The organism is Desulfopila sp. IMCC35008 (assembly GCF_010646885.2).
Taxonomy (GTDB): Bacteria; Desulfobacterota; Desulfobulbia; order Desulfobulbales; family Desulfocapsaceae; genus Desulfopila.
In genome coordinates this window covers 1,708,869-1,760,000 of sequence record NZ_CP050700.1, presented here as the reverse complement: position 1 = coordinate 1,760,000, position 51,132 = coordinate 1,708,869, and the positions used below count along the sequence as shown (strand labels likewise).

Here is a 51,132-nt window from a genome sequence, read left to right as displayed (position 1 = left end):
AACTGTTCGGATGAGCTGTGGATAGGAGTGAAAGGCTAATCAAACTCGGTGATAGCTGGTTTTCTCCGAAATATATTTAGGTATAGCCTCACATGATGACTAACGGAGGTAGAGCACTGACAAGACTAGGGGGCCCACCGGCTTACCAACTCTTTTCAAACTCCGAATGCCGTTAAGTTCTAGTGTGGGAGTCAGACTGTGGGAGATAAGTTCCATGGTCGAGAGGGAAACAACCCAGACCGTCAGCTAAGGTCCCAAAATCTATGCTAAGTGGGAAAGGATGTGGAATTGTTTATACAACCAGGAGGTTGGCTTAGAAGCAGCAACCCTTTAAAGAAAGCGTAATAGCTCACTGGTCTAATGAATCCGCGCCGAAAATTTAACGGGGCTAAGCATAGTACCGAAGCTACGGATCTAGAAAGCTGATTTAAGTTTATTAATGAAGTTGGGATGAGAGGTAATTTTGCGAGCAACTACCCTCCCCGGCTAAGCAGCAATTGATAGGTTTAAATCAGCTTTCTAGATGGTAGGAGAACATTGTGGCCGCCTGAGAAGGTACACCGTAAGGAGTGCTGGAGGTTCCACAAGAGCTTATGTTGACACGAGTAGCGAAAAACAAGGTGAGAAACCTTGTCGCCGAAAGCCTAAGGTTTCCTGTAGTCAAGTTAATCTGCTCAGGGTTAGTCGGCTCCTAAGGCGAGGCCGAGAGGCGTAGTCGATGGGAAACAGGTTAATATTCCTGTACCACTATCATAATGTTATGGTAAGGGGGGACGGAGAAGGTAAGGCCATCCGGGCGTTGGTTGTCCCGGTTTAAGCGTGTAGGTTTGGTACTTTGGCAAATCCGGGTACCTTTAAGACTGAGGCGTGATGACGATGTCTTTTAGACAACAAAGTGGCTGGTTCCATGCTTCCAGGAAAATCCTCGTATCTAGTTATGATTGTGACCGTACCGTAAACCGACACAGGTAGGCAGGTAGAGAATACCAAGGCGCTTGAGAGAACTCTGGTTAAGGAACTCGGCAAAATAGCACCGTAACTTCGGGAGAAGGTGTGCCAGCAGGGTGTAATTATTTACTAATGAAGCCTAGTCTGGTTGCAGTGAAATGGGGGGAGCGACTGTTTACTAAAAACACAGGACTCTGCGAAGTCGAAAGACGAAGTATAGGGTCTGACGCCTGCCCGGTGCCGGAAGGTTAAGGGGACGTGTTAGCTTAGGCGAAGCACTGAACCGAAGCCCCGGTAAACGGCGGCCGTAACTATAACGGTCCTAAGGTAGCGAAATTCCTTGTCGGGTAAGTTCCGACCTGCACGAATGGCGTAACGATTTCCCCACTGTCTCAACCAGGGACTCAGCGAAACTGTAGTACCGGTGAAGATGCCGGTTACCCGCAACAAGACAGAAAGACCCCGTGAACCTTTACTACAGCTTGGCATTGGTTTTTGAGGTAACATGTGTAGGATAGGTGGGAGACTTTGAAGTCGGCACGCCAGTGTCGATGGAGTCACCCTTGAAATACCACCCTTGTTATCTTAGGAATCTAACTGCGGTCCGTAATCCGGATCCAGGACATTGTCTGGTGGGTAGTTTGACTGGGGCGGTCGCCTCCTAAAGAGTAACGGAGGCGCGCGATGGTTCCCTCCGGCTGATTGGAAACCAGCCTAAGAGTGTAAAGGCATAAGGGAGCTTGACTGCGAGAGAGACATCTCGAGCAGGTACGAAAGTAGGTCTTAGTGATCCGGCGATTCCGCATGGAAGGGTCGTCGCTCAACGGATAAAAGGTACTCCGGGGATAACAGGCTTATCTCCCCCAAGAGTCCATATCGACGGGGAGGTTTGGCACCTCGATGTCGGCTCATCACATCCTGGGGCTGAAGCAGGTCCCAAGGGTTTGGCTGTTCGCCAATTAAAGTGGTACGCGAGCTGGGTTTAAAACGTCGTGAGACAGTTTGGTCCTTATCTGTTGCGGGCGCAGGAAATTTGAAGAGATCTTCCCCTAGTACGAGAGGACCGGGGTGGACGAACCTATGGTGTTCCAGTTGTTCCGCCAGGGGCATTGCTGGGTAGCTAAGTTCGGCAGGGATAACCGCTGAAAGCATCTAAGCGGGAAGCCCACTCTAAGATGAGATTTCCCATGACATTAGTCATCTGAAGGCTCGTTGTAGACTACAACGTTGATAGGTCGGGTGTGGAAGTGTGGCAACACATGGAGCTAACCGATACTAATAAGCCGTGCGGCTTATCCACATTTTTTTGATTAAAACTAACTACTACTACCCTACTATTCGATTATCTTTGTTTTACCAAGGGAAGGATGTCATAAACCACTCCCCTTCCCCATATACCGAAAAGTAGCACGATTTCTCTTTTCGGCGGTCATAGCGAAGAGGTTCCACCCGTTCCCATTCCGAACACGGAAGTTAAGCTCTTCTGCGCCGATGGTACTGCATGGGAAACTATGTGGGAGAGTAGGTCGCCGCCGATTTATATATACAAAACCCCGATCAGTTTAGACTGATCGGGGTTTTTGCTTTGGTGAACGAGCATATACCTGTTTGGACCTTTCTGGATATACTCAAGAACTTGTTCTTATGTACCCTTACATATTTTCACCCCAAACCGTTCTGTCCAGCCCCACCGTCCCCTTTTCGTCTTACCAGAAGGGGTGACTGTAAGTTCGGTATCGCGGCCTATGCATCATCAAAAAATACTCAAGCCGTGCCTTATCCTGGGCCAAATACTGCTTATGGGAATGAAAACCTGCTATTGAAGTGCAATTGACTTATGCGCTCATCTGCACAATTCATTAAACAATGTGCTTAAAGCATTCTGTCTGGCGTGATCATACTCTTTGCCAGTCAGCTAATTTCTTTTATTTTTTAGTCAGCTCTGCAACAGCTTTTCTCAACCCATCTGCATGTGGATTTGACACAGTCTTCCTGACAAGGATATCAGTTGGACTCACTTCTGCCCCGTAGTACTCTTTATTTCTTTTATCTCTTGTCTTGACTATCGCCCCGTCAAGAGAAACACCCGCAAACGCGCCCTTGGATCGTGCATAAGAGAGTACATCTGCAGTTTGTGCTGCTGTACCACCGCCCACTGGTCCAACTGCCAAAGTTACATCTGCACCAAGCTTAAACGAACTTGCAAGAAGTTTCTCCATCCCTCTGTCAGACATAATCATAAGAATTACTTCAGATGATTCAGCTCCTATCTGCAAACCTACCGAAATAGAACCGAGGGTATAAAAAGCAGGATTCCCCCATTCACCAGTATTGCTGTCCTGAGCAATAAGAACCCCTGAACCACCTGATCCACCAACGAGAAATGCGCCTTTCAGGCTTTGAGGAACAATCAAAAGTGCCTTAGCATTTTTGACATTGTCTCGGAACCATGTAAGATCCGGATCAGCTCCGAATGTTTTCACAACCAGAGCAGCACTATCAACAATTTTTTCAGTAGTTACCTTGTCTGATGCGAATGCTGAACAAACCGATAATTGAAACATCACCAAGAATACAACCACAACAGATCGTCGAAGCTTCATAGTAATCCTCCTAAATATGATGGTGTGAAAGGATTCTGGCAACAGGAATTCCTATTGCCAGAGACAAGAGTATACTGCAATGCTGAACGGGAGTTGCCACGAAGCCCCTACCCGTCCAGTTATTACTAAATTGATTCCCTGTTTTTCACTTCCTGTTCGACGTCCACGACGAGCTCACGCATGGTTTCCAACAGAACGTAAATGACAGGCACCAGTATGGTGCTAATGAAAGTAGCTGCGACCATACCACCTAAAACAACGACACCTATCGACTTCATGGTCATTGCACCTGCACCCGTCGCAACTGCAAGTGGTGCAACACCAAACACAAAAGAGAGGATAGTCATCATAATTGCCCTGAAACGCAGCTTCGCAGCAGTTAAGGCAGCATCGGCAATGGCAGCTCCCTGTTCCCTCTGCTCTTTAGCTACCTCAATAATGAGTATAGCATTTTTTGACGAGAGACCGATAAGCAAAACCAAACCGATCTGGGCAAAAAGATTATTATCGAGCCCTGCAAAACTCTGTGCAAGTAATGCACCTAGCATAACAAGAGGTACTGACACCATAATCATAATGGGTAGTATCCAGCTTTCATACTGTGCAGCAAGCACGAGATAGACAACAATGAGGGCAAAGGCAAAGACATATACCTGACTGTTTCCGGCCAGTCTCTCCTGGTAGGACATACCGGACCACTCATAACCATAGGTGTTGTCCTTTGGTAAAACACGATCTGCCACTTCCTCCATTGCCTGCATTGCCTGGCCGGAGCTGAAACCCGGTGCAGCTGAACCATTGATTGTAATCGAGCGATACATATTATAATGGCCAAGATCTGAGGGACCAGTGGTGGTTTCAAGTGTAACAAGGGTTGATACCGGCACCATGCCCCCCACCCTGTTTCGGACAAAAAGCTCATTTATATCATTCACTTCACTTCTAAAGGACTTATCGGCCTGAACGTAGACCCTGAAGACCTTCCCGAATTTAGTAAAATCATTTATATACATTGATCCAAGATAGGTCTGCAGCGTGCTAAATAGTTCGGCAAGGTCAACACCGAGTGCCGCGGCCTTTTTCCTGTCTATATCGAGTCTGATAAAGGGGTAATTGGGGGCATACACAGTGTATGCCATCCCTATCCTCGGATCCTTGTTCGCCTCCGCAATAAGGTTATAGGCATGCGAAACAAAGGTGTTAACATCCCCTGCAAGATAATCCTGTAATCGAAAGTCAAATCCACCCACGGCACCAATCCCCGGGATACCCGGGACATTGAAGGCAACCACATTGGCATCTGTAATAGTGGCCCCACGTCTATTAATCTCTTTTAATATCTTCGCGATATCAAGATCTGCATCACCTCTTTCAGCCCATGATTCCAGTGACACAAAACCGGCTCCAGCACTTGTATCAAGAGTACTTGTCAGCATATTAAAGCCGTCAATCAATACGGCATCTTTTACACCTTCAATATCCATCAGGATGTTCTCGACATTACCTCGAACTTCACTGGTTCTACTCAAGGCTGTACCCGGTTTAAGATTAAACATCACGAGTAGCGCCCCTTTGTCTTCTTCAGGTACAAATCCAGTTGGTGTTGTTTTCAGCGTCCACCATGTAGCTGCCAGTAAAGCAATAAAAACACAGACAACAACCCACCGCATCTTGATAAGAAACCGTACAAGCCGACTATACACAGCGGTAAGCCATTCAAAAAAATTGTCGAACTTCTGAAACAGGATAAACTTACTTTTCCCTTCAGCGAATCGGCGTATCACAATAGCTGACAGTGCCGGAGACAAAGTCATTGCATTGAGAGAAGAGATCAACACGGCAAAACATATGGTCAGTGAAAACTGGCGGTAAATACTCCCCGTCAACCCCGGCATCAGAGAAACCGGGACAAAAACTGCAACCAGAACCAGGGTTGTGGCGATAATAGGACCTATGAGTTGCAACATGGCCTTTTTTACCACCTGTGGAATGGTAAGGTTCTTTTCCTCATTCATTATCCTCTCAACATTTTCAACGACAAGAATCACGTCATCGACCACGATACCAATTGCCAGGATAAGTCCAAAAAGGGTCAGAAAGTTTATAGAAAAACCGGCGGCATACATAACCCCAAAGGTCCCCACCAATGAAACAGGGATGGCTACCGAGGCAATTACTGTCGGCCTCCAGGATCCAAGAAAAACAAAAACGATCAGAATCACGAGAGCAACTGCGATGATGAGGTTTTTTACAACATTCTGAATCGCCACATCGACAAAAAGGGTCGTATCGTAAGGGATTGAATATGTTACGCCTTCAGGAAAGCGCTGTTTGAGCTCTTCCATCTTGGCCACTGCCCTCTTTTTAATCTCAAGGGCATTAGCTCCAGGCAGTTGATAGATGGCTACAGAAGCGGCAGGTTTTTTGTTTACCCTGGAATTCCAGTCATATTTCTCTGCCCCAAGTTCTATAGTGGCTACATCTCCGAGATAGACGAGGGTTCCATCATCAAGATACTTCACAACTATATTCTCGAACTGCCTTACATCATCAAGTTGCCCTTCGGCGGTAAGAATGAACTGAATCTGCTGGTCGTCATATGTTGGTGGAGCCCCCAGTCTGCCAAGAGCGGCCTGTCTGTTCTGCGATTGAATAGCGGCAATTACCTCATTCGGACTCATACCCATTGACTTGATTCGGTCCGGATCCAGCCAGATACGCATCGAATACTTCTTTTCACCAAGGTTCTCAGCTTTTCCGACACCTGGAATCCTTCGTAATTCGTCGAGGATATTAATAGTCACATAGTTACTGAGAAAACCTTCGTCGTACCTTTCATCACCCGTAAGAGCGATAAGAGTGACAATAGAGGGTGATTGCTTATCAACGATAACCCCTTGCTGACGTACCTCCGCAGGAAGTTGAGGGGTTGCCATGGAAACCTTGTTCTGCACATCAACGGCTGCAATATCCAGGTCATAACCAGGCTCAAAATAGACATTGATCGATGAGGTTCCGGCACTGGTGCTCGAAGACTGCATGTAGATCATGCCCTGGACACCGTTGATCCTGTCTTCAAGCGGTCGGGTAACTGCTTTCTCTACAGTGAACGCATTGGCGCCGACATACGAGGCTGATACAACCACCGTCGGCGGAGCTACATCCGGGTACTCCTGGATGGGAAGAATAGACAGGGAGACTATCCCACCCAGCACGATGAGCAGGGATATTACCATAGCAAAGATCGGGCGCTTTATGAAAAAGATGGAAAACATTATTTACTCCGTTTTTTCAAGCATGCCCGATTCGGCAAGTTGGGCACGAATACCCTTGGTAGCTGTCACATCTACCGCCTGCACATTTCTGCCATTTGATACCTTTGCCAGGCCGCTGACGATCACCTTCTCACCACCTTCCAGACCTTTTGTAATCATCGCATAGTGCCGATTTTCATATCCCTTTTCAATATCAACCCGTTTGGCCAGGTTATCTTCACCGACAACATAAACAAAGCTTGATCGCTGGTCTTCCTGAATGGCACTGGGTTGCACCATGATAAAACTAGGGCGATCAGTAACCATTACCTCAACGTAAACAAAGGTCCCTTCAAGCATGGTGTGCTCATGATTGGCAACTTCGGCTCTCATGGTAATTGTTCCGGTCTGCTGATCAACCTTGTTATCTGTAAAACCAACCTGCCCCCTCAGGGATTCCCGCTTGAGTAAACCGTCGGCTTTTTCACGCACAGTCACCCGGGCATCCATTTTGTCCTGGGATTTGTATTGCCGCATCAGCTGAAACTGACGCTCGGTTGGATTAAAATATGCAAACATAGGATTGTCGTTCACAATAGTCGTTAACAGGGTTGGTTCTCCATACCCCACTATATTGCCGACATCTATAAGGCTTCGACCTATCGTTCCGGAAATTGGTGCGACAATATCGGTATAACTAAGGTTCAGTTCCGCTTCCCGGATGGTGGCATTATTCGCTTTAATGGCCGCTTCCAACTCGGCGACTTTTGCCTCGTATTGTTCCAGTGTTGCCCGGGGAGCAAGCTCTTCAGCAACAAGCGGCTCATATCGTTCAACATCTTTTCTGGCAAGAGACAGGGTAGCCTCATTCTGCTGTAATTGCGCCTTCGCCTGGGCAAGAGTAGCCTCATATTGGTCTTTTTCTAGAGTAAAAAGAGTCTCGCCTTCTTCAACAAAATCACCCTCCTGAAAAAGAATCTGTTCGAGACGTCCTGAGACCCTGGCTCGAATTTCCACTCGTTTCGTAGCTACCGTTTTACCTGTAAATTCAAGCCATATGGGAATCTGATCCTTACTGGCAATTACCACCTCAACCGGAAGAGGCGGCGGAGCCTGCTGCGTAGTTTCCGCTTTATCACGTTCCTCGCTGCAGCCTGGAAGCATCAGACCGATACAAAAAATCAACAATACGCCGAAACGAATACACCCCATCAAAAGCCCCCTTTGTTTCAAAATAATTAAAGGCAGATACCAAACTTTTTGGTAGTCAGAAAATTATATCAGTCATTGTTAATCCTTTTAACTGTAAAAACAAGTCAGGATATGGTTTTCTAAAAAAAATAGTAGTTAAATGCTTCTGTTTAATGCATTTTACTCTCAACAGTCATCTTTACCTATCAAATTAACCCCTTCAAGGGAGAAGAATCATGACCTATCGAAGCAGTCTCATTTCTCTATTTCTATTGCTAGCGTCATTTTCACCTCTGTCGCCCGCCCGCAGCGAGACACTTCTACTGGATCTGGAAAATGCCATTACTATAGCGATCAAAAACAATCCGCAGCTTGAAATCGTCAGACAACAGTATGCCGGGAGTGAAGCTGTAGTCCAGCAATACAAGTCCTTATATTGGCCACATCTCTCAGCGGGAGGTGATTATGGCAGGACACATGTAAATGACCTGAAGCCAGTTGACGAGGACAATGTCGGATCTCTCCTACTAGGAGTGACCCAGTTGATCTATGACTTTGGCAGAACGACAGGACTTATAGATGTAGGACGATTTTCCAGGGATGCCATATCAGAAAACCTCAAACAAAATTACCATGACATTATTCTGGATGTAAAAAGGAGCTATTATTCCGTTCTCGAAACAAAAGAATTGATCGGAGTCGCACAGCAAGCTGTTGAAAATTATCAGAAGCAGCTCTATCGTGCCCAAAAATACCTCAAGGCCGGTGTACGGACACGCATAGATGTCACGAATGCCGAGGTCAACCTCTCAAACCAGAGGCTGCGTCTGTTACAGGCAAAGGCGGATTTTACGAGTGCACGAGTGAGATTAGAGCAGGTGCTCGGCACCCGTCCCAACGATGGAGATTATGAGGTTGGTTCCAATGCACCGGCTCTGGAATCCCTGGTAGGCAAGAAACCGGAAATGCCCGGCCCTCTCCCTGACCTTTTGGATACGGCAGATCAAAACAGACCTGGCCTTCAGCAATACACCTATCTTATCCAGGCAGCGGATGCCCAGATTACAAGGGCTCAAGGAGACTACTGGCCGGTTTTCTCAGCATCGGGCGGGTATCAGAGTTATGAGACAGACCTGGCAACACTCAATGACCAATGGCAAGTCGGCGTTGGCCTGACCTGGGAGTTCTTCTCCGGATTTGAGACAGAAGCAAAGGTCGCTGAAGCCAAAGCCGCCATGAGAGAGGTGAGCGCTTCTCTTCGCCAGTTCAACCTCTCCGTCATCCAGGAGGTAACCGATAGTTTTAATAGAGCTGATGAGAACAGGGCAAGCGTAGACATCGCCGGACAATCACTTGGACTCGCAGCAGAAAACCTCACTTTAGCCGAGAAAAGGTACCAAAGCGGCCTGGGTGATCTGCTCGAATTCAACGACGCTCAACTTCTTTACACCCAAAATCAAACCAGCCTTGTAGTTGCCTATTTTGGCTATTTAACAACCCTGGCCCAGATTGAACGGGCAGTTGGTGTTATTCCTGAGCTGGCCGATTTTGATTATTTTAAGACACCTTGATTATGTCATCGTGATACAGGCAGAACAACAGACATCTGTTCCAGTAGCCAATAGCATTTATAATTAAAAACCATTAAGGAGCGCTCATGACCTCACTCGGTTTTCGCGTTCTGCTTATCTGTTTTTTCCTCATTCTCACCGCTGAAAGCTCCCTGGCTGCTGTCTCTATCAAAGGCGATGCCAGGGTACGCTACCTGGTTAAGGATAACTACCTTTTTGGTAACACCAATGCCACCACTTTAGACACTTTTGACTCCCGAACACGCCTAGTTATCGAGGCAAAATCTTCTGGTGGTGCCTTTGCAAAGGTTCGCATCAGGTCCAATGTGAATTGGGGTGACGGTAACAGGGAAGAAACCAAGATTACCCCTACAGCCGACTTTGCATATATCGGTGTACCGTTTGGTTCAGTTGACGTTGAAGCAGGTAACATGAAAAGCAATATTACCCGTTTTCTGGAGTGGGACCAGTCAGCAGACCAGGTCACTATAGACTGGAACATGCTCGATGTGGACTGGACCGGCATTTATCGTATACTTGATGAAAGTGATTATTCCCAAGTCGAAATGGATCGTCTCGATAATAATGACCATGTCCTCTATGGTCTTGTTGCCAAGAAAAAGTTCGCTGAGCACTGGCGTGGCCAGGCAAACCTCTTTTACGCTGATGATAAACGTGATGAATATAACACAGGCAGTTATATGTCTTCGGCCAGCGGTATGTTCTGGTCAATGTTTTTCGAGGGTTCCTACAAAAACCTGCAACTCGAATCTGAGTTGGCCTTCAAATCCGCTAATACCAGACAGTCCAGGGATGAAAACGGCTTTGTCATCAACGGCCTTAACATCAATCAGGGAGACGGCTGGGGCTGGTATTTTCAGTGCGCCATGGCCGCCGGTGCGTTCACTCCGACCCTGAATATCGGAATTGCGGCCAACGGTTATGAAGCAGACAATGATTTCGGCTGGATCATGGTTGGAAACAGCAACAACGAACCTATTTCCGTACTTAGCCAATTAGGGGAGAATGGTGACTGGTTTTGGATTGCCCCTTCTCTATTGTATCGGGTTTCAGAAAAAACGGACCTGAAGGGTAATCTTGTCTGGGTATCCGTCGATGCCTCCGAGAGTGATTCCGACACCATGCTCCAATTTAAGAATCTGTATGAAGTATCTGCTGAACTCTTCTATCAAATCACTGACTCCACCAGCTTTACCTGGAAGGCCGGCCTCCTTATACCGGAAATTGAGGGGGCCTATGATGGCAGTTCTGCAAAAGACGATACAGCCTTCGGCACGTACGCCAGACTGCAAGTCCAGTTTTAGCCCAAGCACTTAATGGAAATCGCCTGAGCGTGACATGCACTTATCTCATAGCAGCAAGTTCACAACATGACCTCAGACGTTTACCAGGTGACAGCTTGCACTCTTATGCAGAAAATCTGGTTATAGAAAAAGGACCCACACCAATAACAGGGTAGTAAACATGGTGAGTAACTGAAGTGGAACCCCAATTTTCAGGAAATCCAAAGGCGTGTACCTTCCAGGTTCCAGAACCAGCATATTCACTGGTGATGATACCGGCATGGCATATGCTGCAGAACAGGCGATAGCCACTGTCATGGCGAGGGCATGTGGTGAAACACCTAGATTAAGAGCAGCATCGATCACTATAGGAGCCAGGATTATGGCCGTTGCAGTATTGGATATAAAGTAGCCAAGTGTAACGGTAATACCAAACACAATCAAGACCATGACTACTTCAGACTGGCCACTCAAAACAGACATCAGCTTTTCTGAAATGAGTGCTGTTCCCCCAGTTTTGTCAAGTGCCGTTGCAAGAGGCAGGATAGAGGCCACGAGCACTACTGTCGGCCATTCAATAGTATTATAAAGTGTCTTGAGTTCAACACAACGGGTAAATATCAGGGCCAGTACAGTCAACACGACGACGGTGGCAACGTGCAAACCCGTAAGCGCCATAGCTCCCACCATCATAGCCATTATTGGAATGACATAGCGGATCTTTCCTTCAACCTTAGCCACATCCTTATACTCTTCAGGCAGTGTCAGTAATACAAACTCTTTAATCTGGTTACGTAGCTTCAGGATATCTTTCCACGCACCGTTAATCAACAGTACATCACCAGACTCGATAACCACGTCTCCATAATCAAGATCAATTGCCTGACCGCGCCTCCTAATCGCTATAACCGTCACCTTATGTCTTGTAAAAATCTGACTCTGCCTAAGGGTCTTCCCGACAAGTGTGGAATCTGGAACTGCCATAACCTCTGCAAGTCCAATTTTTCCGCTCAGAATTGTAAAATCTTCGACCCGTGGAAGAGGTAAAGGACTGAGACACATATCCTCTCTCAGTCTTAAAATATTCTCTTCCTTTCCTGAAACATACAGAGCATCCCCATTGTGGAAAACTGATTTCGCGGTGGCATTCTCGAATCGTATGCGCCCCTGATCATGTTTCTCAAAACCTATGAGCTCTATTCCGTAGGTATCACGAACTCCCATTCTAGCCACAGCACGATCAATTAATGGCGAGGCAGGCAACACCCGCAATCGAGAAAACCGCTGCAGCAAATTGTATTTATCAAGAAGATCACGGATAGTCAGCGACTGATGTTCTGTCGACCCGCCCCTGTTGCTTGACAACAACCCTCTCCCTACTGCAAGCATAAATATGGTTACTACGGCTAACGTCAGGCAACCAAATGGGGTAAAGCTGAAAAAGTTAAACGGCGCCAACTGACGCTCTTTCAATGCCTGGCTGACAATGAGATTGGGAGCTGTTGCCACGAGTGTCATCATACCGCTGATGAGTGCTGCAACTGAGAGAGGCATCAACAACCTTCTCTTATTTAAATTTGTCTTGCGCGCAATACTCAGTCCGATAGGCAGGAAAATTGCCATCACAGCTGTTGAACTCATAAATGCACCGATTCCTCCAATCGCACACATCATAAGAGGAATGATTTTCTTTTCTTTCGAACGGCCCAGTCTCAATATTATTGCAGCAAGCCGCTGTGCTGCACCTGTGCAGACAAGTGCTTCACTGATGATGAACATACCGGCAATAATTATTACTGCGGGCTCTGAAAAACCGGCTAGAGATTCATTCACTGTCAAAATCCCGGAAACCATGAGAATTGACATGGTGAGCAACCCAACGATATCACTACGAATCCAACCAGTTACAAACAATACGCCCGCGCAGGTCAAAATTGAGAGCACAATGATAAGTGAAGAATCCATAAATTCCAGTCAGTTCGAAAATAAAATAACCAACGACTATGATACGAGTCGCTGATAGTATAGTCCGTGAACGCCTGCTTCTCTCTACTCCTCATTACCATTTACTGCCGGTACGTTCCGCCATCCCAGCACAGACACTCACCTATTAAGACGATCAATATAACCGTTTCGATATTATTAGGATGTACAATTCAAGTCCGACAATCGAATATTTTTCCTGAGCATGCCTATCATATGATGTTTTGGCAATAATGATAACTCTAGAATAGCTTCCATCTAAAAACTCCGCATTTTGTTCAAAATCGAGGCGAGACTCTCATTTTTATCGCAAGCATATAGTTGATATCCTACGAATAAAAGCGAGAGTCGCAACGCTGAGATTGGAAAGCATGGTAGTTTCAGGATGGGAGCTGGAATAAATACTGCGGACAGTATATGACAACTTCCAGTCGTTTATCAAACCACTGGTAAGTACGCCCTCTTGAAAATACCTTGAAAAATAAGGTCATGATTATTTGTCACAGTGCCACCCTTCAAGTTGCATAGAAACGTTTCATCACACCTGAGCTGTTCAGTTGTCGATATGAGTAGACCCACATTTCTTTATCCCAATCCCCTCTTGTCATTTTTGCCCATCCCTTTCCTGGAGTGATATCCTCAAAACAATTGACCATTTCTATTACGATCTACACTTTCTAACTCCATTCTTGAGGTTTTCACAATTTTTACCCACCACCTCAAACTATCATATATATACTTAGCAATACGGGGTTTTTTATCTTATATTACAACAGTTATTTATAAGCACAGCTGATTCTTCATATCATTTTCTAGCATAAGCGGACATGTATGTTTGTACCCTCCATTATTACACCTCGGACTACCCAGGATTTGGAAACCAAGTTTCCCTTAAATTTTTTACTTGAATCTTTGTCACATTACTGTACATAGTGATTCGTTATGTTTGGATTTTAATTCATTTTTGTAATTTTTTACCGGGAACTGTTCACAACAACCACGTAGTAGCAGTTGTAAAGAAAGGATCGTTACTGCAGTATTACTAACAAAAGAGGAGAGAATCACATGACCAAGAAGCTTGTAGCAGCCTTATTCACTTGCTCGACCTTGCTGGCCACTTCCGCGATGGCCGCAGACACTATCAAGATCGGATACAATATTCCAATGACCGGCGATATCCCGAAAGTTGGTGAATCATCAAAATTGTCCGCCGAAATGTTAAAAGCTGATATCAACGGCGCAGGTGGCCTTGAGGTTGGCGGTAAAAAGTATATGCTCGAATTTGTATACGAGGACAATGAAGCAAAAGCAGAGTCCGCCGTTACCACAGCACTCAAACTCATCGAGAAAGATGAGATTCTGGCCATGATCGGTCCGAACTCCAGTAAGCAGGCCGTACCAGCAGGTCAGGTTGCAGATGACAACCAAACTGTCATGGTTACCCCATGGTCCACGAACCCCGACACCACCCTGGACCGCCCCTGGGTTTTCCGGGCCGCCTTTCTTGACCCCTTCCAGGGTCCGGTTGCCGTAAACTTTGCTGTCAAAACCTTTAACGCTAAGACAGCGGCAGTACTCTATGATTTATCAAATGATTACTCCAAAGGCCTGGCTGAGATTTTCAAGGATATCTTTGAAGAAAAAATTGGCGCAGGAAGCGTTGTTGCCTTTGAAAGTCATGGCACAAAAGATCAGGATTTTTCTGCTCAGCTGACGAAGATCATATCTGCAAAACCTGATTTCATTTTCCTGCCGGACAACTACAATCAGGTTGCCCTCATCGTCAGGCAGGCCCATCAACTTGGCTATAAAGGCCAGTTCATGGGTTCAGACGCATGGGGTTCATCTGAACTGATGACACTCTGTGGCGACGATTGTAAAGGTCTTTACTTCTCCACTCATTATGCAGCCGCGGGTGCAACAGGAGCGACCAAGGAGTTCATCGACCGTTATTCAGAGAAGTATGGCGAAACCCCTGACGATGTTGCAGCTCTTACCTGGGATGCCACCCGAATCGTTCTGAAGGCAATTCAGGATACCGGAGGACTCACAGGCAAACTGAGAAAAGACCGTAAAGCTGTTCGTGAAGCAATGGCCGCCATCCCTTCATTTGACGGAATTACCGGCTCCATGAAATTTGACGAACAGGGCGACCCTGTTAAGTGCGCGGTTGTTGTTAAAATTAGCGACACCGGAACCTTCGAGTTCACCGAATCTGTCTGCCCGTAAATCTGTCAGCCAGTATTTTTCATGAGCATTGTGTCCTTTCAAGATTTCATTAGATCTTGCAGTTTGTTAACGCAACATCCGTATATGACTGAATTTGTGCAATGCTCACCAAAGGCCAATCCATGCGGCATCGTCTTCTTCAGTATTTTAGCAATGAACATAGCACACCATGGTTCACTGCCAAAAACACCGAACCTGACGCCGCCTGAACTGATAAGAAATTTGGGTTACATATCTTCGGCTTTTTGATTTCATTGATCAGGTCGGCATGAAGCCGACCTGATCTTTTTTACCAACATATTTGAGAACTGTTTCGCCCTTCACATCGAAGGCTGTTGCAGGTACCAGAGGCGTTACATGGTAGAAAGTATTATTCAAAATTTAATAAATGCATTGCAGTGGGGCAGCTTTTACGCGCTCATCGCCCTCGGTTACACGATGGTTTATGGCGTGTTGACACTTATCAACTTTGCCCACGGTGACGTCTTCATGGTCGGTGCCTACATCGCATTTTTTGTTGCGACCATGCTACTTACATCTCTTGGGTTGCCCGGATGGGTAGCCCTGGCACTCACCATCCCGCTTACCATGATACTGACCTCCATGGTAGGTGTCAGTCTTGAGCGAGTCGCCTACAGGCCATTGCGAAGGAAAGGTGCACACAGACTGTATGTGGTTATCACCGCACTCATGTGTGGTCTGATTCTGGAACATGCGAACCTCGCCGTTCTCGGTGCCAGCAGAAAGGCTTTTCCCTCACTTATCACAGAACACGTCTACACGATTGGCGGAGTAACTTTCACCAACCTGAAAATTGCCGTAATTATTACCGCAATTCTTTCTTTTTTCATTCTTCAGTGGATCGTTTCCCGCACCAAGGTAGGGATGGCCATGAGAGCCATATCCTATGACAAATTTGCGGTGCCTTTGATGGGAATACCCATAGACTCGATTATTGTCATAACCTTTATACTTGGCTCCGGTTTTGCCGGCCTTGCAGGTGTGCTGTTTGCGATGAGCTATCCCATTCTTGAACCTTACATGGGTGCACTTATCGGCTGGAAGGCCTTTATCGCTGCCGTTGTAGGCGGTATCGGCGATATCCGTGGCGCCTTCCTGGGCGGTTTTCTTCTCGGAGCAGTTGAGATTCTAGTGGTGGCGGTCTTTCCGTCAACCTATCGCGACCTGATCGCCTTTACGGTGCTCCTTGTCATACTCTCGTTTAAACCGACAGGTCTCTTCGGCGTCGCCAAGACCACCAAGATATAAAGGGGGAACAGATGCTGAAAAGAGCTTTTTTCCAACGGTATTCAGTTCACCTGCTCCTGGTCACTATCGGCGGTGTCATTACCTGGCTGGCCTATGAAGAAGCAGTGAGCCTATACATCCTCTCTGTAATGATGTTCATGGGAGTCAATATTATCCTCTCCACCAGCCTGAACCTGGTGAATGGCAATATGGGGGAGTTTTCATGTGGCCATGCAGGGTTCATGTGTGTCGGCGCGTATGTCTCATCCATACTCGGAGTGTTGTTGTTTTCAAAAGATAAAGTTTTTGGAGCCCCACTTCTCGACCCTGGCCTGGCCCTTTATTGTTTTCCATTTATCATTCTGGCCGGCGGGGTTGCCGCAGCTTTTGCAGGACTTTTAGTCGCCTTACCTTCCTACAAAACCCGTGGCGATTATCTTGCTATTATTACTATAGCCGCCAACTACATTATCATCAGTCTTATTGAGAACCTGGGAGTCATTGGTGGTTCCCGTGGATTCATGGGGATGAAGAAAGTCGTAAACGCCATGGGCGACACTATTGACCTCCCCTGGATGGTTATCTGGGTCTTCATCTTCACCATTTTCACAGTGTGGATATTGCGCCGTTACAACTCTTCCACCTTCGGTAAGGGCGTCGCCGCAATTTGCCAAGACGAAGTCGCAGCGGAAATCATGAGTGTCAACACCAACAAAATGAAAACGATCACCTTTATGCTCTCTTCCGGTCTTGCCGGAGTAGCAGGTGGTCTGTTTGCCTATATTATTGGTTATGTCAATCCTGGAAGTTTCAATATCCTGAAATCCACTGAAGTCCTCGTCATGGTCTACCTTGGCGGCATGGCCTCCCTTTCAGGCGCCGTAATGTCTGCAATTTTATTTACAATCCTGCTGGAACTCCTTCGCCCTCTGCAGATCATCAAATGGGTTGTTATCCCGCTGGTGCTCATTGTCCTCATGCAGTTCAGGCCGGAAGGCATCATGGGCAACCGTGAACTTTCCGATATGTTCCCCAGGCTGAAACGCTTTTACCGGTTTAAATGATTATGACGAAAGATACTCAAACATCGACTGATAATCCGGTCCTCGAAATACGCGGCCTTACCCAGCGCTTCGGTGGCCTGACAGCAGTCTCAGATTTCAATATCGGCCTGGGTCAGAATAAAATGGCCGGGCTCATAGGACCCAACGGTGCTGGCAAAACAACCGTTTTCAACCTGGTCAGTGGCTTTTACCAGCCTACTGAAGGGCAGATTTTTATCAACGGCCATCCCACTGCCGGGCTTAAACCACACAAAGTTACTTCACTAGGCGTTGCCAGGACCTTTCAGAACATCAGATTATGGAATCAGATGACGGTACTGGATAACATTCGGGTTGCCCAGCATGGAAGTCTTGGATACGGCTTTTTCCATGCAATCATGCGAACAAAAAAATACACCGAATGTGAACAGCAGATAGAAAAAGAAGCCAGAGAACTATTGAAGTTTTTTGACCTCGACCGCTATGCTGACGAATATCCAACCAACCTCGCTTATGGGCTCCAGCGTAAACTTGAGATTGTGCGTGCCCTCTCTGAAAAACCAAAACTGCTTCTGCTTGATGAACCTGCAGCCGGTCTTAACTCGGTTGATATTCAGGAGCTTATCCGTCTGGTCCGGTGGATTCATGAAACATTTGATGTTACCATCTGGATGATTGAGCATCATATGGACGTCATGATGGAACTCTGCAACGACATCAAGGTCATAGACTTCGGTGAGACCATCGCTGAAGGCACAGCAGAACATGTACGAAATCATCCCGCGGTAATGACCGCATATCTCGGAGACGATAATATATAATGTTGCTTTCTGTTGAAAATCTCATAGTCAAATATGGAAATATTCAGGCCTTACACGGGATAAGCTTTAATGTGGACCAAGGTGAGATTGTCACCTTGATCGGGGCTAACGGCGCTGGGAAGACTACCAGCCTCTATTCCATCACCCGCCTGCCCCCTCCTGAGGCCCCAAAAGTAATCTCCGGAGAAATCAAGTATAAAGGAGAATCAATACTTACAACCGCCCCAGATTCAGTCGTCAAGGATCTCAAATGTGCGCTTGTTCCGGAGGGCCGTCATATTTTCGGCAATCTGACCGTTATGGAAAACCTGGTTTTAGCGACCTATTCCCGTGACAAGAATACAGATTTTGAACCGGAATACGAGCGTATATTCTCCCTTTTTCCCCGCCTTAAGGAACGACGTGAACAGCGTAGCGAGTCCCTTTCTGGTGGAGAACAGCAAATGCTTGCTGTCGGCAGGGCCCTGATGACAGGATGCGATTTTCTGCTTCTTGACGAGCCCTCTATGGGTCTCGCCCCCGTGCTGAAATATGAACTTTTTCGAACCTTGAAACAACTTAACGAAGAAGGCATGACTATCCTGCTTATCGAACAGAACGCCAACCTCGCCCTCCACTTGGCTTCACGAGGTTATGTTCTTGATACCGGTAAAATAGTTGCCGAAGGGACATCAGCTGAACTTCTTGGCAATCCTGAGGTCAAAAAAGCCTATCTCGGAGGCTAATCATTTCCAAACAGTGCGGTCTTGGTCTGAATCGAGCCCGCACTGCACCCATTTTGTCATTATATCTCTGATCGCCTGGTATTATATAGTAACAGAGGTAATCAAGGATACTTGACACTCCTGTCTTTTTGCTTTTAAGTCACTGCAGTATCACTTTACCTGAAGAAACAATTTAAGAACGGTACTATACCAACGAGACTCATCATGCTTAGCCAGGAACTGAAAAAACAACTCGATGTTGAGGTAACAAAGAATCTCAACAGACTAGAAACGATCTACAAACAGATCCACAGCAACCCGGAACTTTCCTGCCAGGAAGAACAAACAGCCGCCACAGTTGGCGCTGAACTCAACAAGCTCGGGCTCAATGTCCATACTGGAATCGGTGGACATGGACTGGTAGGTGTTCTTGAAAATGGCTCAGGGCCCTGCCTGCTGATTCGGGCGGATATGGATGCCCTTCCACTCAGGGAATTGACCGGGCTTCCCTATAATTCCCAAGTGGTTTCAATCGATGTAAACGGCAACCAGATACCTGTCATGCATGCATGCGGCCACGACTTACATACCACCTGCCTTATCGGGGTCGCTTCAGTTCTTACAGCTCTCAAAGCAAAGTGGCAGGGCAAAGTTCTTTTTATCGGTCAACCTGCTGAAGAAACCATAGGGGGAGCCGACCTCATGATGAAGGCCGGGATCTATGACAAGTTCGGTCGTCCCGACTTTGCTCTGGCCCTTCATGTCGATCCATTTGTCGCCGCCGGCAGCGTTACACTTGCTCCGGGTGTGCAGTCAAGCTGCAATCACGCTGTTGACCTCATTGTAAAAGGCATTGGCGGCCATGGGGCCTCCCCACACCAAACTAAAGACCCTATCTTGCTGGCCGCACATATTATTACCGCGTTACAATCAATCATAAGCAGGGAAGTTAATCCCAGTGAAATGGGGCTTATAACCGTCGGTGCAATTCATGGAGGTACCAAACGGAATATTATTCCTGAAGAAGTGGTGATGAACCTTACTATCCGAGCATTTGACAGAAACCTGGCCGACAAGCTGCTGGAGGCAGTCAAACGCACGGCATGCGGTATTGCCCAGGCCCATGGCCTGCCTGAGGAATTGTGGCCGGTTGTCGAACTGCCTGAAACATCCTTCCCACCTGTCATAAACGACCCCTGTTTAACAGAAACAATAAAGAGTGTATTCTGCGATCTTCTGGGCCCCGATAAGGTGGATCTGGATACACCAAGCAACGGCTCAGAAGATTTCAGCTTTTTCGGTGAATATGACCCTCCGGTGCCCCTCTTGATGTACCACCTCGGTGTTACTGCTCCTGATCGCCTTGAAAAAGCAGTGGATGGAGGGGGGAAGATCGCCCCTGTTCATGATCCCCGTTTCTATCCCGATCTGCACCCAAGTCTTGCCACCGGGGTGACAACCATGAGTGGTGCTGCCCTTCATTTATTAAGAAAAACCACCACACAAAGAGATGTTTGACCTGATCATTCAACAGGCATTTCTCATTGATGGTACAGGCAAGCCCGGTTGGACTGGTGACCTGGCTATCACAAACGGCAAAATTGCAGGCCTCGAACCATCCATTAATGCAGAGGCTGCACGATATATAAACGGTAAAGGGCTCACCCTTTGTCCCGGTTTCCTGGACCCACACTCACACTGGGATGCGACGCATTTACATGGTAAACATGGAGAAATCAAACTCCGCCAGGGAGTCTGCCTCGATGTCGTCGGTAACTGTGGCGAGTCCCTCACCCCATGCACTATCGATAACTGCGGAGATATCGAACAGTTTTTCCCGGGACCTGATAACCGTATTATTCCCAGGTCCTTCAGCCAGTATTGTACGGAATTAGATGCTGCCCAACCAGGCTTGAGGGTAATGTCCCATATAGGTCACGGAACCCTTCGCCTTCTCGCCATGGGCTATAGTGCAGAGCCTCCTGATCATAAGCAGTTAACCAGAATGAAGGAGGAGCTTCGTCTCGCCCTTGATCAGGGTGCTGCGGGTCTCTCCACCGGCCTCTATTATACCCCTTCCGGTTTTGCAGACAGCAACGAACTTCAGGCACTAATGGAAGTTGTTGTCCTTAAGGAAGGGTTTCATGCAAGCCATATACGTAATGAAGCTAGTGGTATCCTCGAAGCTCTTAAAGAGGTTATCACAGTCGGGCTCAAGACTGGAGTTGCGACACACATATCGCACTTGAAACTTGCCGGACGTAACAATTGGGACAAAATCGACAAGGTGATCGAAACATTCGAAACAGCGAGAAACCGAGGCCTCGACCTCACTTGCGATGTCTATCCATACCACCACTCCTGCACCTCCCTGCTCTCACTTATTCCACCATGGGCGCTTGAGGGAGGTATTGATCGGTTCTGTGAACGCCTCAACGATATTGAACTAAAAGAGCAAATACGGCACCAGGTCAGAAATGGTTATCCTGGCTGGGAGAGTGGTGTTCAAAATTCCGGTTTTGAGGGCATAACAATTTCCAGTGTCCATTCCGGTAAACGGCAGAATCTCGTCGGTTTCTCCCTGGCCGAATCTGCGGACAAGGCAGCAATGGCCCCTGAGGATTATGTCATTGACCTTATTGAGAAAGAGTCTGGAGCTGTCTCTATAATCTGTGCGTCAATGGATGAGGAGGTTGTGGCGGAATTTATTCGTCTGCCATTTGCGGTCATTGGCTCTGACGGTGCTCTCAGCCAGGGAAAACCACACCCACGAGCTTTTGGGGCATTCCCACGGGTCATTCGCCGCTTTGTACGCGAGCTGAAAGTACTCCGGCTGGAAGAAGCTATCGCCAAAATGACAGGTAAAACTGCTCAGCGACTTGGGCTTGATGATTGCGGCAGACTTTCCATGGGACTTCGAGCTGATCTTGTACTTTTCAACCCCGAGACGTTTGGCGATACCGCAACGTACGACACCCCATGCCAGCCCCCTGTGGGGATTCATCACCTATTCGTTGAAGGCAAACAGGCCTGGCCGCCAACACAGGGAAGCAAAAATGTACAGGGCGGATTTTGTCCCGCACCACATTCACGAATGTAACCCGCGTCAACCAGTCTTCACCAACATTCTCAGGTAACAGATCAAAGTACGATTGAATATCCTGTTCTAAAAGAGTACCTTCAGGAACATTTTACGGCCTGCTGCCATTATGAATAAATCCGGCAGGAACTGAAACTTTCTATTTCCTTAAACAGACACTCTTTATGCCCCTTAAAGATCGCATTGTCCAACCCGGCTATAAAATTGGAACCGTACTAACTGAGGACAGAAGTGTCCTCACACCACCTGCAGACTGGGCCTTTCTGCCAGCCGGTGACGGTCCGCTTACCAGAAATGTAAAAAAACGAGGCCCCTGTTGGCAGGTACAGGTCCAAAAAGGCAGGCGGACTATCTCAAAAGGAATCTGGACAAAAGAAGAATACATACTTGCCGCCAAAAAAGAAGTAGAGTCCAAACGTTCGACACCTGAATATGCCCGTCGCCAAATCTCCGATCAAAAAAGAAGGGAGAAAAAACACCTGCAGTATGTTGACGAGTTTTACCAGGAAACCCTGAAGTACCTTCATTTCCACGCCAATCACCAGGTTATGGCAGGCAAACTGGCACAAGCCGTGACCGAACACGCAACGCCGGTTGGGTCAGGCACTGTCGCCCGTACTCAGCGTATCTCTATCCAGGAACGTGTTGAAGCCGCCGTTATCGCCTGGATGCGCCACCAGACAACAGCCTATGACACAATGCATATAGCACGAATTAAGGGAAAGCGGCGTGAGGTCCGAAGAACACTTGCCCAACGCTCAAAAGAATTGCTAGACTCTTACCGTACGCCCAACCCTCCTGATACCGACTGTCCCCTGTTGAAGGCACTTGGCAAGGTGGTGCAGAACAAAACGCACACAAAATCTTCTCTATCAGCTGAAGCCTGAATAGATTCCGTTGAGAGGTCCAGCCATCATGATACATAGATTACGATTTCTACCAGCTCTCTTCTTCGCAATAGTCATACTCTTCTTCTATGGCTGCGCGTCGCAAAGTTATCTCCCTAAAAATGCTCAATTTGACGATACTTTTGTAGGGATCTGGCGAGGTGAGCTCTCCCTGGAAAACTCAAAAGTAAAACGTCGCTGGAAGAAAAAAAGACGACCGGACGGTGTATTAACAATTAATATAGGCCTGTATTCCATCGATGACACATATATAGGCCGTGAGCTCCTCTCCGGTTTCTGGTGGGTTCAGGATAATCATTATTTTGAAAAACTTCCCACCCTGAACCATCAGGTAATAGCCCACAAATACGAATTCCAGGAGGACGGTTCACTCAAGCTCTCCGTTCAGACTCAAGATACAGAGAACCGGGAAGCGTACTCGTTTATTGAACACAGGCAAGAGCAAAAACAACAGTAGCAGAGTGATCGTTCAATCCTCCGGAAGAGTCAGTGCCAACACCTTTTCATATTCGAATATCTTATCGCGCCTGACACCGTTACACTCACGGTGCTCCTCACTCTTCTATTGCTTCCCCTGTAAAACCTCTTCAAGCGGCTCGCCAATCGCTCCAGAGGGTTTCTTGATACCGAGATAGGCCGAAATTGTCGGGGCAATATCATAGGGTGTCACAGCCCGTGAAACATGAGCCGCAGATAGCCTGTTACCACCAAACATTACCGGCACAAATGTATCGTACGACCATGGCGAACCATGGGTGCCGGCAACAATTAATCCGTCAAAGTCGTTGATAAAAACATTGGGCTCAAACACCAGGTAAACATCACCTGATCGTTTAGGATGGAAGTTATGAAGAATAGCCTGGATGAGGTTTGTATCCGGCAAATCTGCTGATCGAAGTGCACTGCTCGAAACGGCCATGGCCACCCCTTCAAACTTCATAAGTTCCTCTACTATGGCCTGCTCAACAACAGCCTGATCCAGTCCTTTTTCCTTTATCAATTCATTATCGAGATAAAGATACGGCTGAAAAAAGGATTTTATCAACTCCCCGGCTATCCCGAACTTTTCCTTCAAATTTTGTATTGCAGGCTGTTTATCGAGTTTTTCGGTATCAAAATAGTGAGCCTTGTTAATACTTAATTCATGCAGGAAACCCGGCACCTCTGGTTGACCATGATCGGCTGAGAGCACAATCAGGGTCTCTTCAAGACCTACCTCGGTATCAATAAAACGAAACAAATCTGCCAGGGTACGATCCAGATGCGCCAGATTATCTTCACTTTCTAAACTTGATGGTCCAAAAATGTGGCCCACATAGTCGGTGGAGGAAAAACTTACAGCCAGGAAATCCGGGATTTCATCTTTACCGAGTTGCTCGTTGACCAGCAGTGTCTTGGTAAAATCGAGAGTCAATTCATCACCAGCAGGACTTAAGGTGAGTCGGGTCGTAAAATATTTATCATCACTGCTCCCATAAGGGTGTGGAAACGTTCTGCCAAATCCCGGAAAATCGGTCTCATAATCCTTATCATCACTATCACCGAATAAATAATTCGATTGGTCACGGAGTAGTTCCCAGGATTTTCCGGCATATGCCAAGGCCGGCTTTTTTTCATTCCAGCTATTAACCCAGTCAGGATAAGTGTCGTAATAGTAATTGCTTGTTACAAAGCCACCCCCTGCCTTTGAAAACCAGAAAGCCTTGCCAGCATGGCCGGCCAGTGACACAGCTCCCCTGTCTTTTACTGAGACAGAGAATATTTTCGATTTCCCCGCGTAATGAACCGCCATCTCATCACTGAGCGTAGAGCTCAGAATATTATCCGGTGAACGCCCCTCCACCTTCGCGGCTTTCTGGGTAGGGTCAATCTCCGCATTGCCATCTACATCTGCACCTGCCGTCAACAAACGGTACCTTTCATCTTCAATATTATATACCAGCCGGTTAAGTTGACGATCATACCAGACATTTCCGACCATACCATGAACAGCCGGTACCGTACCTGTTGCCAGAGATACATGCCCGACAATAGTCTCTGTATTGGCATGGAGGTAATGAGCATTGTCATAGTAAATGCCCTGATTTTTAAGATAACGAAAGCCGCCATCCCCTAAAACTGCATCGAACCTGTCGATAAGATCGCCCCGGAGGGCATCGACAGATATCTGCAGAACGAGTTTCGGCGGTTTCTGTCCTGCCTGGATCGAGGTTGCAAGAAAACAGATCAAAAATAATAAGAGTAGAAATCGTAACCAGTTCATACTCACCTCCTGAATGGTGACTGTTCGCTGTAAGATGAAGTTGTAAACGGGTGGAAAATCCAGAAAGCGGATCAAGTCTGATTATAGCATCAATATGGTATCATTATACAAGCAGGTTTATAAAAGAAACTTGCCAGCCCCAGCTATTTCCGATACAACTGCAGAGAAGACTCACTTCCTCTCTTCAGGGCTATGTGGTCCTTTAAACCCCAACAAAGAAAGAAATGCCCTCATCACGACCTTATGTTATTGGAATTGCAGGAGGATCTGGTTCAGGAAAGACCACAGTAATTGACAAGATCCTGGAAAATGTCAGCGAAAATGATACTGTTATTTTCCAACATGACTGGTATTACAAAGATAATCCACACCTCTCATTCGAAGAACGAGCCGATCTTAATTACGACCATCCTGACGCCCTCGAAACGACACTGCTCATTGAGCATTTGAAGGAGACTGTGGCCGGACGACCTGTCACTGCCCCTCAGTACAACTTCAGCGAACATCTGCGTAAAAATGAAACACGTCTCGTTAAACCGCAGAAAATTATCATCGTCGATGGCATCCTGATATTGCGGGACAAGGAATTAAGAGACTTGATGGACTTGAAAATTTATGTCGACACCGACTCTGACCTCCGCTTTATCCGCAGAATGGAGAGGGATATCATTGAACGAGGTCGCACCCGTGATTCCGTCGTCAACCAGTATCTCAACACCGTTAAACCGATGCACGACCTGTTTGTTGAAACCAGTAAGCGCTATGCAGACATAATTATCCCAAGTAGCGGCAGGAACGCCGTCGCCATCACCCTCCTCATAGCCAAAATTGAGTCATTACTTTTCAGCAACCCACGTCAGGAGTAAAATATTTCGGGACTGCAACCTAACACACAGCGTTCAACAATAGGGCTAAGATCCAGCGTCCTCAGTTGTCGAAGAGTCGCTCTCAACCTTTGAGTGCGCCCTCATAGCAAGGACAACCGCTCCAAAGACTATAGTCGCACCAGCCACCGTCCGAACCTCAGGAACTTCTCCAAGCAGCAGGGCAGCAAAGATGATACCATATACGGGTTCCAGACTGGCAATAATGCTCGCCAATTGAGCCTTGAGCGCAGTAAGTGACTTAATAAAAAAAGTCTGGGGTAAGGCTGTGCACAAAACACCAAGGACAAACAACAGCAAAAGTGTCGAGGTATCGGGAAGAGGCTCCTGGATAAAGACGAACGGTAGCAGGCAAAGCGCAGCAGCTGAATGCTGGTAAAATGCCACTACCATAAATGAATCACCTGCCACAAGCCGCCTGTTCAGTAATGCCAAAACAGCGTACAGTCCTCCGGATACAATTGCCCATAACAAACCGATGGTATTTGAATCCGAAAGGTCCATGCCAGGCGCAACAAACAACAGGCCCAGGGTAACCAGAAGACCGCTGGCGATATCAATGTTTCGAAACTTCTGTTTGCAGAGTAAGGGTTCAAGAAAAGTCACAAAGACAGGGAAGGTCGAAAAACCGATCAACCCTACCGCCACGGTTGATATCTGTATCGAATAAAAAAACACGACCCAATGTACCATCAGAACACCGCCTGATAACATCATCAGAAGCAGAGCCCGCCTTGTGGATGCAGCTATTCCGATTTTTAAAACCCAGAGCCCCAGGAAGATGGTAATTGCTGCAAAAATCGTCCGACCGAAAACGATAACCACCGGATTTGCAGAGATGAGCTTTCCGAAGAGACCTGAAAGGCCGAAAAGGATTACAGCCAGGTTCAGTTCAACAAGCGCCTTTTTCACCGTATAGTAATCTCCTCAACTTTACCCACTCCGGACAACACCGTATAGGCTTTATGATAGTTCATGGACACCACCTGCACCTATTAGCCGCAGCCAATAATTGTTCATGCCAAACCGGCACGGATACATTAAATAAAAAAGAAGGTGCAGACAAGGAAAGTACTACAGGAATATTACTGAAATTGTATGTTTTCAGGAGCCATACATGCCAGTTAGTTTGAGGACGGGAACTGGTTAACAGGGATTTCAGAGCAAGATCGAACGGTACCGGAACATTTATTCCGGTACCGTGTGGAGAGAAAAATATTTCAATCAGTGGGTGGCTTTTGGCCAGGCGCAGCATGGTCCCGTTGCGTGATGATACTCTTTGATCATAGAAACCTTGGCATTCGTTTCCTTATGAGCGTGATATTTTATAAATTTGTACAGAGGTTTGAGACCCAATGTCCAGGTGAGTTCAAAAGGGAGGATAAAAATTGCATAAAGTGCCATCAGGCAATATTCAACAACTCCGAATTTGAAGTCAAAATCAAAATCAAAATCCCAATCGTGTTCGAAAGATCCAAAATCTTCTGAATAATTCTCTTTTCGCATAACCTAACCCTCAGCTCGATTTTCAATTGTTTCATCGTCATGACGTAACCTGGAATAGACACTGTGGATTGCTTACCGCTACTGCTTATGGACTTTCCCGCTGAACACCGCAACCATCTGCCGGTTGTTCTCTAATATTTTGCAGCGAGGTGATGGGTCAACCGTCCCCTTGAGAGTGTTACATCTAGTATTTCACCAAACTCCGGCAATGTCAAGGGCCCCTAACTTTTCTCCGAAGATAGTCTGTATCCTGGTGTTTCAACTTCGCCGTAACGATCTCCTTTCAGCTGAATATGGTCTTCTCCTTAAGTACCAGGAATGTCTTTTAGCAGCAGTACATCTGCTCAATATCATTTTTATAATTCTGAAATATGGCGTTCTTTTTCAGTTTAAATGTCGGTGTCATCATTTCATTTTCAATAGTGAACTCGGGAACGATGACTACCTTCTTGATGGTTTCAAAAGAGGCTAGATTTTTATTTTTCTCAGCCACCTCATTATTTATCATCTCGATAATATCAGGGTGCTTAATGAGATCGTCCATGCCTTCATAGGCGATGCTGTTTTTACCGGCGTAATCTGTTACCGTAATTTCGTTGAGTGTGACAACAGCTGTGAGATAGTTTCTCTTTTCACCAACCACACAAACCTGGTTAAAATATATAGATGTAACAAGGTGCCCTTCGATTTTAGAAGGGGCAATATTTTTCCCTCCTGAGGTAATGATTATATCTTTTTTCCGATCTGTTATTTTCAAGAAATCATTTTCGCCAATTTCACCTATATCACCGGTTTTCAACCAACCATCTTCAGTAAATGTATCGGCAGTTTCCTCCGGCATTTTGTAATATTCCTTCATTACATTTCTGCCTTTGAAAAGTACTTCGCCATCCTCACCTATCTTTTGGGATATCCACTTCCCCGGAGGCCCAACAACCCCGAATCTATAATTATCCTGACGATTCACATTGGTGAAAGAACAATTTTCCGTCATCCCGACCCCTTCCAGAATCAATAAACCGGCTGCATGAAAGAACCTGGCGATATCAGGATTGAGAGGGGCCGCACCGCTGATACACCACTTAACCCTGCCACCTAACGCTTTGTGAACTTTAGAAAATATCAGCTTGGTTGCCAACTTATATTGTAACCCGAGAAGAATAGGGATCGATCGTTTATCAACTTTACAGTCCGAGACTTTTTCACCGACGCTACAGGCCCAGTTAAAAATCTTTTCAGTAACGCCACCTTTGGTTTCAACACCTGCGAGAATTTTGGTATGAATTTTTTCAAAAACCCTGGGGACACTTATAAACCAGTGCGGTGATGCAAGGATGAAATCTTCATTCAACGTTTCGATCGAACGGGCAAATGAGGTACAATTCCCTATCTTGATGGCTGCGTTGCAGCATGTTCTCGCAAAAACATGGGCCAGTGGCAGGAAGATAAACATATCCTCTCCGTCATAGAACTCCCCACTGTTTTGTACCGACTGACAGGTAAAGGTTATGTTGTCATGGGTCAGCACCACCCCTTTAGGAACTCCTGTTGTGCCTGAGGTATAAACAATCCCAGCTGCGTCTTCCGCGGTTACCTGATGAAGGCGACCGGCAAAAGATGTATCGTCAATATCCCTGCCAAGTTCCATAAATTCATCATAGGTGATAATCCAGTCATCCTCAGGTGATTCACCATTGAACAGTATAACTTTTCTGACGTCTTTGATACTGGGCCTGATCTCAAGCAGTTTTTGGAGTTGGGTATCATTCTCTGCAAATACCACAACGCCGTCGGAATGGTTGATAATATATTCACAATCGGCAGGTAGGTTTGACTGGTAAATACCAACGGTTGCCGCCCCAATGCACATGTTGGCCACGTCGGTAAGAACCCACTTATAGCAGGTGTAACTGAGGATGTTGACCTTATCCCCCCTTTCAACGCCCAGGGCAATAAGGCTCTTTGAGACAGCTTCGACCTGTTCATAAAAGGTTTGCCAGGTTATGGTCGTTGCATTACCTTCATTATCAAACCACCTGAAGGCGTTTTCCTGCCCACATCGGTCAATGGTTCCGCGGAGCATTTCATGATAGTTCGTATAGTCTATTAACGACATAGAGCCTCCCGATGCTTTGATAAGATGAGCGATTTCTTACTACGGTCAACCGACTTCATGTCAACATTCAAACCAGCACAATATAACCTTAACGCAAACGTAAATACTATAAAAAAATATCCTCCTCTTGAAAATACATTCATGAATGGTCTGACGAATCGTCTCAAAAGCATTAACTAGCTACTTTAGCCAAGTTTTGCGACAAAAGACACCATCTCTTCAACTTATATTTTTGGTGAATTATCAAACCTTAATGCACAAATCAATAAACGTTTACGATAAATACGTAGGCAATAAGGCAGCCTCTTTACCGGCGATTCGGCCAAAGATCAGACATTCCGGCAAGGCGCAGCTTCCCAGGCGGCTTGCGCCATTGACACCGCCACTTACCTCCCCGGCCGCAAACAGTCTGCCAATTGGTGTGCCATAGAGGTCCAGCACCCGCGCATGCTCATCAATCGCTACTCCACCCGGTGTATGGTGCACCTTTGGCCAGAGCCTTATAGAATAGAAAGGTAAATCGACCAATTTCTTTGCACCATCACCAAGGGATTTACCGAACTTGTCTGTTACTTTATCTTCAATCATTCGGTTATACTTACCAATTTCATTCTCAAGGCGATTAACGGGCATATTATATGCTTTGGCAAGACCTGCAATTGTGTCAAACTTTTTCACCTTTCCTTTTTTAACACAGTGCACCAGACTCTCACTGTCAGCCTGAGCTCCTGCCGCATCAACAATGCCTATACAGGGATGCCCGCACGTAATAATCGCCTCGGATCGTTCACGTCTGTCACCCCATTCATTAAGAACTCGACAGCCACTTGCAGGATCAACGATTATCCCGTGAGGAAATACACTGTAAGAGGCAAAACGTGACCCCTTACCATATCCAGGTTCATCCGCACAACTCCAGGGGCCGGTCTGAATCCAGGAGAGATGAACCGGGGCGCCCTTTATTGCCAAAACTGCCCGAAGTCCTTCTGCTGTCGCTCCACGATGATTAGTGCTCCCTATCGAGTCGTCCAAAAGCGGATTCTGGAGGCGACGAAAACCAATATCACCGCTGAACCCTCCAGTGGCCAGGACCACGGCACGATCAGCCCGGACGTGCTGAACGATGCCGCTATCCTGCACCCCAAACCTGTATCCGGAGCGAATTCTGACACCGATCACACCGCTGCTGTCTGAAATGAACTGAGTCAATAACGAGCCGCAACGCAGTTCACCTTTTAACTGTTTCAGCTTTCTCACCAAGGCCTTGATGATTTCTGACCCGGAGTGACTCTTAGTCGTCAGGGTTCTGGCAACACTGTGTCCTCCTGAACGATCCAACCGTTCCTGATAGCGAACGCCTAACTTCCTGGTCCAATCAATAATTCCGGCAGCCCTGTCGGCTACAATCTTTACCAGTTCCGGATGATTCAGATATAATCCGGCTTTCAACATATCATTATAAAACAAGTCGGGAGAATCCTGGATGCCGGCCTCCTTCTGCTGAGGGGTTCCCGGAGCAGCCAGCCCTCCGTCACTGATTCTGCTATTGCCGCCACTCACATTCATTTTTTCGAGCACAATAACAGTGCTTCCATGCTTACGTGCCTCTATTGCCGCTGACAATCCCGCCAGACCACTACCGATAACAATCACATCAGCATGGTCATCCCATTCAACATGTGTCACTTTGAATTCCTTCTGATATTATTATATCGCTCTTAAACAGTATGCAGTAGTATTAGAGAGAATCAGGTTATTCATTGTTTTGCAAGTATTTCCGGTCACACTTGCATACTCGTTACTACCTTATCTTGCGGTCTTTTAGAAGAATGATTAGTCTTCATTCTTGAAAGAATGACGCATTTCACCAATCCAAAAGAATACTGGTAGGATACTATGAAATTATTATTCAGGTCATTTATCTCAGCTGCAATCATCTCTCTACTGTACACATTTCCAGCATTTGCCCAAACAGTTAAAATAACCCCCTTGGGCAGCCACGATGGTGAGTTCTGCAGCAGGGATCGAGCCATGCTATTTGAGGACCCGGACGGCACAACACTGCTTTTCGATGTCGGCCGTACAGTAGCCGGCCCTGGTGATTCACGCCTTGGTAACGTCGATGTTGTTCTTTTAAGTGGCATGCACGGAGACCATTTTGGTGATAAACGTATCGAAAAGGTAGGTGATGGGACATGTGCCAAACCCAAAACGGAAGTCCAGACAGTTCCCAATTCAAACACCGCAGAAATCATCGTCGGCAAAAATGCCCAGGCCTTCCTCGGTGGTGAAATGCATAAGTTTTTGCAGAACAAGGTCAAAGCTGCGGGTGGTTCAGCCAAACAGGTTGGGGTTTTGAGGTTTGGCGGTGAGCGAAAAGTCGGTGGAGTCCGGATAGCCATTGTACCAGTTACTCATAGCAATGGTATAGGGAGTGGTTTTCTGGATAAGGAACTTGGAGACCTCCTCAATCAAAACGGTCTAACCGCTTATGCAGGACCAGACAATGGCTATATACTCACCTTCTCCAATGGCCTTGTCGTCTACCTGTCAGGGGATAGCGGTATATTTGCAGACCAGGATGTCACGGTTCGGGGCTTTTACGGGGCAGAGTTGGCGATAATTAATGCCGGCGGCATTTTTACTTCCGGCCCGAAAGAGGCAGCATATTCAATTTCAAAGCTGATTCAACCCAAAGCCGTTATTCCCCACCACATGAATGAAGCTGCCACAGAGAACGGGAAGCTCAAGCCAGATTCCAAAACAGCGATATTCAATGGTTTGATTAAAGACATACCTGTACATATCCCCCTAAGTGGCCGTACTATGGAGTTTGATGGCAACGGGACGTGCCTGAGCGGCTGCTGAAACATTCCACGGCAGTATCGACAAATGACCCAAGTGCATGATGATTGAAAAGCTGATTATGCACTTTCTGATGTGAAAGATTATTTTGGGAGGAACCGCTCTGATGCGTTTAGAAGCAACTGTAAAATCCCAGGCCATCCGCCTTGGAGCCCATTTAGTTGGCATAACCAGCAAAGACCTCCTCGCCGATGGCCCTCCCTCTGCGGATCCCAGCTACCTTCTCTCATCTGCAAAATCCGTTATCTCTTTTGCAGTTTCTCTGAATGGGGAATTTGCACGCGATTTCATAAGTAAAAAGAGTTGGCGGCCACATTGTGAAGACAGGAAAGCCATAGGCCAAACACTTTACGAGATAGGAGATAAACTCGTTCAACACCTTCGAGCAGAAGGATACGACGCCATCAACGTTGATCTCAACAATAATTACAGACCAGAAGACGCCGCCACTGATGTAACGGAAATGACAGAATTCCATCCGGAATTTTCCCATCGCTATGCAGCCCTTGCCGCAGGAATTGGTCGCCTGGGTTGGAGTGGCAACCTCCTCACCAGGGAATATGGGGCACTGGTCGAATTAGGAAGCGTTATAACCTCTGCAGTCCTGATACCGGACGCACCGATACCAGATGCAGAGCACCCGTGCGACAAATGTAAAATGTGTAGCCTGGTCTGTCCGGTAGAGATGGTTCAGCCCCGATCCTCATCCCAGGTTACTGTCGCCGGTGTCACTGAAACCATATCGCAGAAAAGACCCAACACCTGCTGCTGGATAGGATGCACCGGTTATGAAGGTCTGGCATCTTCCGGCACCTGGTCCAACTGGAGCCCTTACCGTCTCGACCATCCTCTGCCTGAAAACAAACAGGAACTTGATGCTCTTTGCACCCGTTTACAGAAGGCAGACCCACAAATGCAAGGTACCGACAACAGTTTTAACGATTATCGGCAGGCAATTTTTGATCCTGACTGGTTCTACTACACCGTCTGCGGATTTTGCCGTACCGTCTGTTCGCCTTCGAGAGAAGAACGACGTGCAAACCACAAGCTGATCATAAAATCAGGTACCGCCGCCTTAAAGATGGATGGTACCCATATTGTGGCGACCCAGGACGCATCTGAAGTCGCAACACCATTCAATCTCAAGGTGGTCGTTCAGGAAGGTGAAGTTTTAAATGAACATAATAGAAAGAGCCAATGGCCAGGGCAATTCCCACTCGACCGCGAGGTAATAAAATACCTACGGACTCGTGCTACCCCGAAAGATATAAATGGTGAAACAAATGAGTGAAGCCTTTCTTGAAAAAAGAGGGTAGTCCCACCCTGGATGGTTGAATCTGATTAGTTCCAGCAATAATCGTTATCCGCCTATCACCTCATATCACGGATATTTGTTTTCTAGAATATCTGAGGAGAAAACCTCTTGAAAGTGCTAGAATGAGTGGTTGTAAACAAATACATCATTATCCATCGCATAGTGAGTAATCCGATTTGTTTTTTAGAGAATGATATGCCACGTATATCAACACAAGAAGTTGAACGCTTAACACAAGAAGCTATAAACCTTGGTGCCACTTCTTCAGCCCTTATCGCATCCAAAGAAATTGTGGTTAAAGATGATTTAGCCATGCTCTGTAATGGAGAGTATACCTGCCCAAACTATGGCCTTGCCGCGAGCTGTCCCCCCCATGTGGAAGGGCCGGCCGAATTCAGGAAGTGGCAGGCACGCTCCGAGTATTCCATTACTGTTAAAATAGAATTACCCGTATCGGTTATGTTTTCCAGCGAGCGCAAAGGTGTCATGCAACTGCTTCACCAAATTGTCGCAACTGTTGAGCAAAAAGCCATTGCAATGGGTTTTAATAACTCTAAAGGCTTTGCAGGTGGTTCATGCAAAGAACTGTTTTGTGAGGATCACGAATCGTGCAGGGTCATAGCGGAACATGCAACCTGTCGTCACATAGAGTATGCCCGTCCATCCATGTCGGGTTTTGGTATCGATACCATTGCCTTAATGAAATCATCCGGCTGGTCGTCACAAAGAGCTGAAGAATCCAAGGATAACGATTCCACAAGCTGGGTTGCAGGCCTTATCATGCTTGCATAAATAACCATAATCGCTTGTAACTACCTGCACACAAACGAAGGAATCCAGTTCGTATGGCAACATTTAACAATGCAATGGAAGTATTCAAATTATTAGAAAAAACCAATTGCCGCAAATGCAACAAACCAACCTGCCTTGCATTTGCAGGAGCAGTATATCAAGGCCAGGCAACATTACGTGATTGCCCGTTTATCGATGCAAACACCTTGATGCAATACGATGATGCAAGTGTTCCTGATCCAGGTCTGGATTTTTTGAACGTCTTAAACCAGCTCAAGGAGCAAATCAAGGCCACAGACCTTGAATACAGGGCTCACATTCTTGGTGAAACTTTTGCAAACGACAGACTGACCCTGAAAATTTTCGGAAAAGATTTCAGCATCGATGTTGATGGCAATGTCTATACAGATCTTCATGTCAATCACTGGCTGGTCCCACCTGTGCTCAAATATATCCTCTATAGCAAAGGACAACCCGTTTCAGAGAGTTGGGTACCCTTCCGCGAACTTGAGACATCAAAAGACTGGGCCCGTTTCTTTGACCATCAATGCGTACGGCTATTGAAAAAGATAGCAGACTCAAACCCATCATTTTTTGAAGATATTATTTCACTTTTCAACGGTAAACCCGTCGAAGACCATTATGACGCGGATATCTCCCTGATCATCAAACCGTTGCCGTTATTACCGATTCTCTTTTGCTACAATAATCCCGAGGATGGGCTGGAATCGGATCTTAATCTTTTTTTTGATTTCACTGCGGACAAAAACCTGCCAGTCGAAGACATTTATATTCTTATTACAGGACTGGCAAAGATGTTTGAAAAATTGGCCGTAACCCATACCTGAGAATTGGAATGAAATAATAATACTAATGGTTCTGACTGCTTCCTGGAAAACACTATCCCGCAGATGGAGCTATATCAAGCTGAAAAAACATGAAGTGGTTCACCAAGTAACAAACCCAACACCTGGAAATATCTTATTGAATACCACGGAACGCATAAAGATTGTGGACAAAATGGCATCAGATGATCATGAAAGACTTACCGACAGGATTGCGGAACTCGAAAATGAAGTAAAGGACCTGAAGGCTCTCCTTGAGAAACAACACGAAGAAGATGAATCGAAATATAAGCGAGTTATCGATTCAACCTCAGAAGGATATTTAGAGCTCGATCTCTCCTTGCATATCACCGATTGTAACGCGACTATCTTAGCCCTACTGGGCAAAGACAAACAGACCATGTTACATAAACCCATTGATGCTTTCTATGATAGAGAAAGTGTCTATGTGCACTTCGCAAGCATTAGCCATCTAAACTTTGAAGCAGATTTTTCCACATCAACTCAAGAATCCATTCCTCTTCTCTGCAAACGAAGTATCATTCGCGATTCAGAAGGTACACCTCGTGGCTACTTTGTCTTTCTGACAGATGTAACAGAACTCAAAAAAACGCAGGAAAGTCTGCAGCATGCCCAGGCCAGGTATCGCGTGATGTATGAAAACGCAGCCCAGGGCATGTACCAAAGCACCTTTGAAGGGCTCTTTTTAAGGGTGAATCCAGCACTTGCCAGAATTTTTGGTTTTGAAAGTCCAAAAGAGTTCCTGGATTATTCCGGAGGAGTTGAAAACCTCTATAAACACCAGGATGACCGGCAAAAGCTACTTACCGTATTACAAAGAGACCAAGTCGTAAAGAATTATGAAGTTGAGATGGTCAAGCCAGGTGGTAAAATTCTTTGGGTACTCCTCAACGCCAGACTCACAGAAGATCCAGAGGGGAAAGCCATTATTGAAGGTATTTTGATTGACAACACAGATAAGAGATTTGCGGAAGACAGGCTTCGAAAGAGCAGAGAGCGATTCAGGTATTTGGCAAACCACGACAACCTGACAGGTTTATACAACACCAGGTATCTCTATAAGGCCCTTGACGAGCTGATCACATCGAGCAAAGAGGAAGACAAACATTTTTCCCTGGTCTTTCTCGATATGGATAATTTTAAACGGGTTGTGGACACCTATGGTCATCTTAACGGGAGCCAGGCTTTAAAAGAAGTCGCCAGGACCCTGCAAAACAGTCTTGAAGAGCCAGCTTTCGGTGTTGCCTACGGTGGAGATGAGTTTGTTCTTGTCCTGCCGGAAAAAGGGAAAGATGAAGCAGTCAGGCAGATCAGGAGAATACGCTCTCACATGAAAAAAACAACCTACCTTGAGAATAAAGGGCTGGCCGTACATATGTCGGCCAGTTTCGGAGTAGCGACGTTCCCGGACGATGCCCAGGAACGTGAGGGGCTTCTTGCCCTCGCCGATGAAGCAATGTTCGATATTAAAACAGGTGGCAAGGACGGGGTCGGCACCAAATAAACAGACCTCATAACTGAACTCTACTTACATGGTGCCTTGATCATCCTTTGGTTCGTATTTGCGTTAATTGTACTCCAGAAATTCTATTAATTCATATTCTAGAGGATTGCCATCGAATGGTCAAAAGTGATTGAGATTAGAATCATCATTGCTCGCAATGATCACACTGCTCGTCAGGCATAGAAGGCCTCTGGCAAGAATGCTCACCAGATAATACGGAGCCTGCAAGAGTACCTTGCAGCGAAAGGCGAAGAAAATCATCAAAACCTAACGTTTGTGTTTCTTCAAGTTCCTTCTGTCTCTTCAGAGAAGATGCCGCCTCTGCGGCAAACTCCTCCTCCTGTAACTGCTGATATTCTGTACCAAGCAGCGTCTGCCGATGTTGTCTGGCCAGACGCACGGCCAGTTCATTAAAATCCAGGTCCTGTTCGGCCATATCTGCCACGATCCTGGCAGAAAGGGTCAACGCAGGGTTGAGCAGTTTCTGATACTGGCTGTCCAGTGCCGCCCGATACTTCTCGCTCTGTCCCACAGTATCGAGGGTCAAAGCGACCTTGGTCAAATCCGAAAAAACATCCTCTCCCCAACTTTTCAGGGATCGTGGGGTTTCGCCATCCATCAGTTCAAGCGAAACCTTCCGTCCGTCGGTTGCAACCTTATTCAGATTCCGCTGAGCGGCAGCCTGCTGTTTCAAGTTGAGTTCCGGGCTATCCTGCAACAGGCAATAAGTCAAGAAGATATCGAGGAAATAAACCTGCTCCAGATCAACACCCGTTGCGCAATAAGGGTTAATATCCAGAGAACGCACCTCGACATATTGCACACCTCTGGCTGCCAGTGCACAAGAGAGATTTTCCCCTGCTCTCGTGACCTGTTTGGGTCGAATTGCCCCGTAAAGTTCGCCCTCCATTTGCAGGATATTGCTATTTAATTGCCGATACTCCCCATTTTGCCTCACACCGATCTTCTCAAAAACCGGATTAGGAGTAGTAACGGCCTGCCGTAAACCTTTCACAAACTTCGGGAGGCTGTTGTAATTGATTGACCAATTCCCCTGCTCTTTGGAGTTATACCCAAGATCACTCATCCTCAATGAGGTGGACATCGGTAAATAGTGACTTTCCCGGCCTATAGGTTGCAATGGCAGGGTACTGCGTGTACTCCTCAAAAAGGAGTTATCCACGGCCGGAGATGCACCAAAGAGATACGGCACCAGCCAGCCAAGGCGGAGAAAATTCCGGATCAATCCGAAATAGCTCTCAGAAATAAAGTCCTGCAACGGCTGTCGATCATTCTTGATCTGTTGCCATACCGGCCAGAAACTGTCTGGCATGGAAAAATTGAAATGCACCCCTGCTATAACCTGCATCATACTGCCATAACGATTTTTCAGCCCCTGTCGGTAAACCGTTTTTATTTTACCGGCATTGGAGTCACCATAATTCGCCAACTCAATATCCTCTTCTGACTCTATGGTACAGGGCATGCTGGCAGGCCAGAGCAACTCCTCATCAAGATGATGATATACATGCCTATGGATATCGGCTAGAATTGCGAGGGTTTTTTCCGCATCCGTGCCCGCCGGCGTAATAAATTCCATCTGAACTTCTGCGTAATCCGTGGTTATCCAGTCATGGGTGAGTGGCGAACCGAACGAGACAGGATGTGAGGTTGCGGCTATCCGGCTATCATGAGTAACACGTAGAGACTCTTTTTCAACTCCTCGACAGATCCCTTTCAGCGCAGACACATATTTGGGTCTCGAGAGCATTTCCAGCCTTTTTCCCCATGATAATAACAATTTAATCTCCTGCCAAAACTCTTAATCGTTGAAATACCTGCACTTTGCTTTCCAGTGTCCCGACTGGCCATCTTAAGAGCTTACCAGTCGGGACAACTTCAAGCCCTACCAACTCCCCTGGTTTTCCATGGATGCCCAAGGTTCCTGTACTGGTAGTTTTTCGCCTTCTTGAAGGAATTCTATAGAAATCTGATCCGGAGTACGAATAAAAGCCATATGTCCGTCTCTGGGTGGTCTTAGAATAGCGACACCTTTGTCCATGAGCATTTGGCAGTACTCGTAGATATTGTCGACACTAAATGCTAAATGACCAAAATTTCTTCCCTGGCTATATGCCTCTTCCTGGTCCCAGTTGTAGGTCAGTTCTACCTCAGGCTCTCCCGGTTCAGTCGCCAGGTAGACGAGCGTAAATCGCCCGTCTTCATACTCTTTTCGCCTGGTTTCAATCAGTCCGAGTTTGTTTGTGAAAAAATCCAGGGACTGATCAAGATCCTGTACCCGTACCATTGTATGTAAAAACTTCATGGTTCCTTCTCCTTTGTGTAGTAAAGTCTGTAGTTGTACGTAATAATAGTTCGAATTTGAGGAGTTGGTCATATACCACCCTCTGATTCTGCTTTCAATAAAGTCATGGTATAAGAAATACTAAACATAAGCATTGTAGTGATTGTTACACCATAGAATCAATGTAATTGTTCAAATATACCGAATCGTCCCCGTCAGAAGTATTCAGCTGCCTGGATACAGAGATGGGACCAGGGTACAGGCAACTATCTAGAGAGAGTCTTGAGTGAAAGGTAAGATCATCAAAGGTGTCAGTGGTTTTTATTACGTTCATATTCCGGGAAAAGGCGTATATGAATGCAGAGCACGCGGCATACTCAGAAAGGAAAAAATCAAACCTCTCATTGGCGATAATGTTGAGATGGCCCTGGTTGATGAAGCCCAAAAAGTTGGCAATGTTGAAAGGATTCTTCAGCGCACCAATCATCTCATTCGTCCGGCAGTTGCCAATCTCGACCAAACAGTGATTGTTTTTTCACTCGATCAACCCGAGCCCAATTTCAACCTGCTGGATAGCTTTCTGGTAATGATAGAAGCCAAGGGTGTCGATATAATTATCTGTTTTAACAAAAGTGATCTCATACCTTCAAGTCAGGTTGATGCCATTGCCCACAAGTATAAACAGATCGGTTACAGCGTTGTCTCTACCAGCACAACTCAAGGTCATGGCATAGCGGATCTGAAAACTGTACTCTATGGTAAAACATCTGTTTTCGCCGGCCCCTCCGGTGTGGGTAAGTCCTCTATACTCAATCTGATACAAGACGAAATGATCCTTCGGACCGCTGAAGTCAGCGAAAAAATCGGCAGGGGGAAACATACCACCAGACATGTTCAGCTCATTTGTTTTCACGACAATTCGTACGTTGTAGATACGCCCGGTTTCTCCTCCCTTACGATTGAGGATATGCAGGCAGATCAGCTCAAGTATCACTTCAGGGAATTTTATACTTACGAGCCCCAATGCAAGTATATTGGCTGCAACCACCTGAACGAACCTCAATGCGGAGTCAAGGTAGCGGTGGCAAACGGTGATATTGCCGAGAGTCGTTATCTGAGTTACACCCAATTGTTCGAGGAATTGACCAGCGGTAGACGTTGACTCTATTGTTCATCCTCATTCATCAACAATATGAACAAGATTCCCAACAACATCAGTCAATAAAAGATAGTCCAAGTCAATTTTGTGCAATACATGCTGATTCGCATCTTCTATCTTCCTTACGAAAACAGGAGGAAGCAGAATGGATCCGCACCTATACCTTGCCTTTATTGTAGCTACTGTAATCATGATCGCCTTGCCTGGGCCAAGTGTAATTCTGACCGTTGCCCACAGTCTTTCTTTTGGTTGGCAGCCAGCACTTTTTACTGTTAGCGGCGCAACCATGGGGATCGCCGTGCAACTGATCATCGCCTCAATTGGCTTGAGTTCCCTGTTAACAATTGTGGCTGAAGCATTTGATTGGCTTCGATGGGCCGGGGCATTCTACCTTGTTTATTTAGGAATCAGACAGTGGCGAAGCAGTAATGCATCTCTACATTTTGAAAGTACCACGACCACCAGGACCAACCTTTTTTTCCAAGGTCTGGTTATTACAATACCCAACCCTAAAAGCCTGGTTTTTATTGCTGCATTCTTGCCACAATTTATTGATACGACCCTTCCAGTTGGCGCACAATTTATTTTTATCGTACCAACTTTTCTTTTTATAACATTTACTGTCACCTCAATGTGGGCCATATTCGCAGGATTTCTTCGAGGTTTCCTGCAAAGTCAACGCGCCTATCGATCGGTCCTGAAAACAACAGGAGGTATGATGATTATGGCGGGAGTTGGTCTGGCATTGGCTCGCCACAGCGGTTAAAACATTATATATCTCTGTATTAACGAATACATTTACACTAAAAACCCTTATAGGCTCATTAGTTTTACCCACTCGTTTACATTTTTTAGTTGACAGTTACACTCATCCACCCAATAATGATTATTAACAAATAATAGATATTGCAAGGCAGCTCTAATGGACTCAACAAACAATACACCTAACATGCGTCTGAATCAGATGCTTGAAAGGTTAAAAGAAAGTGACTTTAGAATAACACCCCAACGATATGCAGTGTTACATGTTCTTGCGAATAGCCCCGATCACCCATCCGTTGAAAGTATACATGCAGAACTCCTGGATAATTATCCGACAATGAGTCTAGCTACGGTGTACAAAACAATAAATCTACTCAAGCAGGAGGGTGAAATACTTGAGCTGGAATTCAGTGATCTGAGCAATAGATACGACGGGAAAAAGCCATATCCTCATCCTCACGTGATCTGTACTAAATGTGGAAAAATTACTGACCCGTCGCAGTTGAATCTGGAAGAAATCACGAACAAGATGATGGAGGAAACCGGTTTCAAGATTGTAAGCCATAGGCTTGATTTTTATGGCATTTGTCCCAATTGTCTGGAGTAATATTTTTTTGCCATACAGAGGATAACCATTATCTACAGAAACACACTATTTCAAATATCTTGTTTGAAAGATTGAACTTGTGGATCTTGAAGGTTTGCAGGTGATCATTTTCAAATCCGGCGTAATTTGAGCACAACAACCAACAAATAAAATACAAACATCAATAGTTGAAATGCCTGTGGAATGATATACCTTAAACAATGACATCTCCCATCCATTCCATGCAGCGCATTTATGATACCCAAATGGGTAAACCTTATCTCATAAGGAGGTATGCGATGAGCAGCGAGAGCAAGTGCCCCGTAACCGGGAAAACCGGTAAACACGCAGCAACTGGCACGTCAAACCGTGACTGGTGGCCAAATCAGCTACGGATTGAGATTCTACGCCAGCATTCCAATAAGTCCAACCCGATGGAGCCAGACTTCAACTACGCTGAAGAATTCAAGAGCCTAGATCTCGAGGCAGTCAAGAGAGATCTACACGAGTTGATGACCGATTCCCAGGACTGGTGGCCCGCAGACTGGGGTCATTACGGCGGTTTCTTCATCCGCATGGCCTGGCATAGCGCCGGTACCTACCGAACCGCTGATGGCCGTGGCGGTGGCGGAACAGGAAATCAGCGTTTTGCCCCCGTCAACAGTTGGCCAGATAACGTAAACCTCGACAAGGCCCGCCGACTCCTTTGGCCAATTAAACAAAAGTACGGTCGAAAGATCTCCTGGGCCGATTTGTTGATCCTCACAGGCAATGTTGCCCTGGAGTCAATGGGCTTTAAAACGTTTGGTTTTGGTGGTGGCCGTGAAGACATCTGGGAACCGGAAAAAGACATCTACTGGGGTTCTGAAAAAATTTGGCTGGATGACCAACGATACTCAGGTGATCGAGAGCTTGAAAACACACTTGCAGCTGTTCAGATGGGTCTCATCTATGTGAACCCGGAGGGCCCAAACGGCAACCCCGATCCAGTTGCTTCAGGCGTTGACGTCCGAGAAACCTTTGGCCGCATGGGGATGAACGACGAAGAAACCGTAGCCCTGGTTGCGGGCGGGCATACATTCGGCAAATGCCACGGAGCTGGAGATGCAGGGAATGTGGGACCTGAACCTGAAGCTGCTCCTATCGAGGAACAAGGACTCGGCTGGAAGAGCAGTTTTGGCAGTGGTAAGGCTGGCGATACAATTAGCAGTGGCATTGAAGGGGCCTGGAAACCAAACCCGACTCAATGGGACATGGGCTACCTGAAGGTATTGTTTAAATATGAGTGGGAGCTGGTCAAGAGTCCTGCAGGTGCTCACCAGTGGCTGGCCAAGGACGTTGACGATGAAGATATGGTCGTTGACGCTCATGACCCTTCGAAAACAAACCGACCGATGATGACCACGGCAGACCTCTCTCTTCGTTTCGATCCAATCTACGAGCCAATCGCCAGACGATATCTGGACAACCCCGAGGAGTTTGCTGATGCCTTCGCCCGAGCATGGTTTAAGCTGACGCACCGTGATATGGGTCCGATTACACGCTATCTCGGGCCGGAGGTCCCTAGTGAGGAGCTGATCTGGCAAGATCCCATTCCTGCCGTTGACCATGAGTTAATCAATGAGGCTGATGTTGCAGCTTTAAAAGAGAAGATTCTGACTTCCGGACTTTCCGTTGCCGAATTAGTTTCAACCGCCTGGGCCTCGGCATCTACATTTCGCGGCTCCGACATGCGTGGCGGTGCCAACGGTGCCCGCATTCGTCTTGCACCTCAAAAAGACTGGGATATTAACCAGCAAGATCAACTGGCCAAGGTACTTGAAACACTGGAAGGTATCCAGGGTGGGTTCGGCAAGAAGGTCTCCATGGCAGACCTGATCGTACTGGCTGGATGCGCAGGTGTTGAACAAGCAGCCCAAAATGGGGGTCATACCGTTACGGTCCCCTTCTCACCAGGACGTATGGATGCCTCTCAGGAGCAGACGGATGTCACCTCCTTTGCTGTTCTCGAACCTGAAGCTGACGGTTTCCGCAACTACATGAAGGCGAGATACACCGTCTCGCCTGCTGAAATGTTGATAGATAAGGCTCAATTACTCACCCTGAGTGCACCGGAAATGACAGTTCTCGTGGGTGGCATGCGGGTACTGAATACCAACTTCAACCAAACCAAACATGGAGTTTTCACAGAGAATCCAGAGACGTTGACAAATGATTTTTTTGTCAATCTGCTCGATATGAGCACGGCCTGGAAACCGATATCTACAGACGAGGATGTTTTTGAAGGTACTGACCGAAACACCGGCGAACTCAAGTGGACCGGCACCAGTGTCGACCTGATCTTTGGTTCCAACTCTGAACTTCGTGCTATTGCCGAAGTATACGGTTATGCAGACTCTCAAGAAAAATTTATTAATGATTTTGTTTCTGCCTGGAACAAAGTAATGAATCTCGACCGTTTTGACCTTCATTAAACTGAAAGTCATCCTCTTCGAGAACTGAGAGGATATTGAAATATTAGGGAGACAGGAACACAGATGACACCAAAGAGCGTAGTATTCTGAGATGAAATACTACGCTCTTTGGGCCTGTAACGGAAAAACCCGCCCGCTTTCTTCATTGACGCTTGTCGATGATAGTCCGGGAAACTCCCAGCAAGAATCCCCAACAGGCATGGCGTTCACGAGCCACGACCGATTTTAAAGCAGAATGGTGGAAATTATTTAACGATTAACCCTGATCTCGCCAAACCCTCAAAAACTTTATCGGCGATCACATCACTTTTTATATAATTACCGATGAGCATTTTCCCTTTGACTCTAAAATCAGGTCGCAGTCTCAGGAGTTTTTCAATAAACTTCTTACCATTTTCACTTCGTCCCATAAGGCCCAGGGTTGAAGCACTAATGAGCGGGTCCCAGAATAATGTCCGCCGATGGTGTTGCGTAGATTCCTTATAGGCAAGGTCATATTTTTCCAACCTGAGATAGTTGACCCAGAGAGCATCGTGTGTGATTGCCCGGTGAAATGGATTGAGGCGGATTGCTTTTTTAGCGAGCCTTGGTCCGTGTTCCCAATCTCCGGAAAGAGTCAGAATCCACGCGAGACCATTCATCACAAAGAGGGAATCCGGATTTAACTCCAAGGCGTTATGAGCCTCACATATAGCTGCTGTCAGTTCGTTGGACGTCAACCTGGCCAAGGCCAGAGTCGCAAGAACGCGCTGGTTGTTTGGATTGATAAGAGCTGCCTTTTCAGCGTATTCAACTGCTTTGTCAAGCGGATTTTCGAAGCCAGGGATGTCCAGGTTGTAGATCGTGCAATAGAGGATAGCAAGTGACCCCAGTGCCAGACAGTTATCAGATTCCAAACTTACAGCACGGGTTAACGAAACAAATGCCTGTTCAAATGCTTTGGGAGTCATGCTTTGTTCATATTCCCAGAATTTAAGTACTGCTTCATAGGTGGTTAGTTCACTCGGCAACTTACTTTTCACCTCTTTGGTGATAGCTTTTGGGATAACACCGAACTCTCCACAAATTTTAGTAGCCACTGTCTTAACCACGTGCTTCTTGAAACTGTACAATTCTTGCAGACCTGCTTCTGTTTCACAGGTTTCACCCCAAATCTGTACTTCCAATTTTGTATCTGCTAAATGTACTGCAAGCGTTAATCCGTTCCTGTCTTTAAACAATTCACCAGTTAAAACAAAGCGAGGTCGGGCGTAGACGCCTGCATTCATTATCCCGTCGCGTGGAAAATGAACCCTGACGTTTTCAAAACAAGAAACCTCATTTGCCATTTCTGACGATATACCCGAACCGTAAAAGTCATATTCAGGGTCACCGGTCAGGTTTTTGAAAGGTACAATCAATATTGCTGGCCATGACCTATCAGGAGCGGATTCTGAGACTGAGCAAGTATGCTTTTTCTCAATTTCTGCCTCGTCTTGCCAGGAAAATGTTGGTACATAGCTTCCCTTAGGAATATCTATCCTGATGGGATCGAGCCTGCCATCAATAAGATAGTAACGCTCAAGCGCTCGCCTCAATTTATTGGCCTGGATACTCACGATAGGATCCACTGACCCATTAAAGTCTTCTGCCCTGTCGAATACCTGGGTAGCTACCGTGTACCCCTTCAGAGTGTTAGATCTTCCGGCAAGTGTTTCCGCCACCACAAATGTCAAAAAATCACGTTGCTTCCTGGTTGCTAGAAACTCGGGACTGGCAATAATTTTATGAAATTGCTGCCGGATGTGGTCGTGAGGCAAAGGAACCTCAGATTCGGCAGCAAACAACTCATTGAACTCGTTATCGTACGGCATATTGTTCCTTTAGCGTCATAAATTATGCATTTACATCTAACAAACCTTCCCCCCTTGTCAACCGTAATATAACCTAAATTAGGTGTAAGGACGCTCAAGGATTGGTACATTTAAATATCTATCTAGCCCCAATATTTCATGAAAAATCTTCTATTATTAATATATACTTATTGATATCAATTGGTTAAACTTTGTTGTCAGTGAATTTTGTCGGGTACAGTTTGTACCGCGAAAGACCGCTTGCACTCAAACTCTCTTTTCACCCTGCGGGCGTGACTGCTGAGTCCATCCTCTTCGTTATCAAGGGTTTGCGGTAGATTATTACAGCTGCACCCTTGATGCCTCGACTATGAACTCACCAGACACGTGAAATATTGGGGCTAGCTTTAAGTGAAATGCAGTCTTTGTCTGAACGCGTAGATATCACTTATTGTTTCATTTCTAAACAAAACTATCAATGACAAAGTAAAACAGGAAGATGACCATGGCGGTGATCCATCCAGGCGTTTTTTTTGTGATGAAGCGTTTCCCTGAAAGAAGGGGCGAAATAGTGAAATGCTTCAATAGTAGCAAGTCTTTTCAGGTTATATGCGAAGATTATAAACAATGCAGTGAAGCGCTCCAATTCTGGAATGAAATGGACTTTGATGCATCAATACAGCGAAAAGCCGAGTACGAGGAGCTGCTGCATAGTCTGGAAAACGAGATTTTTCAGTATGTGAATAACAGTTGTCTGAAGCATGAAGGTGGGTGAATTCAACCACCAAATAACTACCCTCTTCCTTGGGTAGCAATGCAAAGCATATCATAGCAAGACTGTACGCTCGCCCGTTATCATCAGAAAGACATGCCGATGTGGGGATTAGGTTCGGGGGAAATACTGGAATGTAAAAGGTATAGAGACGCGGGTCGGCTGTATCGTTGGCCTGTATTTCAAACTCAGCCACAAAAAAGGGAGAATGAAATGAAGAGAATCTACGCAAGTTGTTTACTGGCAGTTTCGCTTGCCTATGTGATGCTGTTCAATGCTGGTTGTGCCTCAACCTATCCAACTGCCGGTGAGGTTGGAGCAGCACGGGGAGCCGCGGCAGGCGCGATCGCCGGACAGGCAATTGGCCGCAATACCAAATCCACGCTGATCGGGGTTGGAGTCGGTGCAGTCGGCGGTGCCGTACTCAATGACCAGAGGGCCCGGCAAAGAGGATATTGATGACCCAAAAGTTAGACGACTAACTTGCTGTAACCAGGAGTCAATACTTGTCCAACCATAAGATACACAGGAGAACTGCAATGCAATCTTCAGCCCATGAAATAGCAAAACTTCAAACACGCCTTGAGAAAATCGAAAAACAGAATAACCGGCAGAAGCGGCTATTGGTCATCTTAACACTCTTGCTTATACCACTGTTTGTAATGGGAGCCAAGCAGGGGGCAAATGATGCCCAGTTTGGCCAGATCACCGCCACTGGGATTACCATCCGCGATCCTTCGGGTATGGAGTTGGTAGCCATCGGATCGGATAAGGAACAGGGCATCGGCATCAGTATTTTTAATACAGCAGGTAAACGCGCTATAGCCCTTGGCATTCCAGCCGATGGCAAAGGCAGCGGTATCATGGTGGCTGATGCTGAAGGCAATCCCCGGGTCGGTCTGGGCATGGACGAGGGGATTCCCGGGATAGCTCTGGTTAATGAGAAGGGAGCAAAGATTCTGGCCATGGGCGGTGGTGGAGATGGATATGGCATACTCATCAATGACAAAGAAGAGGTGCAGCGCATAGGCCTAGGTTACAGAAATGGGGATGCTGGCATCATGCTCTACGATGAAAAGGGACAATACATAAGAGGGATGTTCCGACAGAAGGATGGTCTCAACTATTTCTCTTACATCGATGCAGATGGCAAAGAGGTGTTTGAATAAATAGAGATATTTTGGGGATTGAGGTTGAAGGTGATTGCCGCATAGAGCTGTTCTGTTTTCAACGTCAATTCTCAATTCGAGACTGCGAACAATGGGGAAACCAAGCAATGGGCAATGTCATAAAAAAATCGTCGCTCTGAGCTTAAACATCTATTAGAGGGTTATGCCATGAAGTCTACTCACAACAGAGCTGTCCTATCGGTTCTTTGCAGTCTGCCGTTTCTGCTTTCTCTATCACCTTCGAAAATTTTCGCTTCAGACGGTATGGATTCCTGGGAATTTCATATTGCGCCCTACGCCTGGCTGGCCGGACAGGAAGGAACGGTGGCCACCCTCCCCGGTCTGCCGCCGGCAGACATCGATATCAGCTTTTCTGATGATATACTCGGCAATATCAATGGTGCCCTGATGCTGGTCGGTGAAGCACGTAAAGGTTCCTTCGGCTTCAGTATGGATGTGGCCTATACCGATATCGAAAGTGATGCAGCGACTGCCGGTCAATATTTCACCACGCTCACTTCTCGAACGAAAACCTGGATGGTGTCGGCTGGAGGGTTCTATCGTTTTTTTGAAAAAGAGCAGTCATTTCTTGATGGCCTGGCCGGAGTCAGGTACTGGTCTATCGATTCTGATTTAACTCTGAGTGGCGGTCCGCTTGGGACCTATGCGATAGATAACAGTGAAGACTGGTTCGATCCGATAGTCGGCATCAAGGGTTTGACCAGGATCGGTGCTTCAAAGTTTTTTGTCAGTGGCTTTTTTATCATTGGCGGGTTTGGCGCCGGTTCTGACTTGATGTGGGATGCGAATTTGAACCTGGGCTACCAGTGGACCGAAACTTTTTCAACCACGTTTGGATACCGTTATCTCGATGTTGATTACGAGAAAGACGATTTTCTTTACGACGTTTCGCAGGATGGTATCATGCTCGGACTTTCATGGAGGTTTTAAGGTGGCTTAATTATTCATATTAACCAGGCTGAATAATTTTGAAGCCTACTGATTGGTAGAATAATTGGAAAGACAAGAAACAACGAGTGGTGGGGGGATTCCCTCTTAGATCAGAATACTATTGAGAGAGGCATGTCTATGAAACATAACATGTATTTGATACTCGCGGTGACACTGGTGATTTCCCTCGCTGGCTGTACTTCAAAAAGTACCAAGATTAAGAACAAGGAAAAGGGAGCAACCAGTGATGCCCGCATTACCTTGACCAAAAAATATACCGATTGTGTAAGTAAGGCTACTGGAGATAAGGCAGCGATCGAAGCTTGTGATGCTATTCTGGATTCTATCAAAAAGCTTGATTGAGATGAACATCGCCTCTGCAGCTTGTCCGAAGATTTCTGAATTCCGGCATGTCTGGAAATTGCATTTTCTAAGTTGTTAAGAAAGCGGCTAAATCATAGCCAGGGAATGAGGATCTGTTATGTTTCGATCATTTTATTGGAAGTACCAACTGCTATTTGCCCTTCTGTTATATGCAATAATACCGACAGCAGTAACCGCGGCAACACAGAATGTGCTACCCTTTCCAATGCCTTCCATGGGCGGGAAAATCGGACCTACCATGCAAGAGTCAATTCACAAATGGCGCGAGCAGAAGCGCCACCTGCCGGAGGACGCCCCCAATATCCTCATCGTCATGCTCGATGATGCCGGGTTTGGTCAACCAGCCACTTTTGGCGGTGATATTGAGACCCCGACAATGTCCAGGCTTTCCGAGGAGGGAATCTCTTATAACGCTTTCCATACCACCGCGATGTGCTCACCCACCCGGGCCGCGCTGATGACGGGACGTAACCATAACCGTGTGGGCTTTGGGCAGATCGCAGAACTCGCCAACGACTGGGACGGTTACACCGGCATCATTCCGAAATCCTCGGCCACCATCGCCGAGGTACTCGGCTACTACGGCTATGCCTCCGCGGCTTTCGGCAAGGATCACAACACCCCGGTCGACCAGCTTGCCAACGGCCCCTACGACCGCACGCCGACCGGCCGCGGTTTCGACTACTTCTATGGCTTCATCGCCGGCGAGAGCTCTCAGTGGGAACCCGCCTTGTGGGAGAACAACAACCCGATTTCCCCGCCCCACCTCGAGAACTACGAAGACTACCACCTCACCGAGGCCATGGCTGACAAGGCGATTACCTGGATGAACCGCCACCTCGCGATGAATCCTGACCGGCCCTTCCTGATGTGGTGGACGCCGGGCGCGGTCCACGGTCCACACCATGTCGCTGCGAAATGGGCCGAAAAGTATAAGGGCAAGTTCGACGACGGCTGGGATGCCTACCAGCAACGAGTCTTTGAGCGCCAGAAGGAGATCGGCTGGATTCCGGACAACACCACGCGCCCACCCCGTCCGGAAGGGATGCCAGCCTGGGAAAATCTCTCAGTAGAGGAGCGCGCCTTCCAGGCCCGCCTGATGGAGGTCTTCGCCGGCTTTCTCGAGCACACCGACGTCCAGGTCGGCCGCTTGATCGATGCCCTTGAGGAACGTGGCATCCGCGACAACACCCTGGTTATTTATATCCTCTCCGACAATGGCGCATCGGCTGAGGGCATGGACGGCAGTGTCGCCGAACTCAACGCCCAGAACGGGATCCCGTCCACCGTTGAGGAACACATGGCAATAGCCGAGCAACTCGGCGGGCTGGAAGCGATCGGCGGTCCCAAGATGGACAACATGTACCATTCCGCCTGGGCCTGGGCCGGTGATTCTCCGTTCCGCTACACCAAGTTGATCGCCGCTGATTGGGGCGGCACCCGCACGCCGATGGTCATCTCCTGGCCGAAGCGCATCAAGGCCGACAAGACACCGCGGCCGCAGTTTACCCATGTCAACGACGTGGTGCCCACCCTCTACGAAATCCTCGGCATCGAGCCACCGAAGGTGGTTGACGGCCACAAGCAGGACCCCATCGACGGAACGAGCTTTGTTTACACCTTTGACTCAGCGACCGCGCCGGAACAAAAGAAAACCCAGTACTTCGACATCATGGGCAGCCGCGGCATCTACCACGAGGGCTGGATGGCCAGCACCTTC

General features: G+C 46.8%; 38 protein-coding genes and 2 rRNA genes (2 of these 40 running past the window's edge). 28 read left to right on the top strand and 12 right to left on the bottom strand.

What is annotated here, in order from left to right:
• Positions 1–2,248, top strand: a 23S ribosomal RNA gene (locus tag GA520_RS07725); it begins 760 nt to the left of the window's first position.
• A gap of 121 nt (positions 2,249–2,369) precedes the next feature.
• Positions 2,370–2,486 (top strand): 5S ribosomal RNA (rrf, locus tag GA520_RS07720).
• A 387-nt stretch (positions 2,487–2,873) separates the two neighbouring features.
• Here the strand turns inward: rrf and GA520_RS07715 are convergent.
• The 3 genes from GA520_RS07715 to GA520_RS07705 form a co-directional block, all read right to left on the bottom strand.
• Positions 2,874–3,593 (bottom strand): lipid-binding SYLF domain-containing protein, encoded by a 720-nt coding sequence (locus GA520_RS07715; RefSeq protein ID WP_205749345.1) that lies wholly within the window; start codon positions 3,591–3,593, stop codon positions 2,874–2,876.
• 83 nt (positions 3,594–3,676) lie between these two features.
• A complete protein-coding gene (locus tag GA520_RS07710) occupies positions 3,677–6,826 on the bottom strand; it encodes an efflux RND transporter permease subunit (RefSeq protein ID WP_163339555.1) in 3,150 nt (1,049 codons plus the stop codon).
• A 3-nt stretch (positions 6,827–6,829) separates the two neighbouring features.
• Positions 6,830–8,017, bottom strand: a complete 1,188-nt coding sequence (locus GA520_RS07705; protein ID WP_163339554.1) for an efflux RND transporter periplasmic adaptor subunit — start codon at positions 8,015–8,017, stop codon at positions 6,830–6,832.
• A 215-nt stretch (positions 8,018–8,232) separates the two neighbouring features.
• Here GA520_RS07705 and GA520_RS07700 point away from each other — a divergent pair, with 215 nt between their 5' ends.
• Positions 8,233–9,567 (top strand): TolC family protein, encoded by a 1,335-nt coding sequence (locus GA520_RS07700; protein ID WP_163339553.1) that lies wholly within the window; start codon positions 8,233–8,235, stop codon positions 9,565–9,567.
• A gap of 86 nt (positions 9,568–9,653) precedes the next feature.
• Positions 9,654–10,892 (top strand): hypothetical protein, encoded by a 1,239-nt coding sequence (locus tag GA520_RS07695; RefSeq protein ID WP_163339552.1) that lies wholly within the window; start codon positions 9,654–9,656, stop codon positions 10,890–10,892.
• A gap of 120 nt (positions 10,893–11,012) precedes the next feature.
• Here GA520_RS07695 and GA520_RS07690 read toward each other — a convergent pair whose 3' ends face one another.
• Complete coding sequence (locus GA520_RS07690) at positions 11,013–12,836, bottom strand: SLC13 family permease (protein ID WP_163339551.1); 1,824 nt, start codon at positions 12,834–12,836, stop codon at positions 11,013–11,015.
• Between the two features lie 1,083 nt (positions 12,837–13,919).
• On the opposite strand from GA520_RS07690, the gene GA520_RS07685 reads away from it, so the two are divergent.
• The 9 genes from GA520_RS07685 to GA520_RS07645 all read left to right on the top strand — a co-directional run bounded on the left by GA520_RS07685 (position 13,920) and on the right by GA520_RS07645 (position 23,364).
• Complete coding sequence (locus GA520_RS07685) at positions 13,920–15,083, top strand: ABC transporter substrate-binding protein (protein ID WP_163339550.1); 1,164 nt, start codon at positions 13,920–13,922, stop codon at positions 15,081–15,083.
• Positions 15,084–15,440: 357 nt separating this feature from the next.
• The gene (locus GA520_RS07680; RefSeq protein ID WP_163339549.1) at positions 15,441–16,352 is read left to right on the top strand and encodes a branched-chain amino acid ABC transporter permease; all 912 of its coding nucleotides are present in this window, start codon (positions 15,441–15,443) and stop codon (positions 16,350–16,352) included.
• Positions 16,353–16,363: 11 nt separating this feature from the next.
• Positions 16,364–17,395, top strand: a complete 1,032-nt coding sequence (locus tag GA520_RS07675; RefSeq protein ID WP_163339548.1) for a branched-chain amino acid ABC transporter permease — start codon at positions 16,364–16,366, stop codon at positions 17,393–17,395.
• A 2-nt stretch (positions 17,396–17,397) separates the two neighbouring features.
• Positions 17,398–18,195 carry an ABC transporter ATP-binding protein gene (locus GA520_RS07670; protein WP_163339547.1) on the top strand — a complete coding sequence of 266 codons (798 nt, stop codon included), beginning with the start codon at positions 17,398–17,400 and terminating at the stop codon, positions 18,193–18,195.
• Entirely contained in the window at positions 18,195–18,920 is a 726-nt protein-coding gene (locus GA520_RS07665; RefSeq protein WP_163339546.1) for an ABC transporter ATP-binding protein, read from the top strand. The genes GA520_RS07670 and GA520_RS07665 overlap by 1 nt, the downstream gene beginning before the upstream one ends.
• 204 nt (positions 18,921–19,124) lie before the next feature.
• Positions 19,125–20,417 (top strand): amidohydrolase, encoded by a 1,293-nt coding sequence (locus GA520_RS07660; RefSeq protein ID WP_163339545.1) that lies wholly within the window; start codon positions 19,125–19,127, stop codon positions 20,415–20,417.
• Entirely contained in the window at positions 20,410–21,999 is a 1,590-nt protein-coding gene (locus GA520_RS07655; protein WP_163339544.1) for an amidohydrolase family protein, read from the top strand. The genes GA520_RS07660 and GA520_RS07655 overlap by 8 nt, the downstream gene beginning before the upstream one ends.
• 164 nt (positions 22,000–22,163) lie before the next feature.
• Entirely contained in the window at positions 22,164–22,886 is a 723-nt protein-coding gene (locus GA520_RS07650) for a DUF2293 domain-containing protein (protein ID WP_163339543.1), read from the top strand.
• Positions 22,887–22,914: 28 nt separating this feature from the next.
• Complete coding sequence (locus GA520_RS07645; protein WP_163339542.1) at positions 22,915–23,364, top strand: hypothetical protein; 450 nt, start codon at positions 22,915–22,917, stop codon at positions 23,362–23,364.
• Between the two features lie 105 nt (positions 23,365–23,469).
• Here GA520_RS07645 and GA520_RS07640 read toward each other — a convergent pair whose 3' ends face one another.
• A complete protein-coding gene (locus tag GA520_RS07640; RefSeq protein WP_163339541.1) occupies positions 23,470–25,170 on the bottom strand; it encodes an alkaline phosphatase family protein in 1,701 nt (566 codons plus the stop codon).
• A 224-nt stretch (positions 25,171–25,394) separates the two neighbouring features.
• On the opposite strand from GA520_RS07640, the gene udk reads away from it, so the two are divergent.
• Positions 25,395–26,036 (top strand): uridine kinase, encoded by a 642-nt coding sequence (gene udk / locus GA520_RS07635; protein ID WP_163339540.1) that lies wholly within the window; start codon positions 25,395–25,397, stop codon positions 26,034–26,036.
• Between the two features lie 45 nt (positions 26,037–26,081).
• Here udk and GA520_RS07630 read toward each other — a convergent pair whose 3' ends face one another.
• The 4 genes from GA520_RS07630 to GA520_RS07615 all read right to left on the bottom strand — a co-directional run bounded on the left by GA520_RS07630 (position 26,082) and on the right by GA520_RS07615 (position 31,362).
• The gene (locus tag GA520_RS07630; protein WP_163339539.1) at positions 26,082–26,966 is read right to left on the bottom strand and encodes a DMT family transporter; all 885 of its coding nucleotides are present in this window, start codon (positions 26,964–26,966) and stop codon (positions 26,082–26,084) included.
• 312 nt (positions 26,967–27,278) lie between these two features.
• Entirely contained in the window at positions 27,279–27,560 is a 282-nt protein-coding gene (locus GA520_RS07625) for a hypothetical protein (protein ID WP_163339538.1), read from the bottom strand.
• Positions 27,561–27,885: 325 nt separating this feature from the next.
• A complete protein-coding gene (locus GA520_RS07620) occupies positions 27,886–29,676 on the bottom strand; it encodes a long-chain fatty acid--CoA ligase (protein WP_163339537.1) in 1,791 nt (596 codons plus the stop codon).
• A 273-nt stretch (positions 29,677–29,949) separates the two neighbouring features.
• Entirely contained in the window at positions 29,950–31,362 is a 1,413-nt protein-coding gene (locus GA520_RS07615) for a flavocytochrome c (protein WP_163339536.1), read from the bottom strand.
• 210 nt (positions 31,363–31,572) lie between these two features.
• Here GA520_RS07615 and GA520_RS07610 point away from each other — a divergent pair, with 210 nt between their 5' ends.
• The 5 genes from GA520_RS07610 to GA520_RS07590 all read left to right on the top strand — a co-directional run bounded on the left by GA520_RS07610 (position 31,573) and on the right by GA520_RS07590 (position 37,018).
• Entirely contained in the window at positions 31,573–32,544 is a 972-nt protein-coding gene (locus GA520_RS07610) for an MBL fold metallo-hydrolase (protein ID WP_163339535.1), read from the top strand.
• Positions 32,545–32,647: 103 nt separating this feature from the next.
• The gene (locus GA520_RS07605; RefSeq protein WP_163339534.1) at positions 32,648–33,832 is read left to right on the top strand and encodes an epoxyqueuosine reductase; all 1,185 of its coding nucleotides are present in this window, start codon (positions 32,648–32,650) and stop codon (positions 33,830–33,832) included.
• 219 nt (positions 33,833–34,051) lie between these two features.
• A complete protein-coding gene (locus tag GA520_RS07600) occupies positions 34,052–34,648 on the top strand; it encodes a DUF2284 domain-containing protein (RefSeq protein ID WP_163339533.1) in 597 nt (198 codons plus the stop codon).
• Between the two features lie 53 nt (positions 34,649–34,701).
• On the top strand, positions 34,702–35,496 hold the full coding sequence (locus GA520_RS07595; RefSeq protein ID WP_163339532.1) for a DUF3786 domain-containing protein: 795 nt from the start codon (positions 34,702–34,704) through the stop codon (positions 35,494–35,496).
• Between the two features lie 172 nt (positions 35,497–35,668).
• A complete protein-coding gene (locus GA520_RS07590; protein WP_163339531.1) occupies positions 35,669–37,018 on the top strand; it encodes a sensor domain-containing diguanylate cyclase in 1,350 nt (449 codons plus the stop codon).
• Between the two features lie 145 nt (positions 37,019–37,163).
• Here the strand turns inward: GA520_RS07590 and gshA are convergent, their stop codons facing one another.
• Both gshA and GA520_RS07580 read right to left on the bottom strand, forming a co-directional pair.
• Positions 37,164–38,789: a glutamate--cysteine ligase gene (gshA, locus tag GA520_RS07585; protein ID WP_163339569.1), complete on the bottom strand. Its 1,626-nt coding sequence runs from the start codon at positions 38,787–38,789 to the stop codon at positions 37,164–37,166.
• Positions 38,790–38,924: 135 nt separating this feature from the next.
• Entirely contained in the window at positions 38,925–39,344 is a 420-nt protein-coding gene (locus GA520_RS07580; protein WP_163339530.1) for a VOC family protein, read from the bottom strand.
• A gap of 265 nt (positions 39,345–39,609) precedes the next feature.
• Between GA520_RS07580 and rsgA the strand changes: the two genes are divergently transcribed.
• The 4 genes from rsgA (at position 39,610) to katG (ending at position 44,304) form a co-directional block, all read left to right on the top strand.
• Positions 39,610–40,485 carry a ribosome small subunit-dependent GTPase A gene (rsgA, locus tag GA520_RS07575; RefSeq protein WP_163339529.1) on the top strand — a complete coding sequence of 292 codons (876 nt, stop codon included), beginning with the start codon at positions 39,610–39,612 and terminating at the stop codon, positions 40,483–40,485.
• A gap of 142 nt (positions 40,486–40,627) precedes the next feature.
• On the top strand, positions 40,628–41,248 hold the full coding sequence (locus GA520_RS07570) for a LysE family translocator (RefSeq protein ID WP_163339528.1): 621 nt from the start codon (positions 40,628–40,630) through the stop codon (positions 41,246–41,248).
• Positions 41,249–41,404: 156 nt separating this feature from the next.
• Entirely contained in the window at positions 41,405–41,851 is a 447-nt protein-coding gene (locus tag GA520_RS07565) for a Fur family transcriptional regulator (protein ID WP_163339527.1), read from the top strand.
• Positions 41,852–42,129: 278 nt separating this feature from the next.
• The gene (katG, locus tag GA520_RS07560) at positions 42,130–44,304 is read left to right on the top strand and encodes a catalase/peroxidase HPI (protein WP_163339526.1); all 2,175 of its coding nucleotides are present in this window, start codon (positions 42,130–42,132) and stop codon (positions 44,302–44,304) included.
• A gap of 245 nt (positions 44,305–44,549) precedes the next feature.
• On the opposite strand, the gene GA520_RS07555 is transcribed toward katG, so the two are convergent.
• Entirely contained in the window at positions 44,550–46,157 is a 1,608-nt protein-coding gene (locus GA520_RS07555; RefSeq protein ID WP_163339525.1) for a hypothetical protein, read from the bottom strand.
• 964 nt (positions 46,158–47,121) lie between these two features.
• Here GA520_RS07555 and GA520_RS07550 point away from each other — a divergent pair.
• From GA520_RS07550 to GA520_RS07530, 5 genes are all read left to right on the top strand, one after another.
• Positions 47,122–47,367 (top strand): glycine zipper 2TM domain-containing protein, encoded by a 246-nt coding sequence (locus GA520_RS07550; RefSeq protein ID WP_163339524.1) that lies wholly within the window; start codon positions 47,122–47,124, stop codon positions 47,365–47,367.
• A gap of 80 nt (positions 47,368–47,447) precedes the next feature.
• Positions 47,448–48,077, top strand: a complete 630-nt coding sequence (locus tag GA520_RS07545; RefSeq protein ID WP_163339523.1) for a hypothetical protein — start codon at positions 47,448–47,450, stop codon at positions 48,075–48,077.
• 168 nt (positions 48,078–48,245) lie between these two features.
• Positions 48,246–49,028, top strand: coding sequence for a hypothetical protein (locus tag GA520_RS07540; RefSeq protein WP_163339522.1), 783 nt, complete (start codon positions 48,246–48,248; stop codon positions 49,026–49,028).
• A gap of 138 nt (positions 49,029–49,166) precedes the next feature.
• A complete protein-coding gene (locus GA520_RS07535) occupies positions 49,167–49,391 on the top strand; it encodes a hypothetical protein (RefSeq protein WP_163339521.1) in 225 nt (74 codons plus the stop codon).
• Positions 49,392–49,509: 118 nt separating this feature from the next.
• Positions 49,510–51,132, top strand: the 5' portion of a protein-coding gene (locus tag GA520_RS07530) for an arylsulfatase (protein ID WP_370362753.1). The gene runs 786 nt beyond the window's last position; the window shows 1,623 of its 2,409 coding nt (coding positions 1–1,623); it begins with the start codon at positions 49,510–49,512; its stop codon lies beyond the right edge, outside the window.

Excerpts from the sequence above, each read along its gene's own strand:
- GA520_RS07710 (WP_163339555.1), bottom strand. The coding sequence starts at position 6,826 with ATGTTTTCCATCTTTTTCATAAAGCGCCCGATCTTTGCTATGGTAATA.
- GA520_RS07705 (WP_163339554.1), bottom strand. The coding sequence starts at position 8,017 with ATGGGGTGTATTCGTTTCGGCGTATTGTTGATTTTTTGTATCGGTCTG.
- GA520_RS07700 (WP_163339553.1), top strand. The coding sequence starts at position 8,233 with ATGACCTATCGAAGCAGTCTCATTTCTCTATTTCTATTGCTAGCGTCA.
- GA520_RS07695 (WP_163339552.1), top strand. The coding sequence starts at position 9,654 with ATGACCTCACTCGGTTTTCGCGTTCTGCTTATCTGTTTTTTCCTCATT.
- GA520_RS07690 (WP_163339551.1), bottom strand. The coding sequence starts at position 12,836 with ATGGATTCTTCACTTATCATTGTGCTCTCAATTTTGACCTGCGCGGGC.
- GA520_RS07685 (WP_163339550.1), top strand. The coding sequence starts at position 13,920 with ATGACCAAGAAGCTTGTAGCAGCCTTATTCACTTGCTCGACCTTGCTG.
- GA520_RS07680 (WP_163339549.1), top strand. The coding sequence starts at position 15,441 with ATGGTAGAAAGTATTATTCAAAATTTAATAAATGCATTGCAGTGGGGC.
- GA520_RS07675 (WP_163339548.1), top strand. The coding sequence starts at position 16,364 with ATGCTGAAAAGAGCTTTTTTCCAACGGTATTCAGTTCACCTGCTCCTG.
- GA520_RS07670 (WP_163339547.1), top strand. The coding sequence starts at position 17,398 with ATGACGAAAGATACTCAAACATCGACTGATAATCCGGTCCTCGAAATA.
- GA520_RS07665 (WP_163339546.1), top strand. The coding sequence starts at position 18,195 with ATGTTGCTTTCTGTTGAAAATCTCATAGTCAAATATGGAAATATTCAG.
- GA520_RS07660 (WP_163339545.1), top strand. The coding sequence starts at position 19,125 with ATGCTTAGCCAGGAACTGAAAAAACAACTCGATGTTGAGGTAACAAAG.
- GA520_RS07655 (WP_163339544.1), top strand. The coding sequence starts at position 20,410 with ATGTTTGACCTGATCATTCAACAGGCATTTCTCATTGATGGTACAGGC.
- GA520_RS07650 (WP_163339543.1), top strand. The coding sequence starts at position 22,164 with ATGCCCCTTAAAGATCGCATTGTCCAACCCGGCTATAAAATTGGAACC.
- GA520_RS07645 (WP_163339542.1), top strand. The coding sequence starts at position 22,915 with ATGATACATAGATTACGATTTCTACCAGCTCTCTTCTTCGCAATAGTC.
- GA520_RS07640 (WP_163339541.1), bottom strand. The coding sequence starts at position 25,170 with ATGAACTGGTTACGATTTCTACTCTTATTATTTTTGATCTGTTTTCTT.
- udk (WP_163339540.1), top strand. The coding sequence starts at position 25,395 with ATGCCCTCATCACGACCTTATGTTATTGGAATTGCAGGAGGATCTGGT.
- GA520_RS07625 (WP_163339538.1), bottom strand. The coding sequence starts at position 27,560 with ATGCGAAAAGAGAATTATTCAGAAGATTTTGGATCTTTCGAACACGAT.
- GA520_RS07620 (WP_163339537.1), bottom strand. The coding sequence starts at position 29,676 with ATGTCGTTAATAGACTATACGAACTATCATGAAATGCTCCGCGGAACC.
- GA520_RS07610 (WP_163339535.1), top strand. The coding sequence starts at position 31,573 with ATGAAATTATTATTCAGGTCATTTATCTCAGCTGCAATCATCTCTCTA.
- GA520_RS07605 (WP_163339534.1), top strand. The coding sequence starts at position 32,648 with ATGCGTTTAGAAGCAACTGTAAAATCCCAGGCCATCCGCCTTGGAGCC.
- GA520_RS07600 (WP_163339533.1), top strand. The coding sequence starts at position 34,052 with ATGCCACGTATATCAACACAAGAAGTTGAACGCTTAACACAAGAAGCT.
- GA520_RS07595 (WP_163339532.1), top strand. The coding sequence starts at position 34,702 with ATGGCAACATTTAACAATGCAATGGAAGTATTCAAATTATTAGAAAAA.
- GA520_RS07590 (WP_163339531.1), top strand. The coding sequence starts at position 35,669 with ATGGCATCAGATGATCATGAAAGACTTACCGACAGGATTGCGGAACTC.
- gshA (WP_163339569.1), bottom strand. The coding sequence starts at position 38,789 with ATGCTCTCGAGACCCAAATATGTGTCTGCGCTGAAAGGGATCTGTCGA.
- GA520_RS07580 (WP_163339530.1), bottom strand. The coding sequence starts at position 39,344 with ATGAAGTTTTTACATACAATGGTACGGGTACAGGATCTTGATCAGTCC.
- GA520_RS07570 (WP_163339528.1), top strand. The coding sequence starts at position 40,628 with ATGGATCCGCACCTATACCTTGCCTTTATTGTAGCTACTGTAATCATG.
- GA520_RS07565 (WP_163339527.1), top strand. The coding sequence starts at position 41,405 with ATGGACTCAACAAACAATACACCTAACATGCGTCTGAATCAGATGCTT.
- katG (WP_163339526.1), top strand. The coding sequence starts at position 42,130 with ATGAGCAGCGAGAGCAAGTGCCCCGTAACCGGGAAAACCGGTAAACAC.
- GA520_RS07555 (WP_163339525.1), bottom strand. The coding sequence starts at position 46,157 with ATGCCGTACGATAACGAGTTCAATGAGTTGTTTGCTGCCGAATCTGAG.
- GA520_RS07550 (WP_163339524.1), top strand. The coding sequence starts at position 47,122 with ATGAAGAGAATCTACGCAAGTTGTTTACTGGCAGTTTCGCTTGCCTAT.
- GA520_RS07545 (WP_163339523.1), top strand. The coding sequence starts at position 47,448 with ATGCAATCTTCAGCCCATGAAATAGCAAAACTTCAAACACGCCTTGAG.
- GA520_RS07540 (WP_163339522.1), top strand. The coding sequence starts at position 48,246 with ATGAAGTCTACTCACAACAGAGCTGTCCTATCGGTTCTTTGCAGTCTG.
- GA520_RS07535 (WP_163339521.1), top strand. The coding sequence starts at position 49,167 with ATGAAACATAACATGTATTTGATACTCGCGGTGACACTGGTGATTTCC.